The following is a 55,711-nucleotide window of genomic DNA, read 5'->3' as shown; positions in this document are numbered from 1 at the left end:
GGACTGGATAAACGGCCTCACATCCCTTTTCGCCAGTCCCACGTCAAGGGCGCGGATTCTGTCGGCGAGCAGTGTTTTGAGCGCCGCTGAGGTCATTTCGCCGTCCCGCCAGTCACCACTTTGCCGGGCCCGTTCCTCCAGGTGTTTCAGATTCAGCCGCGCGTGTTGCCGGACATACCATTCAAAGTCGAACCAGTCTCGTCCCTTGACGCGGTTCTTCCAGCGGCGGAAAAGCAACGCGTGCATTTTGCCGGCGTACAGGTCCGGCAGGGCATAGCATTTGACGTAGAAGGAATAGGGCTGAACCAGGAGTTTTTCCTCGGTGGCGAAGCCCCCCGGGGGATCGGTGTCCACCTCGAACTTGATCTTCAATGTGCGTTGGCCGGTGATTCGAACATCGTAAATGCTGGTGTTCTTTTTCAGGAAAGCGGACACCACGGCGGATTCGATTTTCTTGTCGCGCCGGGATATTTCCACGTCAAAGCCGAAGGCGGAAAATTCTTGCTCAAGGGCCTTGAAATAAGGTGCCAGGGAAAAATCGGGCTCCGGCGCCAACAGAGAAAAATCCAGGTCCTCGGAAAAGCGTGGCAGTCCATGGAAAATGCGCAGGCAGGTTCCTCCATAGAAAGCGGCCTTCGCAAAAAAGCCTGACCGTTGAAGAGCGGCCAGGGCGATTTCCTGCATCACTTCGCGCATCGCGTGGTCGCGTTCTTCCCGGGGGTAGCGGGCGAGCATTTGCTCGATGATCTTCATGAGGCTTCCTCCAACACCTTCAGCAATGCTTTCAACGGGCCGGTTTTGTGCCCGGCGGAGGCATAGTGCTCGATCACCGACAACTCCATACCCTCCAGCATGTCCTCATCTACGCGCAAATCCTCGAACAGGAAAGCGTGCATGGCGGATGCGCTTGTGATCCTGAGGTTGCCGGTCAGCACTATCTTGTCGCAGAGCGCTTTCTCCGGGCCCGCGATCAGAAAGGTGGGCCCGCCGGGCAGGCTTTCCTGCCTCAGACCGATGGGAAACAGGTCAGTGGGCAGCCTGGTGTAGGAAAAGCGGCCAAGCGGGGTTTCGAACCGCCGGCCGCGGCGAGGGGTCACCGATGTGACCTCATGCGGACGTTCCGGAATCAAACCGTGCCAGGCCAGGGCGTACTCCAAGGATACGCCGGAGGGCCCGTAGAGGTGATTGGCGACCAGTGGCGGGCAGAGCTCGCCCTGGCGCCAAGGGCTTCCCACGACATAAAGGCCTCGCTTCAACGGGATCAGGACGCCTTGTCTGATCCATTCGGCGATCTTGTCATTGGGTCGCCGGTAGCGGCTCAACAGAGGCAGCAAGGCACCATGGTTGAAAGGAACGACGCCGAATCGTTGAAGTTGGAATTCAAGCATATGAATTGAAATATTTGATTGATTAATCGGAAAATATCCGATTAAGTATGCATAAGCAATACGGTTTGCCGGCAAGGCGCCTGCCATGAGCCGCGTTTCGGGGGGCGGCTCCGATCCGTATAATGCGCGGGATCATTGGCAAGCCATGGATCGACATGACCTATATCTGGTGCGACAGCGCCGAGGCGCTGGGGGAATGGACCGCCCGCCTGCCCGCCGGGGCGCCGCTTTACCTGGACACGGAATTCATGCGCGAGCGCACCTACTACCCGCGTCTGGCGCTGGTGCAGGTGCATGACGGCGAGGCGATCCGCCTGATCGACACCACCCGGGTGGCGGCGGCGGATCTGGCGCCGGCGCTGGCGGACCGGCCGCTGGTGATGCACGCCTGTTCGGAGGATCTGGAAGCCCTGGCGGCGTTTTCCGGGGCCTATCCGGCGGCGGTGGAGGATACCCAGATCGCCGCCGCGCTCACCGGCGAGGACATGCAGCTCAGCTATCAGCGGCTGGTGGAGAGCCGCATGGGCGTGAGCCTGCCCAAGGGCGCCACCCGGACCGACTGGCTCAAACGGCCGCTCAGCGAGGAGCAGTTGCGTTACGCCGAGGACGACGTGAAGTATCTGCCGGAGTTGGCCGAGGGCCTGCGCGAGGATCTTACGCGGCTGGGCCGGGCGGCCTGGTGGGACGAGGAGTGCGCGCGGTTGCGCGAGGACGCTCTGAAGCGCGCCGAGCCCGGCGACGCCTGGCGCCAGGTGAAGGGCGCCGGGGCGCTGCGCGGCCAGGAGCTGGCGGTGCTGGAGGCGCTCGCCCAGTGGCGCGAGGACACCGCCCGGGAGCGGGATCTGCCCAAGGGCTTCGTGCTGCGCGACAATACCCTGTTGGATCTGTGCCGGGCGCGCTCGCTGTCCCGGGAGAGGCTGCGCGAGCTGGGCATGCACCCCAAGGCGATCCGCCGGGACGGCGACACGGTGTTGGCGCTGGCCTCGGACGCCGCCGGGGCGACGCCGCCGGCGCCGCTGCCCGGGCCCCTGGAGCCGGCCCAGCGCCAGACCGTGAAGAGGCTGCGCGAGGAGGTATCGCGGATCGCCGACGACCTGGCGCTCAAGCCCGACGTGCTGGTGCGCCGGCGCTGGCTGGAAGCGCTGGTGCGCGATCCGGAGCGGCTGCCCGAACCCCTTACCGGCTGGCGCCACGACCTGGTGGCCCGGCCTTTGCTCGAATCACTGTGAGACCGTCATGACCCTGGAAGGCAAACTGTTCTGTTCCATCTACAAGAGTCCGCGCCGGGACGGCATGTACCTGTACGTGGAGCGCGCCAAGGGCCTCAAGGATCTGCCGGAGGCGCTGATCAACCAGTTCGGCGCGCCGCGCCATGTCACCGACATGATTCTCGACCCGCGCCGCCCGCTGGCCCGCGCCGGGGTGGACGAGGTGATGGCGCGGATCCGCGAGCAGGGCTTCTACCTGCAGATGCCGCCGCCGCCGGACGAGGACCTGTACCTGGCCGAGGGCCACCCGGATCGCCCTCGCCATGCGTGAGCGTTTCTGGGAATTGCCGCTGGAAGACCTGGACGAGGACGAATGGGAAGCGCTTTGCGATGGCTGTGGACGCTGTTGTCTGGTTAAACTTCAGGACGAGGACAGCGGCGAGGTGGCTTTCACCGACGTGGCTTGCGCCTATCTGGACCAGGCCGACTGCCGGTGCACCGTATACCCGGAACGCCAGCGCTACGTGCCCGACTGCATGCCGGTGACCCCCCAGGTGGCGCGGCATTTTGGCTGGCTGCCCGCCACCTGCGCCTACCGGCGCCGCGCCAACGGTCTGCCGTTGGCCGCCTGGCATCCGTTGATTTCCGGTCGCGCCGAGTCGGTGCGCGAGGCGGGCATCAGCGTGACCGGCCGGGTGGTGTCCGAGCGGGGGGTGGCCGAGGACGACCTGGAAGAGCATATTGTTCACTGGGTGGGCTAACGCCGCCCCGATCGAATTTTGGAGTAATCGTGACGACGAAAGCCTATATGTGGGGATGGTTCGCCTATTTGCTGGGTAGTGTGGGGGTGCTGTTCGTGCTGTGGTACATCACCCGGCCGTTCATGACCTCGGTGCGTCTGCCGCTGCGCGCGGTGAGCGCCGCTTTCCTGTTGACGCCCTGGTCGGTGTCCCCGGAGCATGGCCAGTTGGCGCCGGCCTGGGTGGCGGCCCTGTTCGACGGCCTGTTCCAGGAGGAAATGAGTTCCTGGCGCGCCGGTGGCCCGCTGCTGGCCATGGTGGTGGTGGCGTTGCTGGTGGCGCTGGCGGAGCTGTGGCGGCGCCATCGCAAGTACGGCCCGGGGCCCTACGATGACGGTGACGCGGAGGTGGAGTGACCGATTGCGTCTTTTGTCGCATCCTCGCCGGTGAGTTGCCCGGCAGCGTGGTGTACCGCGACGAGCGGGCCATGGTGCTGCTGGATCTGTTCCCGGTGCGCGAGGCGCACTGCCTGGTGATTCCGGTGGAGCACCACGCGTTGCTGCAGGAGCTGTCGCCGGACCTCACCGCCCACCTGTTCGAACTGGCGCGGCGCACCATCCGCGCCCAGAAGCGGGCCGGCCTGGATGTGCTGGCCCACAACGTGATCGTCAACGACGGCCGCGAGGCCAACCAGCACGTGCCCCATGTGCACGTGCACGTGATCCCGCGCCGGGGTGGCGACACCCTGGCCACGGCCCTGACCTGGGGCACCCGCATGATGAATATCTTCGGCCTGGCCAAGCGCCGCAACCGGCTGGACCGGCTGGCCGGCCTGCTCGCCGAGCATTTCCCCAAATCCTGAATCGCGACTGAAGTCGCTCCTACAGTGCGGGCCTTTGTAGGAGCGAGCGGGCGGCGTTCCGCTTCAGTCGCGATGATGCCGGCACGGCGCCTCAAGGCCGCGCGCAGCAGCGCAGGCGGAGCGGCCAGCGCACGGTCCTTTCCTGTTCGCCCCAGCGTGCCCGCAGCAACGGCAGAAACGTCACCAGCGGGTCCTTGCCGGCGGCGCGGGCTTTCACCAGCGCCGACCAGGTATCCAGGTAACCGACCATGTCCCGCCAGGTCCAGCGGCGCTCGATGGCCTCCGGCGCCGCCACCGTCCGCTCCGGCCAGGGCAGGGTGATGCTGCGGTAGCCGTCGATCACCTGCCAGCGGGCCGCCGGCCACCAGGGCCGCAGCACCCGGTCGTGGAAATCCTCCACCAGGCCCTCCAGCCCCTCCACGGTGCACAGCCCGTAACTGATGATCGCCAGCAGGCCGTCGGGCCGCAGCACCCGGCCGGCTTCGTGGAAGAAGCCGGGCAGCGGGAACCAGTGCAGCGCCTGGGCCACGGTGATCAGATCCAGCCCGCCGTCGGCCAGGGGCAGGGCGTCGGCGCGGGCCACCAGATAGCGGCTGGCGCCGGGCGGGGCGGCGCGCACCTGATCCAGGCTTGCGTCGATGCCCAGCACCCGCTGGAAATGGGGCTCCAGGGCGCGGCAGGCCTGGCCGCTGCCGCAGCCCAGATCCAGCGCGCGACGTTGGCCGGGGGCCTGGCCCGCGAGGGCGGCGAACAGGGCCGGCGGGTAATCCGGGCGATGGCTCTGGTAGCGATCGCCGCGCCCGAACAGGGGACGGTCGCCGGCGCCGCTCATTGCGGGTCCGGGCCGTTGAAGCGGGCCTCCCAGGCACCGCCGTCGCCGCGTTCCAGGTTCAGGGCGATGCCGGCGCGCCAGTGGCCGAGCGGCGCGGCGCACCAGGCCACGGTGCCGAACAGGTGCAGCGGCGCGGGCCGCTCCGGCAGGGCCACCCAGATTTCCACGTCGGTGTCCGGGGTAATGGGGTGGGGAAAGGCGACGCCCAGGCCATTGCGGGATACGTCCCGGCACAGCAGGTGCAGTGGCTCCTCATCGTCGCCGGCCTCGCGGCGCAGCGTCAGGGCGACGCCGCGAGGGGCGCGATGGCGGGGGTGATGGCGGTGTTCTTTCCGAGTCGCCATGGTTCAGCCGTAGATCAGGCGGTCCACCACCGCGGCGGCCACGGCGGTGCCGGCGGTAACCAGGAACAGGACGCCGAGCAGGGTCAGCGCCGGTTTGAAGGACTTGGGCAGGGGCTCGGTGGGGCGGCCTCCGGCACGCTGGGGTTCCGGGCGGTTCATGGCGACCTCGTGTCGGCTGGATGACATTGTCACGAGAGTATCCAATATCCCCGGGCCGGAGAAAACCCGCCCGGGGGTATCGTTTCAGCCGCGATGGTTTCAGCCCGCCTCGATGCGCTGGAACAACCAACCGTGCACGGTATCGGAGATCAACGGCAGGAAGGCGATGATCAGCAGCGCCGTGAGCATCACGCTTATGGGCAGCAGGAACTTCTCGTAGCGGCGGAAGAAGCTGCCGGTCTTGAGCTTGGCGCTTTCCACTTCGTCGTCGCCCACCACCTGTCGCGTCAATAGATGGTTGAGCGCCACTGGTGGCGTCAGGTAACCGAGCTCGAAAGCCACCAGGGCGATCATCCAGAAGTGCAGCGAGCTGATGCCATTGGCTTCGGCCATGGGCGCCATGGCGGCGTTCACCAGAATCACCGCGCCGAGCGGGTCGATGAACATGCCCACCAGCACCAGGGCCACCACGAAGAAGCCGGCGGCGATCCAGATCGAGCCGAAGGTTTCCGGCAGCGCCTCCAGCACGCCGGAGCGCTCGATGATGCCGGCGGCACCCATGGACATGGCCATCAGCATGAGCAGCGCGCCGATGTGGCCGGTGGTCTCCGAGGTGGCGAAGCGCATGGAGCCCTCGAAGTTCTCCGCCACGCCTTCCTCCGGCGCGTAGTGCGGGTCCCGGTCGCCGGGCACCAGGTAGGTGACCAGCAGGAACACCATGAACAGCAGGTTGCGCCAGAAGTCGCTCCACAGGGCGGCTTCCAGTTCCTGGGGTGCCATGCTTCCTGGCAGAGCGCTGGCGGGCAGAGCGCCGTCGCCGACGGCGGTGAGCGCCTGATAGCCCTCCCACACGCCCTGCCAGGACAACACCAGCATGGCCACCATGAACAGGGCGCACAGATGCACCACGTGGCGGCTGAATTTCTCGTAGATCAGAATCGCGAGCAGCATTACCGGCAGGATGATGGGCGCGGAGAACTCGTCCAGCTGGCGGGCCAGCAGGTCGTTGAAGAACAGCGCCACGGCGCCCACCACGATGCCGTAGGGCATCAATGGCACCATGCGCTTGAGGCTGGCGGGCAGCGCTTTGCCGAAGGGCGCGATGCGCGCCGGCGTGGTGCGCGCGAACTGGCTGTAGATAAAGAACACCAGCAGGCTGAGCAGGAACACCTTGCCGCCGGCGGAGAACATCTCCGCGGTGGTCACGTTCTTGTTGAGCGCGGCGATCACCACCACGATCAGGCAGGGCCGCAACACCACGCCCATGGAACCGGACATGGCGGTGGCCGCCAGGGCCAGCTGCTTGCGCGCGCCGACGCGGATCAGTTCCCGGTAGATGGTGGCGCCGGCGGCGATCACGAAGATGCCGGAGGCGCCGGTATAGGCGGTGAGCACGGCGGCGAAGGCGAGCACCACCACGCACATTAATTCTGGCGACAGATTCCAGGGCCGCATCACGTCGAACACGATGTGGGTGAGCCGGGTCTGCTTGAGCATCATGCCGATCCAGATGTACAGCGCCAGATTCAGGAACAGGGTGGAGAGCTCCATCATCATGTTCATGTAGACGCTGACGCCGTGGAAATAACCCTGGCCGTAGAACTGGATCGACGCCGAGATGCACATGAAGCTGAACAGCGGAATGGTGAGCAGCGCCTTGCCCCAGGAACCGCCTTCTTCCAGGCCGCGCGGCGGGCGTACCAGCTGATAGACGGCGGCGGCGGTGAGAATGGCGAAACCGGCGATCCACACCGAATGCAGATAGAGCGCGTCCACGGTGACGCCGGCCTGGGCGGCGCGCAGGTCCGAACCGCGATAGACCAGCGCCGAGATCAGCAGCAGCGAATTGGACACCACCTGGGCGAGGCTGGAAATCAGATGGTCCTTGCGGGTACGCGAGGGGCGCAGGGCGATGTGGTGGCGCTGGAAGGTGGTGGTGGCCGCGCAGATCAGCAGCAGCAGGGCGAGCAGCAAGCGCTTGTAGTCCCCCAGGGTGGCCACCAGGGTGGCGATGCCACCCTCGATATTGCGGAACGCCACCACGCTGGGGGTGACCTTGTCCTGCACGGTCTGGTAGCGGTCCCACTTGGCGCGGCAATTGGCGCGGGTGGCGAGCAGGGAGTCGCGAATCGCGTCCCGGTTCACGGCGCCGCCGCCAAGCAGATCGCCGAGCGGGTCGGAGTCCGCTTCCGCCTTGCGTTTCTCGGCGATCTCGTTGACGCGCTGGTCGATGTTCGGGTCGCGGTCGCACTCCGGCGCCGGCGTCAGGCCGGCGGTGCGCAGCAGGAAATACTCTTCCCAGGTGTTCTCGCCGATCTTCAGCATCTGCGAATGAATGATCTGCCCGGAGGACAGAAACACCACCACCAGGAGCAGCAGAAGCACGGGCAGCGAGGAGAGCCATTCCTGCGGCGAGCGGCGCAGGAAGGTCGGGGTCCGTTTCTCCATGAAGAGGGTCCTTGTTTTTATCGTTATCGGTTTTTATTGTCGTCTTTTTGCTATGTGTACAACTATAAACTTTCATGCTATAGCTTCGTCCCCAACGCCGCAATGAAGCGATTGACCGAGTTACCCCCGGCGGCCGTTCAAAGGGTCAACGCCATCCACGACACAACAAGAAATGGGGAAACGCCATGCGTCATGGGGACGTTATTACTCTGCCCAAGCTGCTCACCAAGGTGCCGGAGGTGGTCGGCAATCTGCCCGCTCTGATCAAGGGCGCGCGCCTGGGCAAGCTCACCGATACCCGCCGCCCGGTGGGGCTCGGGGTGGCCATCGAGCGGGTGGCGGCGGAGCATCCGGCGGGCATCGCCCTGATCCAGGACGAGCGCGCCTTCACCTACGCCACCCTGAACGGCTGGGCCAATCGCATCGCCGATTATCTGGCCGCCATCGGCCTGCAAAAGGGCGACACCGTGGCGGTGAACCTGGAGAACCGGCCGGAGCTGCTGGCCACGGTGATCGGCTGCGCCAAGCTGGGCGTGTGCGCGGCGCTGCTCAATACCTCCCAGCGTGGCAAGGTGCTGGTGCACAGCTTCAATCTGGTGGCGCCCAAGGCGGCGATCATCGGCGCCGAGCAGGTGGCGGCGATCCGTGAGGTGCGCGACCGGCTGGATCTGAAGGAACATTTTCTCTACTTCGCCGACCACGACACCCTGGCGGACCCGGGCGAGGCCCCGGAGGGCTATGTGAACCTGGCCGAGGCGATCCGCCATCGCGCCAGCGATAACCCGGCCAGCAGCCAGCGGACGTTTTTGCGCGATCCGCTTTTTTACATCTATACCTCCGGCACCACCGGCCTCCCCAAGGCGGTGGTGTTCAACCACGGCCGCTGGGAAAAAGCCTACGGCGGGTTTGGTTTTTCCTCGGTGCGTCTGGACGCCCACGACCGGCTTTACTGCACCCTGCCGTTCTACCACGCCACCGGCCTGGTGGTGTGCTGGGCCTCGGTGATCGCCGGGCGCGGCGGCCTGGTGCTGGCCCGGCGCTTCTCCGCCAGCCGTTTCTGGCAGGACGTGCGCCGCCATGACTGCACCGCCTTCGGCTACGTGGGCGAGCTGTGCCGCTACCTGCACGAGCAGCCGGAAAAACCGGACGACGCCGATAACCCGGTGCGCACCATCGTCGGCAACGGCCTGCGCCCCGGCATCTGGAAAGCCTTCAAGAAGCGCTTCGATATCGATCGCGTGGCGGAGTTCTACACCGCCTCGGAAAGCAACGTGGCGTTCACCAATGTGTTCAACTTCGACAACACCGTGGGCTTCTCGCCGGTAGGCTACGCCATCGTCAAGTACGACAAGGAAGCCGACCAGCCGGTGCGCGACAAGAACGGCCACATGATCAGGGTGAACAAAGGCGAAGCCGGCCTGATGCTCGGCGAGATCACCGAGAAGACCCCGTTCGACGGTTACACCGACCCGGAAAAAACCGAGAAATCGATCTTTCGGGACGCGTTCAAGAAAGGCGACGCTTGGTTCAACACCGGCGACATGATGCGCGACATCGGCTTCCGCCACGCCCAGTTCGTGGACCGCCTGGGCGACACCTTCCGCTGGAAAGGCGAAAACGTCTCCACCACCGAAGTGGAGCAGATCCTGGACGGCTTCGAGCAGATCGTCGAATCCGTGGTCTACGGCGTGGAAATCCCCGCCACCGACGGCCGCGCCGGCATGGCGGAGTTGCGCCTGGACCGGCCCCACGGCGAAGCGGACTGGGCCGGCCTGAGTGCCTACCTGGGCCGCGAGCTGCCGCCCTACGCGATCCCGGTGTTCCTGCGCGTCACCGACGGCGGCGTGGAAACCACTGGCACCTTCAAGCACCAGAAAAACACGCTGAAGGAAGAGAAGTACGATCTGGAGCGGGTGGACGACCCGGTCTACGTGCTGCTGCCCGGCGAGCACCGCTACCAGCCCCTCACACCGGAGATCCAGCAAGCCATCGACGGTGGTGAATACCGCCTCTAGAACGCCGGGACGCGCCCATGATGGAGGACACGGCCCCGAATACCCGATAAGGCATAAAAAACGCGGGCCGGAGCCCGCGTTTTTTTGGTCGGTGGGAGGGGAGGGATCAACCCGCCTGGATCTTCTGGAACAGCCACTCGTGCAGGCCGTCGGAGATCAGCGGCAGGAAGGACACGATCAACAACGCCGTGAGCATCACCGCGATCGGCAGGATGAACTTCTCGTAGCGGCGGAAGAAGCTGCCGGTACTGAGCTTGGCGCTTTCCACCTCGTCGTCGCCCACCACCTGTCGTGTCAACAGGTGGTTGAGCGCCACCGGTGGTGTCAGATACCCCAGCTCGAAGGCCACCAGGGTGATCATCCAGAAGTGCAGCGGCGCGATGCCGTTGTCGAACGCCACCTGGGCGATGGTGGCGTTCACCAGGATGACGGCGCCGTAGGGGTCCATGATCATGCCGATGATCACCATCGTCACCACCAGGATGCCCATGGCGATCCAGATCGACGGGAAGGTCTCGGGCAGCATTTCCAGCAGGCCGGAACGCTCGATGATGCCGCCGGTGCTCACCGACAGGGCCATCAGCATGAGCAGCGCGCCGATGTGGCCGGTGGTTTCGTTGGTGGCCAGACGCAGCGCGCCTTCCATCTTCTCGGAGACACCGGCTTCCGGTTTGTAGTGCGGGTCCTGATCCCCGGTCTTGACCAGATAGTGGACCACCAGGAAGCCGCCCAGCACCAGATTGCGCCAGAACTCCGCCCACAGAATGTCCTCCAGCTCCGCCGGGGACACCCCCGCCGGCGTGGTGCCGGTGCTCAATGCCTGGTAACCCTCCCAGATGCCCTGGAAGGACAGGAACAGCATCGGCACCAGGAACAGGCTGAACAGGTGCAGCAGGTGCTTGCTGAGCTTCTCGTAGACCAGCACGCCGAGCAGCATCACCGGCAGAATGATGGGCGCGGAGAACTCATCCAGGTGGCGGCCCAGCAGGTCGCTGAACAGCACCAGGATGGCGCCCACGATGATGCCGTAGGGCATCAGCGGCACCAGCCGCTTGAGGCTGCGCGGCAGCGCCTCGGAGAACGGCGCGATGCGCGCCGGCGAGGTGCGCGCGAACTGGCTGTAGATGAAGAACAGGAACAAGCTCAGGAAGAAGATCTTGTAGCCGGAGGCGAACAGCTCGGTGGTGGTCACGCTCTTGTTGAGGGCGGCGATGATCACCACCAGCAGACAGGGCCGCAGCACCACGCCCATGGAGCCGGACATGGCGGTGGCCGCCAGGGCCAGCTGCTTGCGCGCGCCGACGCGGATCAGTTCCTGGTAGATGGTGGCGCCGGCGGCGATCACGAAGATGCCGGAGGCGCCGGTGTAGGCGGTGGGGATGGCCGCCACGGCCAGCACCACGAAGCACATCAGTTCCGGCGACATCTTCCAGGGCCGCAGCACGTCGAACACCAGGTGGGCCAGCTTGGTCTGCTTGAGCAGCATGCCGATCCAGATGTACAGCGCCAGATTCAGGAACAGGGTGGAGAGCTCCATCATCATGTTCAGATAGACGCTGATGCCGTGGTAGTAGCCCTGCATCATGAACTGCGCCGAGGCGGTCAGACACATGAAGGTGTACAGCGGAATGGTCAGGAACGCCTTGGGCCAGGAGCCGCCGTCCTCAAGATCCTTGGGCGGCTTGATCAGCTGCAGCAGGGACGCGGCGGTGAGCAGCGCGAAGCCGGCGATCCAGAAGCCGTGCAGGTAGAAGTTGCCCACCGTGACGCCGGCGTCCATGGCCTCCACGTCCTTGGCCCGGTAGACGGCGGCGGACAACAGCAACAGGCCGTTGGCGCACAGTTGGGCGATGGTGGAGATGTAATGGTCCTTGCGGGTTCGCGATGGCCGCAGGGAAATATGGTGGCGGGCGAGGGTGGCGGTGGCCGCGCAGATGATCACCAGCAAACACAGCAACAGCCGTTTGTAGTCGCCCAGGGTGGACACCACCTTGGCGACGGTGCCCTCCACGTTGCGGAACATGATCACCCCGGGGGTGACCTTTTCCTCCACCGTCCGGTAGCGTTCCCATTTGCCCCGGCAATTGGCGCGGGAGGCCTCCAGGGAGTTGCGTATGGCGTCTTCATCCACTTCGGAGCCGCCGAGAATATCGGCCAGCGGGTCGTCCTGGGCCTCGGCGCGGCGCTTCTCGGCGACCTCGCGCACCCGCTGGTTGATGTCCGGATCCGGGTTGCAGGTGGGCTCGGGGACCATGCCCGCGCCACGCAGCAGAAAGTACTCGTCCCAGGTTGCTTCGCCTATTTTCAGCAACTGGGAATGGATGATCTGGCCGGAAGAAAGAAAGATGACAATCAGCAGAATAAAAAGGGTGGGCAGGGACGAGAGCCATTCACCCACCGATCGCTTGGCCACGGTAAAAGTCGGTTTATCCATTGTTCACCCGGTGTAATTCGTGTCGCCAGGGGCGGCATCGGGGCGCCTGGGCGCCGGTTGGTCCGCTCGCGGCAGCGCTATCCGCGATACGGAGTGAGGGGAAAGAAAAGCGGGGCCCGGAGGGGCCCCGCGGGTCGGTGACCGGAATCGGTCACTGAGTGCACTCGGCCCGGGAAGGTTCGTACTTGCAACGTACCTTCTTGAGCAGGCCGACCAGTTCCTTGTCGTAAATACCGTCCTGGGTCATTTCCAGCCGCGCTTCACGCAGCATTTCGTCGTAGCGGAGCTTGTCCTGCTCCGGGATCTCGATCCACCACCTGTCGTCCACTTCGTTTTCCGCGTTGCGGATCACGTTCATGGCGCGGTCGAACTGGCCGAGCATGAACTGGCGGGAATTCTGCGCGAACTCCTCGGTGAAGCGATCCTGACGCAGCACGATCTGGGTGGTCAGCTGACCCAGGGTGTAGCGGATGATGCCGCCGTCCGGCTGCATACCCTTGTAGAGTTCCAGGGCGGAGTAGGCCACCACCGGCGCGAAGCAGATGTCCACGGAGTTGTTGTTGAAGCGGCCCGCGAAGTTGGTGATGTCGGACAGCACCGGGGACATGCCCACCTTGGACGCCATTTCGGCCTGGGCCGGATCGTACTCCATCACCGAGATGGACTTGCCGGACAGCTCGCCGACGGTGTCGATCTCGCGGTCCTTCACGAACAGGTAGGCGGCGCCCATGGGAATCATGCCGCCCATGATGTAGGAGCCGGACTTCATCTTGCTGGTGATGGAGGGGGCGTCGCTGGCCAGCACCCGCATCACGGTCTTGAGTTCCTTGTAGGTGGGGATCGCGCCGATCGCTTCCATGCTGCCGGCGAAGCTGTTGAACTGGCGCACCCGCAGACCGGTGAGCACGGCGCCGTCACACTGGCCGGCCTTGAGGTCCTCGGCGGCGATTTTCTCGTCGGTGTAGGGCTTGAGCTTGAGATCCACGCCCCAACCGGCGGCCTGGGTCTTGAGGTCCTTCATGACGTTATAGACGTCACCGTTGGCGCCAATGATGTCGAATACACACAGGCTGCGTTGCTCCGCCGCCTGGGCGGAAACCGCGCCCAGGCCCAGCGAGGCCACCGCGGCCAGGGCAAAAGTCTTGAAAACGCGCATCACGGTTCTCTCCTTGCAGATACTTCTTGTGGAATGGGAGCGGGACGGGCTCGGGAAAGCGTCCCGCTCCTGAAGGCGTTGGAGCTTACAGCAGGTCGTTGATGTCCATTTCCGGCTCGTCCGGCTGGTCGTCCCAGAAGGTGCCCAGGCCGCTCAGCGGAGTACGCTTGCCGGTGTTCTCGGTCCACAGACGATCGGACAGGCCGGTCACCAGCAGGGCGGCGATGGTGTCGATCATGGCGTAGTCCGGGTCCAGGTTCTGGTCGTTGGCGGCGAAGTTGCGGATCGCCTCGCGCAGACGCTGGTTGTCACCCTTGCTGTAGGCGCTCATGGCGTACAGCGCGCTGCTCAGGCGGACGCCCTGTTCGAAGCCCATCTTCTCGGACTGCTTGAGGGTCTGCCAGGGCTGGGCGCCTTCCGGAGCCAGCTGCGGCAGAATCGACCAGATGGTGGCGCGCACGGCCATGGGGGCGCCCCACCATTTTTCGTTGTCCAGGCACTTCATGCGGCGCTCGACCTTGGCGACGATGTCCCGCGGCACGCCCACGGTGCCGTCGGCCACGCCGTCGGCCACCAGGGCCTGGACGCCGGCCACGTTGCCCACCAGCCATACCAGTTCGTCGAAGTCCTTGCGCAGACGGGGGCACTGGCCTTCCTCGAGGGGGCCGTACTTCTCGTCCATGATGCGGAAGGCCTTGTAGAGGCGCTTGGCGGCGGTGGCGGACAGGCGCTTCTGGGCGATGCGCGCGTCCTGGGCGGCGGAGACGTTACCGGCGCGCACTTCGCGCTGGTAGCGGAGTTCTTCCTCGAGGGCCATCTGCTCGACGCAGACGGCGGCGGTGGTGAAGGTCATCACGCCGAGTTTTTCCGGCCAGGAGCCCACTTCCTCGAAGGACATCAGGAGCGGGGTCTGAGCCTCGCCGGTGATGCACCCCATGCGGATATCGTCGTAGGCGAGAAGGTGGGGCGCCATTTCGGCTTCGCCGAAGGTGACCAGGATATCACCGGTGCTTTTCCAGACCATGGCGCAGCCTGACAGCACGGTGATCATCCCCCCCGCCAGAATAAGACGTGAGGAACGTACAAGTTTATCGACTAGAGAACGCATTCCTTGAGCTCCTTTTTATTGTTCTCTCGGCACCAACACCGGTACGGAGCAACATACAGAGCGGCTCCGAGTTGGCACAAGCGCCAATTACATAAATGCCTGTAAGTCATTACAAACATGATGCTAGCCTTGAGATGATGAATTTGAGGCCCGTTGGTGATAATGACCCTGGGTCGCGGCTCTGATGTCAAAACAGCCAATGCCTTCAAGGAACTTGTCGCGGAGTTCGAAAAAAGTGATGACCAAGGATCCCACCCTCAAGGCGGGGCGCCAGGATCTGTCCCGGGAGCGGGAAGGCCTGGCGCTGGTGCGCAACACCGCGCGGGGCGCGCTGCGTATTTTCGAAACCCTGGGCGTGGTGGGCCGGCAGGGCGCCGGCTGGCTGCTCGGCGACCGGGACGCCTTGCCCCGGCGCCTGCGCCATACCTTCGAATCCCTGGGCGCCACCTACATCAAGCTGGGCCAGTTCATCGCCAGCTCGCCGTCCCTGTTTCCGGAGGAGTACGTCCAGGAGTTCCAGAAGTGCCTGGACCGCACGCCGCCGATGCCGTTTCACTACATCCGCGAGATGGTGGAGAGCGAATTGGGCAAATCCCTGGGGGAGGCCTTTGAATGGGTGGACCCGCAACCCCTGGCCAGCGCTTCCATTGCCCAGGTGCACGCCGCCCGGCTGCGCAACGGCGCCGAGGTGGTGATCAAGGTGCAGCGCCCGGGCGTGCGCAACGTGCTGCTCACCGATTTCAACTTTCTCTATGTCTCGGCCCGGGTGATCGAGTCCCTGGCGCCGGGGCTGTCCCGATCCGCCCTGTCCGGGGTGGTGGAGGAACTGCAGGCGGGCATGATCGAGGAATGCGATTTCCTCCAGGAGGCCCGCAACCTGGAGGCGTTCAATCGTTTCCTGGCGGAAACCGGCAATACCGCGGTGGTGGCGCCCCGGCCGATCGCCTCCCACACCACCGCCCGGGTGCTGACCATGGAGCGCTTCCACGGCGTGCCGCTCACCGACCTGGAGGTGCTGCGCGCCTACACCGACGACCCGGCGGGCACCCTGGTCACCGCCCTGAACACCTGGTTCTCCAGTCTGATGCTGTGCGATTTCTTCCACGCCGACCTGCACGCCGGCAACCTGATGCTGCTGGAAGACGGCCGCGTCGGTTTCATCGACTTCGGCATGGTGGGGCGCATCCGGCGAGAGACCTGGGCCGGCATGATGGAGCTGTTCGAGGCCATCGGTAACGGCGACGTGGAATCCATGGCGCGGGCCATGGCCATGGTGGGCATGACCCGGGAGGAAGTGGACGTGCAGGCCCTGGCCCGGGACATCGGCGCGCTCCAGGAGCGGCTCACCGACGTGGACGCCAGCGCCCTGGTGCAGGCGGACCGCAACGACCGCGAGGTAAATCAGCTGCTCACCGAGTTGGTGCGCATTGGCGAGGGACATGGCATTCGTTTTCCCCGCGAGTTCGCGCTGCTGCTCAAGCAGTTCCTGTATTTCGACCGCTATGTGCAGGCGCTGGCGCCGGAGCTGGACATGTTCAATGACCAGCGGGTGGACATGTTCGGCGCCCTGGACCAGTTGCCCGGCGGCGACGAGCCGTTGCATTGAGCTTTACTGCGCGTCGCGACTGAAGTCGCTCCTACGACAGGCCGCTGTAGGAGCGACTTCAGTCGCGATCAACGGCCACCGATTTCACCGCTTGATGTCGGAGCATTCCGCGCGGGTGTTATCCAGCTTGCAGCGAATGCGCTTCTGCAATGCCAGCATGTCGGCGCTGTAATAGCCGCGCCGTTCCAGTTCCTGGCGCGCCTCGCGCATCATCACCTCGTACTCGCGCTTGTCCTGCTCGGGGATGTCCACGAACCAGTGCTCCGGCACCACCCGGGTTTCCTGGCGCACCCGGCCCAGGAAGTCGTCGTAGCTCTCGAAGAACAGCTCCCGGGTAATCTGCGCCAGCTCCGGGCTGACCCGGTCCCGGTGGCCCACCAGCTGCAGGGTGATCTGCGCCAGGGGGTAGTCGATGATGCCGCCGTCCGGTTTCATGCCCTTGTACAGCTCCATCAGCTGATAGGCCGCCAGCGGCGCGGCCAGCACATCCACCACGCCGTTGTTGAACAGCCCCGGGGCATGGACGATGTCCGTGGGCACCGGCGCGGCCCCCAGGTCGCCCACCATTTCCGCCTGCACCGGATCGTAATCCAGCACCGCCACCTTCTTGCCGGCGGCCTTGCCCAGGGTGTTGATGCGCTTGTCGTTGACGAAGATGTAGGCGCCGCCGGCGGGCGCCACGCCCAGCACCACGTACTCGCCCTGGGTCATGCGCGGCGCCGAGCGCGGGTCGGCCAGTACCTTGAGCAGCATGCGCAGGTGTTCCTGGGTGGGCAGGCCGCCGATGGAATCGATGGTGCCGGTGTACTGGTTGAACAGGCGCGCGCGCATGCCGGTCATCAGGGCGGCGTCGCAACGGCCGGCCTTGAGCTCCTCCACCATCACGCGCTCGTCGGTGTAGGGCTCCAGGTTCACCTTGATGCCGTATTTCAGGAAGCGGGTGGTCTGGTCCTGGGCGGCACTGAAGATGGGGCCGTGGCGGCCCACCAGGTCCCAGATGCAGATGTTCACCTCGCGGCGGTCGGCGAGGCGCTCGCGCAGGGGCCGGTCGTCGGCCCCGGCGGGCGCCGCCAGGCCACCGGCCAGGATCAACAGGGCGCTGAGCAGAACCGCCTTCATGAACCGCCTCCGGCGCCGGCGCATTCGCCCCGGGACGAATCGAACTTGCAGCGGATGCGGCGTTGCAGGTCGAGCATTTCGCCGTCGTAGTAGCCTTCCTTGCGCAGCACGTCGCGGGCGTCCTGCATCATGCTCTCGTAGACCCGTTTTTCGTTGTCGGGGATGTCGATCCACCAGCGGTCGGGTACCCGGTCCTCCTCGATCTTGACCCGCTCGCGGACCCGGTCGTAGGCCTCGAAGGAGGCTTCGCGCACCAGCTGGGCGATCTCGTTGGGGAACTTGTCCAGCCGGCCCACCAGCTGCATGCTCAGCTGGGCGATGGGGTAGTCGACGATGCCGCCGTCCGGCTCCATGCCCTTGTAGAGTTCCAGCAGTTCATAGGCCACCAGGGGCGCGGCGAGAATGTCCACCACGCCGTTGTTGAACTTATTGGGGGCACTGACGATGTCGGAGGGCACCGGGGTGGCGCCGATGCCGGCCACCATTTCCGCCTGGGTCTGGTCGTAGTCGAGCACCGCCACCTTTTTGCCGGCGGCCTTGGCCAGGGAACTGATCCGTTTGTCGTTGACGAAGATGTGCACGCCGCCGCCGGAGAACATGCCCATGATCACGTACTCGCCCTGCACCATTTTATCCGCCTGGCTGGGGTGGGCGAGCACCTTGAGCAGGGTGCGCATGTGCTTGTTGTCCGGCACGCCGCCGATGGAGTCGATGGTGCCGGTGTATTTGTTGAACAGGCGGGCGCGGAAGCCGCTCATCAGCGCCGCGTCGCAGCGCCCGGCCTTGAGCTCCTCGACCATCACGGTTTCGTTGGTGAACGGCACCATTTCCAGGTTGATGCCGTATTCCTGGGCCATGGCGCGCTGGTCCATGGCGGCCTGGAATACCGGGCCGGCGCGGCCGGCAATGTCCCAGATGCAGATTTTGCGGCTGAGGGCGGTACCGGGCGGCATCTGGTCGATGCCCACCAGCTTGCTGATCGCCTTCAGGCGGACCCGCACCGGCATATCGCGGGAATAATAAATGTCCGCCAGGCCCCGCACCACGCGATCGTCGATGGTGACGCCGGGCAGGAGTTTTTCCATCGCCTGGCGTTGCTCGTTACTCAGCTGCATTTGCTGCGCGCTGACCGCGCAAAATGAGGACAGAATCAGTGCAATTAAAATCAGGGTAAAACGACGCATAACAATCCCTGCTTTTGTTTTTAGAGGGGTTTTAAGCGAGTTAAACACGGTGGGCCGGGCGTGAAGATACCGGCTTGACGGGGGCGGATGGCGCCGGGGTCAACGGGGGCGCCACGAAGGTTAAGCTAGAAGCGGGCCGTGCTGGAGGAAGGGCCGTGCCGTTGGCGAGGCGCCAGTTGCAAGTTGCAAGTTGCAAGTTGAAAGGGGCGGGGTCGGCGAGGCCTGAAGGCCCTGCGCGCGCTTAAGAGAATTCGACCCGCAAAAGCCATTCCCGGCCGCAGGCCACGGGAAAGCCGCTCGGCTCCCCCCTTCAACTTGCAACTTGTAACTTGCAACTATTTTTGACAGGCACGGCCTCCCCGCCATCATGTCCTGGCTTGCAGCTTGCAGCTTGCAGCTTGCAGCTTGCAGCTTGCAGCTTGCAGCGCCATCGCGGCTGAAGCCGCTCCTACAAATCAGGGACAGCGGTTATTTCGGTTGGGCGTCCAGGGACACGCCGTTGACGTCGCGGCTGTCCGGCCCGAGCAGGAACAGGTAGGGCGCGACGATCTCCTCCGGCGCCTTCAGGGTGGCCGGGTCCTCGCCGGGGTAGGCGAGGGCGCGCATGTCGGTGCGGGTGGCGCCCGGGTTCAGGGTGTTGGTGCGGATCGGGCTGATGTTCTCCAGCTCGTCGGCCAGGGTCTGCGCCAGGTTCTCGGTGGCCGCCTTGGAGGCGGCATAGGCGCCCCAGAAGGCGCGGCCGCGCCGGCCCACGCTGGACGAGGTGAACAGGATGCGGCCGTCCTCGCTGTTGCGCAGCAGCGGCAGCAGCGCCTGGGTGAGGTGGAAGGCGGCGTTGACGTTGACGCGCATCACCGATTCCCAGGTGTCGGCGCCGTAGCGGTCCAGGGGAGTGACGTCGCCGAGCACCGAGGCATTGTGCAGCACGCCGTCGAGACGCCCGAATTCCTTGTCGAACAGGGTGGCCAGTTCCCGGTAGTCCTCCGGGCGGGCCACTTCCAGGTTGACCGGCGCCAGGGCCGGTTCCGGGCCGCCGGCGGCCTTGATCTCGTCGTAGACCGCTTCCAGCTTGGCCTGGGTACGGCCCAGCAGGATCACGGTGGCGCCATGGGCGGCCAGGGCCAGGGCCACGGCGCGACCGATGCCGGCGCCGGCGCCGGTGACCAGGATGATGCGGTCCTTGAAGGTGTCCACCGTGCATTGGTAGCTGACGGCGCGGTCGTTGATTGCCTTGATGTCCATGCCTTAGTCGTCCTGATTGAGACTGCGCAGCAGGGCGGGCAGGTCCTCGCCCCGTTCCAGATAGTGGTCCGCCGGCCAGGCGCGCGGGTTGTCGTCCGCGTCCACGTAGCCGAAGGCAGCGGTGGCGGTGACCATTTTCGCATTGAGTCCGGCCTGGATGTCACGCAGGTGGTCGCCCACGTACAGGCAGTGCACCGGGTTGGCGTTGGCGGTGGCCGCCGCCTTGAGCAGGCCCTCCGGGTGCGGCTTGCGCTCGGCCACCTGGTCCGGGCAGATCACCGCCACGGCCCGCTCCAGCAGGCCCAGGCCGGCCAGTACCGGCCGGGTGAAGCGTTCCGGTTTGTTGGTGACCACGCCCCAGGGCAGGTCGTTGCTTTCCAGCCAGGCGAGGGATTCCGCCATGCCCTCGAACAGCCGGGTGTCCACGTCCAGCCGCCGGCCGTAGGCCTCCAGCAGATCGTCCAGGCGCCGGTCGAAGCCGTCGTCACCGGGGGCCAGGCCGAAGCCCAGCTCGGTGAGGGCGCGGGCGCCGTTGGAGACGGTGGCGCGCACCGCCTGGTAGCTCACCGGCGGGTGGCCATGGGCCTCCAGCACCTGGTTGAGCACTACGTAAAAGTCCGGCGCGGTGTCCACCAGGGTGCCGTCGAGATCGAAGAAAACCGCCTCAAGCACGGCGCACCGCGTGCATCAGATAGTTCACGGAAACATCCCGGTTGAGTTTGTAGACCTGGGCCAGCGGGTTGTAGGTCATGCCGGTGGTGTCGCGCACCTCCAGGGCGGCGTCCCGGGCCCAGCCGGCCAGCTCCGAGGGGCGGATCAGCTTGGCGTATTCGTGGGTGCCCCGGGGCAGCAGACGCAGCACGTACTCGGCGCCGACGATGGCGAACAGGAACGCCTTCGGGTTGCGGTTGATGGTGCTGAAGAACACCTGGCCGCCGGGTTTCACCAGGGTGGCGCAGGCGCGGATCACCGAGGACGGGTCGGGCACGTGCTCGAGCATCTCCAGGCAGGTGACGGCGTCGTATTGGCCGGCCCGCTCGGCGGCGATCTCCTCGGCGGGCACCTGGCGGTATTCCACCTCCACGCCGCTCTGCTCGGCGTGCAGCCGGGCCACCGCCAGGGGCGCCTCGCCCAGGTCGATGCCGGTGACCCGGGCGCCGCGCCGGGCCATGCCCTCGGAGAGCAGGCCGCCACCGCAGCCGATGTCGATGACTTTCTTGCCGGGCAGGTCCAGGCGCTCGTCGATGTAGTTCAACCGCAGCGGGTTGATGTCGTGCAGCGGGCGGAACTCGGACTCCGGGTCCCACCAGCGTTCCGCCAGGGCGTTGAATTTGGCGATTTCGGCGCTGTCGACGTTGGCTTGGCTCATTGCTGATTCTCCGGTGAGTGATCGGCCTGGGCGATCTTGTCCCGCCATTCGCCGGCGTTCTTGGCGATCAGGGCGGCGTTCAGCGTGGTCAACTGGCGCTCACGCATCAGGCAGCGGCCGGCCACCCAGCTGTGGGTGACCTGGTCGCGGGTGGCGGCGTACACCAGCTGCGCCACCGGGTCGTAGACCGGCTGGGTTTCCAGGGCGCCCAGGTCCACGGCGACCATATCCGCCTGCTTGCCAATTTCCAGTGAACCGGTGTGCTGCTCCAGGCCCAGTGCGCGGGCGCCGTTGAGGGTGGCCATGCGCAGGGCCTGGTCGGCGGACACCGCGTCCGCGCGCAGGCTCACGCCCTTGGCGAGCAGGGCGGCGGTGCGGGTCTCGCCGATCATGTCCAGGTCATTGTTGCTGGCCGCGCCGTCGGTGCCCAGGGCCACGTTGATGCCGGCGTCCAGCAGGCGCTGCACCGGGCAGAAGCCGCTGGCCAGCTTGAGGTTGGATTCCGGGCAGTGCACCACCTGAGTGCCGGTGTCCGCCACCCACTGGATTTCCTCGTCCAGCAGCTGGGTCATGTGCACCGCCATCAGGCGCGGGCTGAGCAGGCCCAGCTGCTTGAGTCGGGCCAGGGGGCGTTCGCCGTTGGCTTCCACGGCGGAGTGGATCTCGCCGGCGGTTTCGTGCACGTGCATCATCACCGGCGCGTCCAGTTCCTCGGCCAGGGTGAGCACCTGGCGCAGCGGGCCGTCGGACACGGTATAGGGCGCGTGGGGGCCAAAACCGATGGTGATGCGCGGTTCGTGGCGCCAGGCATCGGCGGCGCGGGTGGTCAGGCGCAGGTAGTCGTCCGGGCCGTCGCCCATGGGCGTGGGGAAGTCCAGGATGGGGGCGAACAGGGCCGCCCGCAGGCCTGCTTCCATGACCACCCGGGCGGTGGTTTCCGGGAAGAAGTACATGTCTCCGAAGCAGGTGGTGCCGGAGCGGATCATTTCCGCCGCCGCCAGCCGGGCGCCGTCGCGCACGAAGGGTTCGCCGATCCAGCGCCCCTCGGCCGGCCAGATGTGCTGCTCCAGCCAGGTCATCAGGGGAAGGTCGTCGGCCAGGCCGCGGAACAGGTTCATGGCGGCGTGGGTGTGGGCGTTGACGAGCCCGGGAATCAGCAGATGGCGGTCCAGGGTCACGGTGTCGTCGGCCACCCATTTCTGCGCCGCCAGGGCGGTGGGCAGCAGGTCGACGATGGCGCCGTCGCGCACTACCAGGGCGTGGTCGGCCAGGGCCCCGGTGTCCGGCGCCACCGGCGCCACCCAACGGGCCTGGACGATCAGATCCGCGCGGTTGTCGGTCATGCAAAGCTCCCTGTTCGGTCAGGTCGCGAGTATAGCCGTCCGGCGTTACAGGATACAGGATGCAGGATTCAGGCGTGGACGAAGCCGTACCGACCGAGGCGCCGAGCCCGCGGGTTCGTGCTGGTCGTGAACTTGGCCTTGCAGCGCGGAGCCTGATGCCAGAGGCTCGTCGCCACCCGACCACGCGCCTGTACCCTGCATCCTGCATCCTGTATCCGGCGGCTTGGCGTCCGTATCGCCCGGCCAGCCGCCGCTGTGCTATCATCCGGGGCTTTCCCGGACTGTCCCTGGACCCATATAAAGGAACGCCATGACGGACCTCGCCAAAGAAGTCACGCCCGTCAATATCGAGGACGAGCTCAGGCAGTCGTACCTGGATTACGCCATGAGCGTGATCATCGGTCGCGCCCTGCCGGATGTACGCGACGGCCTCAAGCCGGTACACCGGCGGGTGCTGTTCGCGATGCACGAGCTGGGCAACGACTGGAATAAACCCTATAAGAAATCCGCCCGGGTGGTGGGCGACGTAATCGGTAAGTACCACCCCCATGGCGACTCCGCCGTGTACGACACCATCGTGCGCATGGCGCAGCCGTTCTCGTTGCGCTACATGCTGGTGGACGGGCAGGGCAACTTCGGTTCCATCGACGGCGACTCGGCGGCGGCCATGCGTTACACCGAAGTGCGCATGTCCAAGATCGCCCACGAACTGCTGGCCGACCTGGACAAGGAAACCGTCGATTACGTCGACAACTACGACGGCACCGAGCGGATTCCCGACGTCATGCCCACCCGGGTGCCGAACCTGCTGGTCAACGGCTCCTCGGGCATCGCCGTGGGCATGGCCACCAACATCCCGCCGCACAACCTGCGCGAAGTGGTGGACGGCTGTCTGGCGCTGATCGACGACGACAGCCTGACCCCGGACGACCTGATGGAATACATCAAGGGCCCGGATTTCCCCACCGCCGGCATCATTAATGGCCGCGCCGGCATCGTGCAGGCCTACCGCACCGGTCGGGGCCGCATCTACGTGCGCGCCCGGGCCGACATCGAGCAGATGGACAAGGGCGGCAAGGAAGCGATCATCATCCACGAGCTGCCCTACCAGGTGAACAAGGCGCGGCTGATCGAGAAGATCGCGGAGCTGGTCAAGGAAAAGCGCATCGAGGGCATCACCGAGCTGCGCGACGAGTCCGACAAGCAGGGCATGCGCGTGGTGATCGAGCTGCGCCGTGGCGAGAACGCCGAGGTGGTGCTCAACAACCTCTATCAGCAAACGCAGATGGAGTCGGTGTTCGGCATCAACACCGTGGCCCTGGTGGACGGCCAGCCCAAGACCCTGAATCTGCGCGAGCTGCTGGACGCCTTCCTGCGCCACCGCCGCGAGGTGGTCACCCGGCGCACCGTCTATGAACTGCGCAAGGCCCGCGAGAAAGCCCATCAGCTGGAAGGCCTGGCGGTGGCCCTGGCCAACATCGATCCGGTGATCGAGCTGATCAAGGCGTCGCCCAGCGGCGCCGAGGCCAAGGAAAAACTGCTGGCCCGGGGCTGGGAGCCCGGCGACGTGATGACCATGCTGGAGCGCGCCGGCGGCGAGGACGCGGCGCGCCCGGACGGCCTGGACGAAGCCTACGGCCTGCACGACGGCCTTTATCACCTGAGCCCGGAACAGGCCCAGGCGATTCTCGACCTGCGCTTGCAGAAGCTCACCGGCCTGGAACGGGAAAAGCTGATCACCGATTACCAGGAGCTGCTCGACCAGATCGCCGAGCTGATGCTGATCCTGGCGGATCCGGAACGCCTGATGCAGGTGATCCGCGACGAGCTCACCGCGGTGCGCGACGAATACGGCGACGACCGCCGCTCCGAGATCCAGACCTCCCGCCTGGATCTGAGCATGGAAGACCTGATCGCCGAGGAAACCGTGGTGGTGACCCTCAGCCACGGCGGTTACGCCAAGACCCAGCCGATCGATACCTACCGGGCCCAGAAGCGCGGCGGGCGCGGCAAGTCCGCCGGCCAGCTCAAGGACGAGGACTACGTGGAGCACCTGCTGGTGGCGGGTACCCACGACACCCTGCTGTGCTTCACCAACGTGGGCAAGGTGTACTGGCTGCGGGTGTTCGAGCTGCCCCAGGGCGGTCGGGCCTCCCGGGGCAAGCCGATCATCAACCTGATTCCGGCGCTCAAGCCCGAGGAGCGCATCACCGCCATCCTGCGCCTGGACGCCGAGCAGGTGCGTCAGCAGAGCAACGGCGACGATGAGGAAGAGGCCGACGCCGAGGTGGTGGACGTGGCCGAGGACGCGGACGGCGCCGACGGCGAGGCGGAAGAGGATGCCCCGGCGGTCGCCGGCCCGTTCATCTTCATGGCCACCACCAGCGGCGTGGTCAAGCGCACCGAGCTGGCGCGCTTCGCCCGGCCGCGCAGCAGCGGCCTGATCGCGGTGCGCCTGCAGGACGGCGAGGACCTGGTCAACGTGGCCATCACCCAGGGCGACGAGGACGTGGTGCTGGTGGCCGGCAACGGCAAGGTGGTGCGCTTCCAGGAATCCCGGGTGCGGGTGATGAGCCGCATCGCCCGGGGGGTGCGCGGCATGAAGCTGGCCGAGGGCGAGCAGGTGATCGCCCTGATCGTGCCCCAGGAGGGCGGCCAGATGCTGGCGGCCTCGGAAAACGGCTACGGCAAGCGCACCGACCTGAGCGAGTTCCCCACCAAGGGCCGTGGCACCCAGGGTGTCATCGGCATGGTGGTCAACGAACGCAACGGGCCCCTGGTGGGCGCCACCCAGGTGTTCGGTGGCGAGGACGTGATGCTGATCTCCAACCAGGGCACCCTGGTGCGCACCCGCGTGGACGAGGTCAGCCATCTGGGCCGCAACACCCAGGGCGTGCGTCTGATCCGCCTCGGTGACGGCGAGGCCCTGTCCGGCCTGGCGCCGATTCCGGAGCTGGACGGCGACGACGACCCGGACGCCGAGGGCGTCGAAGGCGACCAGGACGCCCCGACCGAGGGTGGCGAGGAGACGGAAGAATGAGCCGCGCGTACAACTTCTGCGCCGGTCCGGCGGCGCTGCCGGAGGCGGTCCTGCAACGGGCCCGGGAGGAAATGCTGGACTACCGGGGCACCGGCATGTCGGTGATGGAAATGAGCCATCGCGACTCGGTGATCGTGGACATGGCCGAAAAGGCGGAGCGCGACCTGCGCGACCTGCTCGGCCTGTCCGACGACTACGCGGTGCTGTTCCTGCAGGGCGGCGCCAGCGCCCAGTTCGCCATGGTGCCGCTGAACCTGCTCGGCGACGCCGGCAAGGCGGACTACGTGAACACCGGCCAGTGGTCCACCAAGGCGATCAAGGAAGCGCGCCGCTTCTGCGAGGTGAACGTGGCGGCCTCCAGCGAGGACGCCAACTTCAGCTACGCGCCGGCGCAAAGTGAATGGCGGCTCTCCGACGACGCCGCCTACGTGCATTACTGCCCCAACGAAACCATCGGCGGCCTGGAATTCGACTTCGTGCCGGAGGTGGACAAGCCGCTGGTGGCGGACATGAGCTCCACCATCCTGTCGCGGCCGGTGGACGTGAGCCGCTTCGGCCTGATCTACGCCGGCGCCCAGAAGAACATCGGCCCGGCGGGCCTGACCCTGGTGATCGTACGCAAGGACCTGTTGGGCCGCGCCGGCCCCACGGTGCCGTCCATGCTCAACTACCAGATTCACGCCGACAACGGCTCCATGTACAACACGCCGCCCACCTTCGCCTGGTACCTGGCGGGGCTGGTGTTCGAATGGCTCAAGGAGCAGGGCGGGGTGGCCGCCATGGGCGAGATCAATCGCCGCAAGGCCGCCAAGCTGTACGATTACATCGACGCCAGCGACTTCTACGCCAACCCGGTGCGGCCCACCCAGCGCAGCTGGATGAACGTGCCCTTCGTGCTCGCCGACAGCGCCCTGGACAAGGACTTCCTGGCCGAAGCGGACGCCGCCGGCCTGCGCAATCTCAAGGGTCACCGCAGCGTCGGCGGCATGCGCGCCAGCATTTACAACGCGGTGCCCGAAGCGGCGGTGGACGCCCTGATCGGGTTCATGTCGGACTTCGAGAAACGGAAAGCCTGATGAGCGACAAACCCAGCCTCGATACCCTGCGCGAGCGCATCGACAGCCTCGATCAGCGCCTCCAGAACCTGCTCAACGAGCGCGCCGACCTGGCCCACCAGGTGGCCGAGGTGAAGCGCGCCGAGGACCCGGCGCCGGTGTTCTACCGGCCCGAGCGCGAGGCCCAGGTGCTGCACCGCATCAAGGAGCGCAACACCGGCCCCATCGACGCCGAGGACATGGCGCGCCTGTTCCGCGAGGTGATGAGCGTGTGCCTGGCTCTGGAACAGCCCATGCGGGTGGCGTTCCTGGGCCCGGAGGGCACCTTCACCCAGCAGGCGGCGATCAAGCATTTCGGCCACTCCGTGGAGAGCGTGCCCCTGGGCGCCATCGACGAGGTGTTCCGGGAAGTGGAGGCGGGCGCCGTGCATTTCGGCGTGGTGCCGGTGGAAAACTCCACCGAGGGCATGGTCAACCACACCCTGGATTCGTTCATGAATTCGGACCTGAAAATCTGCGGCGAAGTGGAGCTGCGCATCCACCACCATCTGCTGTCCGGCCCGCACACCCGCCGCGACAAGGTCACGCGCATCTATTCCCACCAGCAGACCCTGGCCCAGTGCCGCCAGTGGCTGGACGCCCACATGCCGGCGGTGGAGCGCATCGCGGTGAGCTCCAACGCGGAAGCGGCGCGGCGCCTGCGTGACGAGTGGAACGCCATGGCCATCGCCGGCGACATGGCCTGCGAGCTGTACGAGCTGGAGAAAGTGCAGGTCAACATCGAGGACCGGCCGGACAACACCACCCGGTTCCTGATCATCGGCCGCCAGGACACGCCGCCCTCCGGCCGCGACAAGACCAGCCTGCTGGTGTCCGGCAAGAACCGGCCCGGGCTGCTGTCCGATCTGCTGCGCCCGTTCCGCGACAGCGGCATCAACCTGACCCGCCTGGAAAGCCGGCCCTCGCGCATCGCCAACTGGAGCTATGTGTTCTTCATCGACTGCGAAGGTCACAAGGAGGACGCGGCCCTGACCAGGGTGCTGGAGGATCTGGATTCCGACGGCAACACCATCAAGGTGCTGGGCTCCTACCCCAAAGCGGTATTGTAGCGGCGAACCTACGTTGTAGGAGCGGCTTCAGCCGCGATCACGGCGCCCGACCAGAGCACAAGGACAAACCATGAGCTGCGATTACATCCAATTGGCCAATACCGGCGTGCAACGGCTCAAACCCTACGAGCCCGGCAAGCCGATCGAGGAACTGCAGCGCGAGCTGGGCATCCACGACGTGATCAAGCTGGCCAGCAACGAGAACCCCCTGGGCCCCAGCCACAAGGCCCTGGACGCCGCCCGCCGGGCACTGGAGCAAGTGCACCTGTACCCGGACGGCGCCGGCTTCGAGCTCAAGGCGGCGCTCTCCGAGCGGCTGCGCGTGGATGCCGACCGGCTGGTGCTGGGCAACGGTTCCAACGATGTGCTGGAGCTGGTGGCCCGGGCCTACCTGCAGCCCGGTGACGAGGTGGTGTTCTCCGAATACGCCTTCGCGGTCTATCCGCTGGTGACCCTGGCCTGTTCCGCCACGCCGGTGCGGGTGGAGTCCCACCTTTACGGCCACGACCTGGCCGCCATGGCGGACGCCATCACCGAGCGCACCCGCATCGTGTTCCTGGCCAACCCCAACAACCCCACCGGCACCTGGTTCAACGACCACGCCCTGGACGCCTTCCTGGCGCGGGTGCCGGAGGAGGTACTGGTGGTGCTCGACGAGGCCTACTTCGAGTACGTGGAGGAAAGCCACTACCCGGACGGCCTGACCCGCCTGCGGGACCATCCCAACCTGGTGGTGACGCGCACCTTCTCCAAGATTCACGGCCTGGCCGGCCTGCGGGTGGGCTATGGCGTGGCCCATCCCCAGGTGGCGGACGTGCTCAACCGGGTGCGCCAGCCGTTCAATGTGAACATCCCGGCCCTGGCGGCGGCTCAAGCCGCCCTGGACGACCACGACCACATCGAGAACTCCAAGGGCGAGAACGCCGCCGGCCTGGCGCAGTTGGCCGAGGGGCTGGCGGAGCTGAACCTGGAGCGGATTCCCTCGGTGGCCAACTTCGTCACCTTTGATTGCGGCGGCGACGCCCTGCCGGTGTACGAAGCGCTGCTGCGCGACGGCGTGATCGTGCGGCCCCTGGGCGGCTACGGGCTGCCCAACCACCTGCGCGTTACCATCGGCACCGCCCCCGAGAACGAACGCTTCCTCAAGGCCCTGGGCCGGGCCATGGCGCGCTGATGGCGGAGCAACCCATGTTCCGGCGGGTAGCGATCATCGGCCTGGGCCTGATTGGCGGCTCCTTCGCCGCCGCCCTGCGCCGCCAGGGGCTGGCGGGCACCGTGGTGGCCGGTGCGCGCTCGGCGCGCACCCTGGAGCAGGGCCTGGCCCTGGGCCTGATCGACGAGGGCAGCCAGGACCTGGCGCTGGCGGTGCGCGGCGCCGACCTGGTGTTCGTGTCCACGCCGGTGTCGGCCATGGAAACGGTGCTCACCAAGCTGGCCCCGGGCCTGAGCGACCGGGCCCTGATCACCGACGGTGGCAGCGTCAAAACGGCGGTGATCGACCAGGCGCGCCGCGCCCTGGGCGCCCACTTTGCCCGCTTCGTGCCCGGCCACCCCATCGCCGGCAAGGAGAAGAGCGGCGTGGAGGCCGCCGACGCGGACCTCTACCGCCGGCACCGGGTGATCCTCACCCCGGTGGCGGACACCGACCCGGACGCCGCCCGGCGGGTGCGTGCCCTGTGGACCGCGATCGGTGCCGAGGTGCTGAGCATGGCGCCGGAGCACCATGACCAGGTGCTGGCGGAGACCAGCCATCTGCCGCATCTGCTGGCGTTTTCCCTGGTCGATACCCTGGCCCGCCAGGGGGATTCCACGGAGATTTTCCGCTACGCCGCCGGCGGTTTCCGGGATTTCACCCGCATCGCTGGCTCCGACCCGGTGATGTGGCACGACATCTTCCGCGAGAACCGGGGCGCCGTGCTCGACGCCCTGGGGCTGTTCCGCGACGGCATCGACCGCTTCCAGCGCGCCATCGAGGACAATGACAGCGAGGCCCTGATGGGCATCATGACCCGGGCCAACAGCGCCCGGGCCCATTTTCTGGCCATGAACGCGCGCACCTCCTATACCCGCGCGCGGCATTCCGACGACGAGACAGGCATGACACAGCACTCCGATCCCACCTTCGTCGTGGCCCCCGGCGGCCGGCTCCAGGGCCGGCTGCGGGTGCCCGGCGACAAATCCATGTCGCACCGTTCGATCATGCTGGCCTCCCTGGCCGAGGGCAGCACCGAGATCGGCGGCTTCCTGGAAGGCGAGGACGCCCTGGCCACCCTGCAGGCGTTCCGCGACATGGGGGTGGTGATCGAAGGCCCGCACAATGGCCGCGTGCTGGTGCACGGCGTCGGCCTGCACGGCCTCAAGGCGCCCGGCAAGCCGCTCTACATGGGCAACTCCGGCACCTCCATGCGCCTGCTCACCGGCCTGCTGGCGGGCCAGGCGTTCGACACCGAACTCACCGGCGACGCCTCCCTGTCCAAGCGGCCCATGGAGCGGGTGGCCAGGCCGCTGCGTGAAATGGGCGCGGTGATCGAAACCGGGGAGGGCGGCCGGCCGCCGGTGCGCATCCGGGGCGGCGCCGCCCTCAAGGGCATCCACTACGACCTGCCGATGGCCTCCGCCCAGGTGAAGTCCGCGGTGCTGCTGGCCGGGCTCTACGCCGAGGGCGACACCTCGGTGACCGAGCCGGCGCCCACCCGGGACCACACCGAGCGCATGCTCAACGGCTTCGGCTACCCGGTGCGCCGGGACGGCGCCACCGCCACCCTGAGCGGCGGCGGCGCCCTGCGCGGTGGCCAGCTGGATGTGCCGGCGGACATCTCCTCGGCGGCCTTCTTCCTGGTCGGCGCCAGCATCGCCGAGGGCGGCGAGGTGACCCTGCCCCACGTGGGCGTGAACCCCACCCGCACCGGCGTGATCGACATCCTGAAGCGGATGGGCGCGGACATTCGCCTGGAAAATCAACGGGATGCCGGCGGCGAGCCGGTGGCGGACCTGGTCGTGAAGAGCGCGCCGCTGAAGGGCATCGTGATCCCCGAGGAGCTGGTGCCCCTGGCCATCGACGAGCTGCCGGCGGTGTTCATCGCCGCCGCCTGCGCCGAGGGCGAAACCGTGCTGCGCGGTGCCGAGGAGCTGCGCGTGAAGGAATCCGACCGCATCCAGGTGATGGCCGATGGCCTGGCCACCCTGGGCGTGGAGCATGAAGTGTACGAGGACGGCATCCGCATCGTCGGTGGCCCCTACGGCGGCGGCCAAGTGGAGTCCCACGGCGACCACCGCATCGCCATGAGCTTCGCCATGGCGGCCCTGCGCGCCTCGGCGCCGATCACCATTCACCACTGCGCCAACGTGGCCACCAGCTTCCCCGGCTTCGCCGAGCTGGCCCGGGCCGCCGGCCTGGCCCTGGAGGTGCAGGCACCCCGGGAGGACCGATGATCCCCGTAATCACCATTGACGGCCCGGTGTCCTCCGGCAAGGGCACCGTGGCGCGGCGGGTGGCGGCCCGCCTGGGCTGGCACCTGCTGGATTCCGGCGCCCTGTATAGGGTGCTGGGCCTGCACGCGGAACGTCGCGGCGTGCCCCTGGATGACGAAATGCGCCTGGTGGACCTGGCCGAGCAACTGCCGGTGGAATTCAGGGAAGGGGCCGGCGACACCGCCGTGATCCTGGACGGCGAGGACGTGGGCGAAATCATCCGCGAGGAGCGGGTCGGCGAGCTGGCCAGCCAGGTGGCGGTGCTGCAGCCGGTGCGCGATGCCCTGTTCGCCCGCCAGCGGGCCTTCGCCCAGCGCCCCGGCCTGGTGGCCGACGGCCGCGACATGGGCACCGTGGTGTTCCGCGACGCCCCGCTCAAGGTGTTCCTCACCGCCAGCGCCGAGGAGCGCGCCCGCCGGCGCTACGCCCAGTTGAAGGAAAAGGGCTTTGGTGCTAACCTCGCCACCCTTATCGAGGACATCCGAACCCGTGACGAGCGCGACATGCAGCGCGCCGTGGCGCCGCTCAAGCCGGCTCCGGACGCGGTGGAGATCGATTCCACCGAGCTCAATGTGGAGCAAGTGGTGGATCGTATCCTTGATGAAGCCGGTGCCCGGTCCCTGACCTGACGGCGCCGGTGGACCAGATTACCCCGTAGGAGCGGCTTCAGCCGCGATACCGCGCCCGCCGGCCGGTTTCGCGGCTGAGGCCGCTGCTACAATGGTGTTCTGATTTCATGAAAACAGGCTGCCCGGTTTCTGACAGTAAACCAGCTTGGAATCGCGGCCTTTTATGAACAACCCATGTCTGCTGGTTGGCATGTGTATCACGAGATTATCCATGACTGAATCTTTTGCCGAACTTTTCGAAGAAAGCCTTAAGGACCTGGACGTTGCCCGCGGTTCCATCATCAAGGGCACCGTGGTCTCCATCGACAGTGACTGGGTCACCGTCAACGCCGGTCTGAAGTCCGAGGGCATCATTTCCCGCAACGAGTTCATCAGCGAGAGCGGTGAACTGGAAATCGTCGAAGGCGACGAAGTGGAAGTGGCCGTCGACGCCATCGACGACGGCATGGGCTTCACCCGCCTGTCCCGCGAGAAAGCCAAGCGCGCCGAAGTATGGGCGGAGCTGGAAGTGGCGTTCGACAAGGACGAAATCGTCAAAGGCCAGATCTCCGGCAAGGTCAAGGGCGGCTTCACCGTCGATATCGGCCCGATCCGCGCGTTCCTGCCCGGCTCCCTGGTGGACATCCGTCCGGTACGCGACGTTACCCACCTGGAAGGCAAGGACCTGGACTTCAAGGTCATCAAGCTGGATCCGAAGCGCAACAACGTGGTGGTTTCCCGCCGCGCAGTCATGGAAGCCGAGCACTCCGCCGAGCGCGAGGCGCTGCTCGAGTCCCTGCAGGAAGGCATGGTGGTCAAGGGTATCGTCAAGAACCTGACCGACTACGGTGCGTTCGTGGACCTGGGCGGCATCGACGGCCTGCTGCACATCACCGACATGGCCTGGAAGCGCATCAAGCACCCCAGCGAAATCGTCGAAGTGGGCCAGGAAATCGAGATCAAGGTTCTCAAGTTCGACCGCGAGAAAATGCGCGTGTCCCTGGGCCTCAAGCAGCTGGGCGAGGATCCGTGGCACGACATCGTGCAGAAGTACCCGGAAGGCTCCAAGGTCCGTGCCCGCGTCACCAACCTCACCGATTACGGCTGCTTCGCCGAGATCGAGGAAGGCGTGGAAGGCCTGGTCCACGTGTCCGAAATGGACTGGACCAACAAGAACATCCATCCGTCCAAAGTGGTCGAGATCGGCGACGAAGTGGAAGTGATGATCCTCGATATCGACGAGGACCGTCGCCGGATTTCCCTGGGCATCAAGCAGTGCCTGCCCAACCCGTGGGAATCCTTCGCCGAGAACTACCAGAAGGGCGACCGCATCACCGGCAAGATCAAGTCCATCACCGACTTCGGCATCTTCATCGGCCTGGAAGGCGGTATCGACGGCCTGGTGCACCTGTCCGACATCTCCTGGGAAGAGCAGGGCGAGGAAGCCGTGCGCAACTTCAACAAGGGCGATGAACTGGAAACCGTGGTTCTGTCCATCGATGCCGAGCGGGAAAGAATTTCCCTTGGAATCAAGCAGTTGACAGACGATCCGTTTGCTCAGTATGTTGCTGCCAATGAGAAGGGAAGCATCGTCAAGGGCACGGTGAAGGAAGTGGACGCCAAGGGCGCCACCATCGAACTGGCCGAGAACGTGGAAGGCACCCTGCGTGCCAGCGAGATCAGCCGCGACCGTGTCAGCGATGCCACTCAGGTTCTCAACGTGGGCGACGAGCTGGAAGCGCGTATCACCAACGTCGACCGCAAGAACCGGGTTATCAACCTGTCCGTGCGTGCCAAGGACCAGGCACAGGATCGTGAAGCCATGGACAACCTGCAGAATCAGGACGCCAATGCACCCAAGACCATTGGTGATCTGATCAAGCAGCAAATGGAAAACAGCAACGAGTCATAATGGCTCCTCCCCGGGGGCCGGCCAAGCGGCCGGCCCCGCTGGGCAGGGAGCCCAGGGGAGTAGGTTGCAATGGCGTCAGCGTTAACCAAGTCGAAACTGATTGCCCGTATTGCCAAACAAAATGAACAGCAGTTGTCTCCCAGGGACGTGGAGCTTGCCGTCAAACACCTTATCGAAGTCATGGCCGACACCCTCTCCGAGGGCGGGCGCATCGAAGTGCGTGGCTTCGGCAGTTTTTCCCTTCATTTCCGTGCCCCGCGCGTGGGCCGCAATCCCAAGACCGGCGCCAGCGTGAAGCTGCACGGGAAGTACGTTCCGCACTTCAAATCCGGCAAGGAATTGCGCGAACGGGTCAATGAATCCATGCCAGACCATCCCTCCGGTAGCGATCAGGACGACCGGGATCATCCCCGTGGTGAAGCGGCCAACGGCTGATTCCCCCGGGCAGGACGAAGCGCGATGCGAAATCTCTACCGTATTTTTCTGATTCTGGCCCTGCTGGCGGTGTTCGGCCTGGCCTTCCTGTTCGTGACCGTGAACACCCAGCCCGTGACCCTGTCGCTGCCGGTGAGCGGCCTGCAATGGCAGGTGACCCTGGGCGCTCTGGTGGTGCTGTTGCTGGCCGCCGGGTTGCTGGTGGGGCTGGTGACCGGACTGGGCCTGCGGGGCGTGCGCGGTCTGTTCGGGCCCCGTTCATGAGCGAACCGCTTTGGCTGATTCCGCTGTTCTTCTTCGCCATCGCCACTGGCTTCTACCTGGGGCGACGGGAAGGTAAGCGCCGCCAGCGCCGGCGCATGGAGTCCCTTTCCCAGGAGTATGTGGCCGGCCTCAATTTCCTGCTCAACGAAGAGCCGGACAAGGCCGTGGAGGCCCTGCTCAACAGCCTGGAAGTGTCCGACCAGACCCTGGAAACCCACCTCAGCATGGCGCGGTTGTTCCGCAAACGCGGTGAGTTCGACCGCGCCACCCTGATCCATTCCCACCTGCTCGAGCAGGGCGAACTGCCGCGCCCCACCCAGGAGCAGATCCAGCTGGAGCTGGCCGAGGACTATCTCGCCGGCGGCCTGTTCGACCGCGCCGAGGAAGTGCTTCTGGAAATGCTCGACCAGGATTGCGAAAAGCGCGAACCGGTGGTGCGCCAGCTTACCCACCTCTACGAGCAGGAGCGGGACTGGAGCAGCGCCATCTCCATGGGCGAGCAGCTGGTCAAGAGCGACCCCAAGATCGGCCCGATCCTGGCGCATTACTGTTGCGAGGAAGCGGACGCCCAGATCGCCCGGGGCGAGCTCACGCCGGCGCGACGCATGCTGCGCCGGGCCCTGGGCTTCGACAAGCAGTGCGTGCGCGCCAGCGTGGTTCAGGGGCGCCTGGAGATGCGCGATGAGCAGTGGAACGACGCCATCGATGCCTTCAAGCGCATCTGGAAGCAGGACCCGGATTTCTTCGACGAGGTGCTCGATGAGCTGCGTCAGTGTTACCAGCACCTGGAGAAGGAAGAGGAATTCATCAAGCTGCTCGCCGACATCAGCGCCGAACGGCCGTCCACGGCCCGGGTGCTGCTGCTCTCCGAACAGTTGCGCGAGCGCTACGGTGACCGCGAGGCGGCGGACTTCATCGCCGACTACATGAAGGCCAATCCCTCGGTGCGCGGCCTGCACCGCATCATCGACATGAACCTGCAGGGCTCCGCCCAGGGCGAGGCCCGCGAGCACCTGGGCATGCTCAAGGAACTCACCGAGCGGCTCACCTCCGACAACACCGTGTACCAGTGCCGCCGCTGCGGCTTCCAGACCCCGCTGCTGCAATGGCGCTGCCCGAGCTGCCGCCGTTGGGGCACCATCAAACCCCGCTCCGAAGGAGGCAACCCATCGTGACCGCCGACAGCCCCATCATCGTCGCCCTGGACTACGCCGAGCCGGAGGCCGCCCTGGCCATGGCGGGGCGGCTGGACCCGGCCCGGGTGCGGGTCAAGGTGGGCAAGGAGTTGTTCACCCGGGGCGGCCCGGCGGTGGTGGAAGCCCTGCGCGAGCGCGGCTTCCAGGTGTTCCTGGACCTCAAGTTCCACGACATCCCCAACACCGTGGCCGGGGCGGTGCGCGCCGCCGCCGACCTGGGGGTATGGATGGTCAATGTGCACGCCAGCGGCGGCGGGCGCATGATGGACGCGGCCCGCGAGGCCCTGGCCGGCCACGCCGCGCCGCCGCGTCTGATCGCCGTGACCGTGCTCACCAGCCAGACCGATGACGATCTCCGGGAAATCGGCCTGCGCGACGGCGCCGAGGAGCAGGTGCGCCGTCTGGCGGCGCTGACCCGCGCCCATGGCCTGGATGGCGTGGTCTGTTCCGCCCGGGAAGCGGCCATGCTGCGGGAACTGTGCGGGCCGGACTTCGACCTGGTGACCCCGGGCATCCGCCCGGCGGGCAGCGCCGGCGACGATCAGCGCCGGGTGGTGACGCCGGTACAGGCCCGGGGCCTGGGCGTCAGCCACATGGTGATCGGCCGTCCCATTACCCGTGCGCCAAATCCTACGGCGGTGGTGGACGATATCCTACAAAGTCTTTCCTGAATCTCTCGCGCAAACTCACAGCATCGGCTGACAGCCAGTCTCCCTCTTCTTTCCTACAGTGAAGTGGCTTTTACGCAAACCCGCTTTCAACAAGGAAGAAGAGGAGATACACCATGCGATTTCTGATGAACGGATTCACCCTGCGGGGCGCCGGCCCCATGCGCCGCCTGGCGTGCACCCTGATGCTCGGCATGCTGCTGGTGACCGGGGCGCCCCTGGCCCAGGCCGCTCCGGAGGCCGCCCCGGCGGCGGGGGCCGCCGCCAGCGCGCCGGTGAACCTCAACACCGCCAGCGCCGAGGAGCTGCAAAGCCTGCGCGGCGTGGGGCCCAAGACCGCCGCCCTGATCGTGCAATGGCGCGACGAGGAAGGCCCCTTCCAGTCGGTGGAGCAACTGCTGGCGATCAAGGGTATCGGCGAGAAGACCCTGGCGCGCCTGCGCGACCAGATCACGCTCTGACCCCCGCGGCCAACGACTCCTGCTTTAGCGCGGAAACGCCCTCCCCGTGAGCTCTCCGATGATTTCCGCGTGTCCGGCCTCCCTGCCCCGGGGTGGCCGGCTTTTTCGTTGGCGTGGGTCGGCACGGTAGGAGCGGCTTAAGCCGGACGCTTGGAAAGGGGGAGCTCGCACAGGTCGGCGATGATGCACTCGCCGCATTTGGGTTTGCGCGCGGTGCAGGTATAGCGGCCGTGCAGGATCAACCAGTGGTGGCAGTCGCGCTTGAACTCCTCGGGCACCACGCGCAGGAGACGCTGCTCCACTTCCTGCACGTTCTTGCCCGGGGCGATGCGGGTGCGGTTGCTGACCCGGAAGATGTGGGTGTCCACGGCGATGGTGGGCTCGCCAAAGGCGGTGTTGAGCACCACGTTGGCGGTCTTGCGTCCGACCCCGGGCAGCGCTTCCAGGGCGGCCCGGGAGCGCGGCACCTGACCGTCGTGTTTCGCTAGCAGCTGGTCGCACAGCTTGATGATGTTCTCGGCCTTGGAATTGAACAGGCCGATGGTCTTGATGTATTCCTTGAGCCCGTCCACGCCCAGGGCGCGGATCGCCGCCGGCGTGTTGGCCACCGGAAACAGCCGGGCGGTGGCCTTGTTCACGCCCACGTCCGTGGCCTGGGCGGACAACACCACCGCCACCAGCAGTTCAAAGGCGGAGTCGTAGTGCAGCTCGGTGGTGGGTTCCGGGCGCTGGTCGCGCAGCCGGCGGAAAATCTCGGTGCGTTTTTCGCGGTTCATAATGACGTTCGCTGCCAGGGGCGGATCGGCGAAAACGCGCAGTATAACCGGGAAGGGCTGGGGCGGCGATGCCGCCCCGGGGGAGAAGGGAAGGGGTCAGTCCGTGACTACCTGGCCGTTTTCCACCGGCAGACGGTCGCCGGGCTCGTCGTCCATGCGCACGGTGCGGGTCTGGCCGTCCAGGCGGTAGGTGACGTTGTAGCCGTTTTTCTCGGTGCGGGTGTTCATCACCGTCTGGCAACGTTCCTCGGTGGTGGTGTAGGTGTTGCCTTCCTGCATCCGTTCCTGGGTTTTGTTGCCCGCGTAGCCGCCGGCGATGGCGCCCGCCGCGGTGGCTGCGTCCTTGCCGCTGCCGCCACCGAACTGGTGGCCGATGACACCACCCACCACGGCGCCGATGGCGCTGCCGGTGATCTGGTGTTTGTCCTTCACCGGCTTCTGCCGCTGCACGGTGACCTGCTGGCAGCGCTGCTCCGGTTCCTGGTAGCTCTTGGTGGCGGGTTCCACCTTGACCACTTCCGCGTAGCGGTTGGCGTCGCCGCTGACGGCCTTGTAACCGCCGTAACCCACGCCGACCACCGCCAGGGTGCCGACCACGGCCAATGCCACTGTTGCCGGGGTATTCATCGCAGCCTCCTTTTTCTTCATGGCTTTGGCGATGTTGTACCCGAAACCGCGCGTGAACGTTGTATAAGGTCGTTAAAACCGCGTTTTTACACCTTGCCGGTGGTGCGCACCCGGCGGCTGGCCTTGGGAGCGTCCGCCTGGCGGGCCTTGCGGGCGTCCTTGAGGCGCCGGTCGATGACGTTCTTGCCGGCGATGATCAGCCCCAGGCCCAGGAAGGCCCCGGGCGGCAGCACGGCGAGCAGGAAGCCCGGGTAGTCGGGAATCACCTCCAGGCGCCAGCCGGCGGCGGCGGGGCCGAACAGCAATTGCATATTGTCGAACAGGGTGCCCTGGCCGAGCACTTCGCGCAGCGCCCCCAGGATCACCAGGATTACCAGGAAGCCGGCGCCCATCATGAAGCCGTCCACCAGGCTGGGCAGCACCGGGTGCTTGCTGGCGAAGGCGTCGGCGCGGCCCAGCACGGTGCAGTTGGTGACGATCAGCGGGATGAAGATGCCCAGGATCTCGTAAAGCTCGAAGGTGAAGGCGCGCATCAGCATTTCGATGATGGTCACCAGGGCGGCGATGATCATCACGAAGGCGGGCAGACGCACGGCGTCGGTGACATAGCCGCGAATCATCGACACCGCCGCGTTGGAGCCCATCAGCACCACCAGGGTGGCCAGGCCCAGGCCCAGGGCGTTGACCACGGTGCCGGTGACCGCCAGTAGCGGGCACAGGCCGAGGATCTGCACGGTGGCCGGGTTGTTGGTCCACAGGCCGTCCCGGGTGATTTTCTTGTAGTCCACGTCAGCCATCGCAGGTCTCCGTGTTATGGGGCAGGGCGGGGGCGGCGAACAGGTCGTCGCGGTGGGCGTTGAAATAGCGTAGCGCCCGGTGCACGGCGGTGACCACGGCGCGCGGCGTGATGGTGGCGCCGGTGAAGCTGTCGAAGCGGCCGCCGTCTTTCTTCACCGCCCAGCCGTCCGGGGCCGGATTGTCCAGGGACTTGCCGTTGAACGACAGGATCCAGTCGGACTTGCGGCGTTCGATCTTGTCGCCCAGGCCCGGGGTTTCGTTGTGCGGCGGTACCGCGCGCACGCCCAGAACGCGACCGTCCATATCCACGCCGACGATCAGGTTGATGGCGCCGCCGTAGCCGTCCGGGGCGGTGGCCTCCAGCACCGCGCCGCCGGGGGCGCCGTCGCGGCGGGCCCGGTAGACGGTTTTCCCGCCGCGTCCGAGCAGCGGATCGCGCACGGCCACCCGGTCGTCGAGCAGCACATTGTCGTGGTGGTCGGCGGGCATCACCTGGGCCAGGGAGCCGATCAGCGCCTGCTGGCGGTTGCATTCCACCCGCGCCAGGGTGGCCTGGTTGGTGAGCGCCAGGGCGGCGGCGGTGCCGATGGCGAACAGCCCCAGGATCACGGCGTTGCGGGTCACCGCCTGGCGGATCATGAGCGGGCTCCTTTATGGCCGTAGGCGCGGGGCCGCGTGTAGTAGTCGATGAACGGCGCCGCCAAGTTGAGCAGCAGCACCGCGAAGGCCACCGCGTCCGGGTAGCCGCCGAAGGTGCGGATCACCCAGATCAGCACGCCGATCAGCAGGGCCTGGATGAAGCGCCCCAGGCGGCTGGTGGCGGCGCTCACCGGGTCGGTGGCGATGAAGAAGGCGCCCAGCATGGCGCCGCCGGAAAACAGATGAAACAGCGGGCCGGCGAAGCGCGCCGCGTCGATCTGATGGGCGATCAGCGCCGGCACGCCCAGGCCGGCCAGGAACGCCACCGGAATGTGCCAGCCGATCACCCGGCGCGCCAGCAGATAAAGGCCGCCGACCAGGAACGCCAGGTTTACCCACTGCCAGCCGCGACCGGCCAGCACGCCCTGGAGGATGCCGTGCTCGGCCAGGGCACCGGCGTCGCCGGCCCAGGTGCGGAAGGTGTCCAGGGGGGTGGCGCCACTGAAGGCGTCCGCCGGAGTCTGGCCGAGGAACAGGGCCAGGCTGTCGGCCGGAGCCGGGGCCTGGCCCGGGGCGATCCATTGGGTCATGGCCACCGGGAAGGAGATCAGCAGCAGCACATAGCCCACCATGGCCGGGTTGAACGGGTTCATGCCCAGCCCGCCATAGAGCTGCTTGGCCACCACGATGGCGAAGGCCACGCCGATCAGGGGCAGCCACCAGGGCGCCGTGGGCGGCAACGCCAGGCCCAGCAGCACGGCGGTGACCAGGGCGCTGCCGTCGCGCAGGTAGAAGCCCACCGGCTTGCCCCGGGCACGCAGGAACAGGGCCTCGCAGGCCAGCGCCACGGCGGCGGCCCAGAGCACGTTGAACAGCACCCCGGCGCCGAACTGCCAGACCAGCACCGCCAGGCCGGGCAGGGTGGCCAGGATTACCCGGCGCATCACCGCGCCGGTGTCGGTGCGCTCCCGGGTGTGCGGGGAGGGGGCGTTGATCAGGCTCATTGGTCGTCCTCCACCAGCCCCTGTTCCTCCACCGCCTGTTTCAGGGCACGGCGCGCCACCTGGGCTTCCTCATCCAGGGCGCGCACCTCCGCGTCCAGGGTCTCCAGGGTGTCGGCGTCGGCGGTGTCCCGCAGCCGGGCCAGTTCGTCGGCCTTCTGGCGCAGGGCGCTTTCCGCCCGGGCCGCCTCCAGTTTGAGGGTCTTCAGATTCTTGCCGGTGTGGGCACGGATGTCCGCCTTGGCTTCTTCCACCAGGGCGTTGAGGGCGTCGCGGCAGTGGTTGGCCTTGGCCTTGAGCTTGTCCACCTTGGCGGCCAGGGCGTCCAGCCGTTCCTGGTCGTCGTCGCCGGCGTCGCGCTCGGCCCGCTCCAGGGCGGCATGGGCTTCCTTGTACTGCTTGTGGGCCATGTTGTAGGCGGTCTTCAGGGCCTTGAGGCGTTTCTGGCGCTTGGCGGCGGCTTCCGGGTCGGCGGTGGGCGGCGTGGGGGAGGCTTCCTCGGTGGCCGGAGTGGCGGCCGGGGTGCCGTCCGGTGTCTTGCCGGCGGGAGCCGGTGCGGGTTTCACCGCCGCGCCGGGGTTGGCGGCCTTGGCGTCGCGCAGCTCCGCCTTGAGGCGGTCCGCTTCCGCTTTGAGGGTGTCCGCCTTGGCGCGCAGCTCGTGGGCGTTGTCGGTACCCTCCGCCTCGGCGGCCTTGGCCGCCTTCACCGCCACCTTATAGGCACTGGAGGCCTCGCCCACGGCCTTCTTCAGGTCGGCCAGCTGATCCGTGGGCGCCGCTGCCGGGGCGCCGGCGGCGGGGGCGTTGGCCTTGGCCTCGCGCAGTTCCGCCTTGAGGCGGTCCGCTTCCGCTTTCAGGCGGTCCGCCTCGGCGCGCCGTTCGGCGGCGTCCCCGGCTTCTTCCGCTTCCGCCGCCTTGGCGTCCCGGACCGCCGCTTTATAGGCGCTGGACGCCTCGGTCACCGCTTTCTTCAGGTCGGCGAGCGGATCGGCGGTGGGCGCGGCGGCGGGGGCGCCGGCCTTGGCGTCGCGCAGCTCCGCCTTGAGGCGGTCCGCCTCGGCCTTGAGCTGGTCGGCCCGGGCGCGCAGCTCGGCGGCGTTGTCCGCTTCCTGGGCCTCGGCGGTCTTGGCGGCTTTGACCGCCGCCTTGTAGGTGCTGGAGGCCTTGCCCACCGCTTTCTTGAGATCCGCCAGGCGGTTGTCGTCGCCGGCCGGGGCCTGGGCGGCGGCCTGCTTCTGGCGGTTGGCCTCCAGGCGCGCCCGGCGGCGGGCTTCCTTCTCTTCCCGTTCCTTCTCCAGGCGCGCCTGGCGGGCCTCGAAGCGCTCCCGGGCGCGGTCCGCCTTGAGCTGTTCGGCGGCCTGGTGGCGGATTTCGCCCTTGGCATAGCGGTAGTACTGCACCAGCGGGATGTGGCTGGGGCACACATAGGCGCAGGCGCCGCACTCGATGCAGTCCATCAGGTCGTGCCGTTGGGCGCGCTCGAAGTCGTCGCTCTTGGCGTACCAGTACAGCTGCTGGGGCAGCAGGCTGGCCGGGCAGCTCTCCGCGCAGGCGCCACAGCGGATGCAGGCCTGCTCCGGCGGCGGTTCCGGGAGCTCCTCGGCGGTGGCGGCGATCAGGCAGTTGCTGGTTTTGACCACGGGCACCGCCGGGTCGTGCAGGGTGAAGCCCATCATCGGGCCGCCCATCACCAGCCGGCCCAGGCGTTCGCCGTCCACGCCGGCGTGGCGCAGCAGGTCGCGTACCGGGGTGCCGAGCAGGGTCTCGTAGTTGCCGGGGCGGGCCACGGCGTCGCCGGTGACCGTGGTGACGCGGCGGATCAACGGCTCGCCATCGTGGACGGCCCGTTTGATCGCCCAGGCGGTGCCCACGTTCTGGCACACCACGCCGCATTGGGCGGGGATCGCGCCGCTGGGCACCTCCTTGCCGGTGAGCAGCTGGATCAGCTGTTTCTCGCCGCCGGAGGGGTATTTGGTGGGCACCACCCGCACCTGGATGTCGGAGCCGGCGCAGGCGCTCCGGATGGCGGCGATGGCCTCCGGCTTGTTGTCCTCGATGCCGATCAGGGTGTCCTGGGGATTGAGCAGGTACTGCAGCAGGCGGATGCCGGCGACGATCTCGTCGGCGCGTTCGCGCATCAGGCGGTCGTCGGCGGTGATGTAGGGCTCGCACTCCACCGCGTTGATGATCAGCTGCGCCACCCGCTGGTGGTCGCCCAGGGTCACCTTCACGGCGGTGGGGAAGCCGGCGCCGCCCAGGCCGGCCACGCCGGCGTCGCGCAGCAGCGCCACCAGACCGTCCGGGCCCAGGGCCGCCGGGTCCGCCACCGGCCGGCGCTCGACCCAGCGCTCCTCGCCGTCCGGTTCGATGACGATGCAGAGGGCGTCCAGCCCGGAGGGATGCTGGATCGGCCGCGGGCCGATGGCCACCACGGTGCCGGAGGTGGGGGCGTGCAGGGCGGCGCTCACCGCGCCCACCGGCTCGGCGATCTTCTCGCCCTTGAGCACCCGGTCGCCCGCGCCCACGCAGGGTTTGGCCGGCGCGCCCAGGTGCATGTTCAGCGGCAGCACCAGCTGCGCGGGCAGCGGGCCGGGCTGGATCGGGGTGCCGTTGGAGCGGTCCTTGTGCTCCGGGGGGTGGACGCCGCCGGGGAAGTCGAACACCAGGGTGGGTTGGCGGGCTTTGCGGAACAGACCGAGCATCACAGGTTGACCACGTCGATACGGTTTTCCGGCCGCCGGCCGATGCCGGCGGGGCGATCCCAGCTCCAGGTGGCCAGGGTGGTTTCCCGGGGCAGCATGTCGATGCAGTCCACCGGGCACGGCTCCACGCACAGATCGCAGCCGGTGCATTCGTCGGCGATCACGGTGTGCATCTGTTTGGCGGCGCCGACGATGGCGTCCACCGGGCAGGCCTGGATGCACTTGGTGCAGCCGATGCATTCGTCCTCGCGGATAAAGGCCACCCGATCCTCGCCGGCGTCCTCGGCGCCGTCGTCGTCCAGGGGCAGCACCTCGCGGCCGAGCAAGTCGGCCAGGGCTTCCACGGTGGCCTCGCCGCCGGGCGGGCAGCGGTTGTGCTCCTCGCCCTCGGCGATGGCCTCGGCGTAGGGGCGGCAGCCCGGATGGCCGCACTGCCCGCACTGGGTCTGCGGCAGCAGGCCGTCGATCTGGTCGACGATCGGGTCGCCTTCCACCTTGAACTTCTCCGAGGCGAAGCCCAGGGCGGCACCGAACACGGCGGCCAGGGCCAGCAGGGCGGCGATCGCGATCAGCACCGTGGTCATAACTTGATCAGCCCGGAGAAGCCCATGAACGCCAGGGACATGAGCCCGGCGGTGATCAGGCCGATGCTCGGCCCGCGAAACGCCTCGGGCACGTCGGCCACGGCGATGCGTTCGCGCAGGGCGGCGAACAGCACCAGCACCAGGGAGAAGCCCAGGGCGGCGCCCAGCCCGTAGGTCAGCGAGCTCATGAAGGTGGCGTCCGCCTGGCGCACGTTGAGCAGCGCCACGCCCAGCACCGCGCAGTTGGAGGTGATCAGCGGCAGGAACACGCCCAGCACCCGGTACAGCAGTGGGCTGGCCTTCTTGACGAACATCTCGGTGAACTGCACCGCCACCGCGATCACCAGGATGAAACTGATGGTGCGCAGGTATTCCAGCTCGAAGGGCACCAGGATGTAGGCCCAGGTCAGGTAGGACAGCACCGAGGAGAGGGTGAGCACGAAGGTGGTGGCCAGGGACATCCCCATGGCCGTTTCCACCTTGTTGGAGACGCCCATGAAGGGGCACAGGCCCAGGAACTGGACCAGCACGAAATTGTTCACCAGCACCGCGCTGATCAGGATCAACAGGTATTCGGTCATGGGTGGCGTCGTTCTTGGGCTTCCGAGGGCGCGAGTTTAGCAAAATTTTCCGTTTCCGAGTGACCCCCGCGACACCGCGCCATGACTGGGGCGCACGGGTAAGCGGGTGCTTCGCGCCGCCGCCCTGGGGAAAAACCCCCGGGAACGGGGGTGAAGAAACGTTGCCTGATCCGGTAGGGTGGTCCTCTCGCGGATCACGGATCCTGTAAAGACTGAATGGAGAACACTATGGCGATCGTTAAGCGACTGAGCATCACGCTGCTGGCATTGGGTCTGGGTGGCGTGGTCCACGCCCAGCAGGCGCCGTCCCAGGCGGACCGCGTTGATCAGCTCGACCAGATCGTGGGGCTGAGCGACGATCAGAAATCGGAGATGCGTGACTTCATGCAGGACTCCGAGGGCAAGATCAACAACATGCGCATGGAAGCCCAGGAGCTGCAGCAGTCCCTGAGCGAACAGATCGGTCCCGACTACGACGAAGGCGACATCCGTGATCAGGCGGAGGAGCTGGGCGAAGTGACCGGCGATATCGCCGCCGAGACCGTGCTGCTCCAGGCGCGCATCCAGGACACCCTCACCGAGGAACAGCGTGCCACCCTGGAAGAGCGGGCCCGCCAACAGCGTGAGCAGATGCGCCAGATGCAGCAGCAAATGCAGCAACAGCAGCAGGGCCAGCAGCAGTAAGCCCGGCGCTGACACGCTGACCAAAGGAGCGGCCCCCGGGCCGCTTTTTTTATGGCCGCTTTTTTTTATGCGCGCTTCAGACAGTCGGGGAGCCGGACTCTCCATCCGGGCCACGACGAGACGCTACGAGGTAGCTTCCCGCGCGGCTCCGTAGGTGGCGAAGGCGGTGTGGTGGCTGCTTTTTTGTTAGTCTTTTGGGGCTGGCTGGATTGACTGGGTGACCCTATGGACGATCTGCGGATAAAAACGGACCGGAAACGGCTCCAAGCCTACGCCGAGGCATTGGTTATTGTCGACGAGCATCCAGAGGTGATGGACGACTTGCTCGTCCTGGTCGGCCAGTGGGAGGCGCTTGCCCGGCAAGAAAAGGACACTGGCGCGCTGTATTGGTATGAAGAATGGCGGAGGCTGCTATCGCGACGGGATCTGCCGGCCATGCGGGCGTTCATGACGCCACGCACCCCTCATCAGCGCGGCATGCTGATCGCCAGCCCGCTCGTCTTCGCCAGGGCTCGGCGCCCAGGGCGGCGTTCAAGCCAGGTGATGCGGGCATGACTCCGGAGAAAGTCGCCCATCTGGTCCGTGCCGCGTGCGAGGCGGTTGGCAAAAGCGAGGTGGTCATCATCGGTTCGCAGGCACTGGTCGCTCAGCTTCCGGGTGATATTCAACCTCCCCACGGCGCTTTAATGTCGGTGGAGGTGGATATGTATTTCTCGCACGATGAAGAAGCAACGGAGCTGCTCGACATCCAAGGCTATGGAAGCCCCTTCCATGAGACCCATGGTTACTACATTGATCCTGTCTCGGAAACAACAGCGGTTCTGCCGCAAGACTGGGAGGATCGCCAGGTGCGCCGCAGTACGCCCTCATCGGACGGCACCCGGACCTATACCGCCGTTCTGCCTTCCGTGCCGGATTTGATCATTTCAAAGCTGGCCGCGGCGGCCAATGATGGCGGCGTCATGCGTAACGATCTGGATTTTGTCCGCGAAGCCTTGTCCGTTTATCCGGTGGAGCGGGATGAGTTGTTGGCACTGGCCGACAAAATCAGTGATTACCATAACCGGCTTTACACCCCGCTTGAGGGACAAGACCTGCGGGAGCGGGTGAAAGGGCTTATCGACAAAGCGCTTTCCCCGCGCGGCTCCGTAGGTTGAATATCGCGCTAGGAGCGGCCGGGCGGCGCTCCTAGCGCGTGGATGGGCGCTAGCGGACTTCCATGCCCGGCTCGGCGCCGCTGTCCGGGGAGAGGATGAAGATGTCCTCGCCGCCGGGGCCGGCGGCCAGCACCATGCCCTCGGAGACGCCGAACTTCATCTTGCGCGGCGCCAGGTTGGCGACCAGCACCACCAGCCGGCCTTCCAGATCTTCCGGGGCGTATTTGGCCTTGATGCCGGCGAACACGTTGCGCTCGCCCAGCTCGCCCACGTCCAGGGTCAGTTGCAGCAGCTTGTCGGCGCCCTCCACGTGTTGCGCCTTGGTGACCCGGGCGGCGCGCAGCTTCACCTTGAGGAAGTCGTCGATGGTGATGGTGTCGTCCTCGGCGTCCTTCTTCTTGTCGGCGCCATTGTCGGCCGGGGCCGCCGGGTTGGTGTCCCGGGAGTCCGCCAGCATGGCCTCGATGTGGGCCATGTCGACCCGCGCCATGAGCGGCTTGAACTTGTTGATCGGGTGTTCCAGGAGCAATTGGTCGGCGTCCCCCCAGGTCATCGGTTCGATGTCGAGGAACGCCTCGGCGCGCTCCGCCAGGCCCGGCAGCACCGGCTTCAGGTAGAGCGTCAGCAGGCGGAACACGTTCAGGGCGGTGGTGCAGATCTCCAGCACCTCGCGGTCCTTGCCGTCTTCCTTGGCCAGGGACCAGGGGGCCTTGTCGGCGATGTAGCCGTTGGCGTGGTCGGCCAGGGCCATGATCTCGCGCATCGCCTTGCCGAACTCACGCTGTTCGTAGAAGGCGGCGATGCGCGGCGCCGCTTCCTGGGCCTCGCGCACCAGCAGCGGGTTGTCCGGCTGGGCGGCGAGCACGCCGCCGAATTTCTTGACGAAGTTGCCGGTGCGGCTGGCGATGTTCACCACCTTGCCCACCAGGTCGGTGTTCACCCGCTGGGCGAAGTCTTCCAGGTTGAGGTCGAAATCGTCCACCCGGCTGTTGAGCTTGGCGGCGAAGTAATAGCGCAGGTATTCCGGGTCCAGATGATCCAGGTAGGTGCGGGCCATGATGAAGGTGCCCCGGGACTTGGACATCTTGGCGCCGTTGACGGTGACGAAGCCGTGGCTGTAGATGGCGGTGGGCTTGCGCAGCCCGGCGCCTTCCAGCATGGCCGGCCAGAACAGGCCGTGGAAGTTGATGATGTCCTTGCCGATGAAGTGGTACAGCTCGGCATCGGAATCCGCTTTCCAGTAGTCGTCGAAGTCCCAGCCTTCGCGCTCGCACAGGTTCTTGAAGCTGGCCATGTAGCCGATCGGCGCGTCCAGCCAGACGTAGAAGTACTTGCCCGGGTAGCCGGGGATCTCGAAGCCGAAGTAGGGCGCTTCCCGGGAGATGTCCCAGGGGTGCAGTTCCTCGATCCATTCCTGCAGCTTGTTGGCCACGCCTTCCTGCAGGGAGCCGGAGCGGGTCCACTCGCGCAGCATGGGCTCGAACTGGGGCAGGTCGAAGAACAGCTGGGTGGTCTGCTTTTCCACCGGGGTGGCGCCGCTCACCGCGGAGTAGGGCTCGATCAGCTCCGAGGGGGAATAGGTGGCGCCGCACACCTCGCAGTTGTCGCCGTACTGGTCCGGGGCCTTGCACTTGGGGCAGGTGCCGCGCACGAAGCGGTCGGAGAGGAACATGCCCTTTTCCGGATCGTACAGCTGGGTGATCTCCTTCTCGACGATGTAGCCGGCGTCCTTGTTGCGCTGGAAGATCATCTCGGAGAACTGGCGGTTCTCCGGGCTGTGGGTGCTGTAGTAGTTGTCGAAGCGGATCTGGAAATCGGCGAAGTCCCGTTCGTGGTCCGCTTTCACCTCGGCGATCTGCTGTTCCGGGGAAATGCCTTTCTCTTCCGCCTTGAGCATGATGGCGGTGCCGTGGGCGTCGTCGGCGCAGACATAGGTGCACCGCTGACCGCGCAGTTTCTGGAAGCGCACCCAGATGTCGGTCTGGATGTATTCCAGCAGGTGGCCCAGGTGAATCGGGCCGTTGGCGTAGGGCAGGGCACTGGTGACCAGGATCTTGCGGGGTTGTTCGCTCATGGGGCTTTCAATCTTCGACGGGAAATCAGGGCCGTTATGATACTGGCCCCGACGCGCTGTTGAAACTGCCCGGGCCGTTCGCGGCTGAAGCCGCTCCTACGGTGGCTGCCGGTTGCCGGGTAGGAGCGGCTTCAGGCGCGATCCCTTCAGCCCGCGCCGCTCATCGCCCGGTTGCGCTGCAGCGCCTCCAGCACCTGATTGCGGGACACCGGCTTGCTCAGGTAATCGTCCACGCCGGCGTCCCGGGCCTTGTGCACATAATCGCCGGTGGCGTGGGCGGACAGGGCAATGATCCAGCACGGGTCCACGTCCAGGCGGGTTTCCAGCAGGCGGATCTCGCGGGTGGCCTGGTAGCCGTCCAGCACCGGCATCTCGCAGTCCATGAAGATCACGTCCCAGTTGCCCGGGGTCGCTTCCATGCGCCGCACCGCCTGGCCGCCGTCGGTGAGCAGGGTGGCCTGGATGCCAATGGAGCGCAGGATGCTGTCGATCACCAGCTGGTTGACCGCGTTGTCCTCCACCACCATCACGTTGAGCCGCGACAGGCTGGGGTGGCCGCCCCGGGCCGGTGGCGCCACCGGGTCGGCGGCGGCTTCCTCCCGTTCGCGCAGCTGGGTGCCCAGGCTGTGCTTGAGGGCCCGGGCCGACACCGGCGTTTCCACCAGCAGCATGTCGTCGGGCAGTTCGCCGGTGATTTCCGCGCCGGTGGCCTGGAGAATCAGCAGCGGCGGGTTGCCGAGCCGCTCGCGGATGGTGGTGAGCACGTCGCGGCGGGCCAGGTTGGCCTCCGAGGCGAGCAGCAGATCCGCCGACGCTTCCTCCGCGTCCAGCCCCGCCAGGGCCTGCTCGCAGTCCGCGTATTCCTGCACCGTCAGGCCCCAGCGCGTCATCAGCTGTGACAGGCTGAGCGCCAGGGAAGCGTCGTTGTCAATCATCATCACCCGGTGACCGGCCAGGGCCTTTTCCGGCCGCGCCGGTTCCCGGGACAGGGTGGGCAGGGTGACCCAGAAGGTGGCGCCCCGGCCCAGGGAGCTGGACACGCCGATTTCGCCGCCGAGCAGCTCGGTGAGCCGCTTGCAGATGGTCAGGCCCAGGCCGGTGCCCTGCAGGCGGTGGCGGCTGCCCCGGGTGCTCTGGCCGAACACCTGGAACAGGTTCTGCTGCTGGGCCTCGTCCAGGCCGATGCCGGTGTCCACCACTTCCAGCATCACCACGCAGTGGCCTTGCTCGTCCGGGGGCTGGCGCACGCCCAGGTGCAGCGCCACCTGGCCCCGGTCGGTGAACTTGTAGGCGTTGCTGAGCAGGTTGGTGAGGATCTGCTTGACGCGGATCGGATCGGTGCGGATGCGCCGGGGCACCCGGGAATCCACGTAGGTGTACAGGGACACGCCGCTTTCCGAGGCGCGCAGGGCGAACAGCCGCACGCAGTCGTCGATCAGCTGTTCCACGTCCACGTCCTGGTATTCCAGCTCCAGCTTGCCGGATTCGATGCGTGAGTAATCGAGGATGTCGTTGATCACCGTCACCAGGGACTGGGTGGACTGGTGAATGGTGTCCACGTACTGGGCCTGCTGGCTGTTCAGGTCGGTGCGGCGCAGCAGATCGGTCATGCCGATGATGCCGTTCATCGGCGTGCGGATCTCATGGCTCATGGTGGCCAGGAATTCGCTCTTGGCCTGGTTGCGGGCGCCGGCCTTGAAGGCATCCATCTCGGCGATGGCCTTGTCGCGCACCGACAGGGCGTGGGCTTCCTTGAGCCGGTTGATGCGCCGCGCCAGGGCCAGCGACAGCAGGATCACCTCCAGGAACACGCCCACCTGGAGCAGGTTCTCGGTGAGGTCGGTGCGCGGCAGCACGCCATACTTGTTCAGCGACATGGCGGCGGCGCCGACGATGAAGCACAGCCAGGCCAGGGTGAAGATGCGCGCGTCCGGGTCGCCGGCGGCGCTGCGCAGCACGCCGGCCAGCAGGATGCTGAAATCCATCGCCAGCACCGCCAGTACCGCCACCGGAATCAGCCACTGGCGGCTCACGAAGGGCGCCGCCAGCAGCAGCACCACGCCGGTGGTCACCAGCCCCTTGAGCAGCCGCGCCAGCGGCGGTGCCCGGGACGGCAAATCCAGAAAATGCAGCGTGAACAGCGATGGCAGGATTACCAGCACCGGCAGCAGGTAGTGCATCACGTACTGGCTGAGCAGGGCGGAGCCCGGCCACAGGTACTTCTGGGCGTAGCCGTGGAACACCGCCATGAACAGGGTGATGGCCAGTGACCACAGCACGTAGAGCAGGTAGGCGCGCTCGCGGATCGAGAAGAACAGCGACAGGTTGTAGAGGATCATCACCAGCATGCCGCCGAAGAACACCCCCTGGATCAGGGTGTGGCTGAGCAGCGCCTGATCGTAGGCGGACTTGCTCATCAGCCGCAGAGGCAGTTGAATGCTGTGAGGCGAAGCGACTTCCATGAGCACGGTGCGCTCGGCGCCGGCGGGCAGGCTCAGGGGAAACGCCGGCAAAGCCTCCGCCGCCGGGCGCGTGTCGAAGCGGCGGTCCATGCCGGCGCGGTAGTCGGCCACGGCGCGGTCGCCGTCGAGCACGTGCACGTCCAGCTCGCCGAGCAGGGCGTACTCCACCACCAGCCACCAGTCGGCGGGTTGGTCGGAGACGTTGCGCACCGGCAGACGGAACCAGCAGTGCTCGGCGGTGAAACCCAGGTTGGGTACGCCGTCGGCGCGCCGCCAGGGCCAGGCGTCCGGGTCGCTTTTCACGGCTTCGGGAGCGGGGGACTGTTCCGGAGGCGTACAAAAATAACTGAGGGCCGCGTAGGGTCGCAGCGTATCGCTCTGGCCGTCGATCACGGCGCTTTCCTGGCTCCACGCGGGGGAGGGAAGGAGTCCGATCAGGAGTGTCAGTACGGCGAACCGCAGAAGGTAAGAAACCGCTTCCTGCATCAAAATAAAGGGTACCCCGTCGTTGGCCTTTATCGATGCTAGCAGCGCTTATGCGGGGGCTCAATCCACGATGGCCCGGGGAGGGAACCTTGACCATATCCGTCTTACCATTCGCGGTGGGGCCGATCGTCGGCACCGCCGGACGCACCCACATCCGCATTCTTGGCGTGATGCCCGCCGGCGCCCTGGCGGCGGGTCGCAAGGCGCCCCACGGCCGCATTCGCTGGCGGGCGGTGGGCGAGCCCCACTGGCGCGGGCCCCGGCATTTCCGCATCAACGGCAACTTCGACAGCAGCGGCGTGGTGGTGCTGCGCGATCTGAGTCCGGGCACCCGCTATGAATACCAGGCCGGGTACGTGGAGCGGCCGGACAGCGCCGACACCCAACTGGACTGGCACCGCCTGCCCCTGGGGCACTTCCGCACCGCCCCGGACGACGACCGGGCGCCGGTGAGCTTCCTGTTCGGTTCCTGCTGCTACCGTTTCGTGGGGCTCGACCACGAGGTGGAGGACGACCGCGCCGATCGCATCTTCGAGGTCATGGGCCGGCAGACCGCCGAGCGGGACACCGACTTCGTGCTGTACGCCGGCGATCAGGTCTACGCCGACGCCACCTGGAAGCTGGGCGCCGCCTCCTCCCAGCAACAGTATTTCGACCTCTACCGGCAGAGTTTCGGCCAGCCCAACATCCGCCGGCTGATGGCCAACCACAACCACCACATGATCCTCGACGACCATGAGATCGAGAACAACTGGCCGGCCCGCGCCAATCCGGATCTGTGGACCAGCAAGTACCCGGCGGCCATGAAGGCCTACCAGATTTACCAGGCCTCGCACTCCCCGGCGGTGCCGCTGAACGCGGCGGGCAGCCGCCTGGGCCGGGACCCGGAGCAGCTCTGGTACCGGTTCCGCTGGGGCGCCGCCGACTTCTTCCTGATGGATCTGCGCACCGAGCGGGCCCTGAGCCGCTGGCCCTGGCAGCGCAACATCCTCTCCCGGGAGCAGGAGCAGGCGGTGCTCGCCTGGCTCAACGACGGGCCGGACCGCGTCAAATGCCTGGTGTCGTCGGTGCCGCTGTTTCCGGAGCAGCGTTGGCCGTTCCGCGGCGAGGACAGCTGGGAGGGCTTCCGCGCCCAGCGTCAGCGGCTGCTGGACGGCATCCGCGCCAGCGGCGCGCGCCGGCTGCTGGTGCTCAGCGGCGATGTGCATGCCTCCCTGTACGCGCGCCTGGACGGTCTCGGCAAGGCGCCGCTGCACGCCTGGATCTGCTCCGGCCTGTTCTGGCCCACGGCGCTGATGGCGTTCCGCTGGTACCGGCCGATGATTCGCGACGACCACCGCCTGCGCGGCCTGTGGAAGCCGTCCCTGGGCAAGGTGCGGGTGCCGGGCCGGGTGTACAGCCGCGACGCCTTCTCCCGGGTCAGCCTGGACGAGCAGGGCGCGCGCCTGGAATTGTTCGACCGGGACGGGGAACCGGTGCCCGATGTCGGCGCGAGCATACGTTGGGAATAGCGAATTTCCTACACGAATCAGAGCAAATCTCTGATCGATAAGCGCCGTCGTCGCTCCTATAGTGGTTTGGCAAGGACGCGAACGAACAAGGAGGTTCTTTTCGGCCCGGTACAGCCCGCCCGCCTTCCCCAGGCGGGCGTTTCTTTTTGCGGCCCCGGTCCCCATAATGGCGCCCCCGCCAACCCCGGAGGACCCCATGGCCGAACCCAGCGACACGGACATCCTCAAAGCCAAGCTCAACCAGGAAACCGCCCGCGCCCACTGGGCCGAACTGCAGCCGTTCTTCGCCCGGGGCCAGACCGTGGCGGTGGCCGGCGACCTGGATCTGATCGAGGTGGCGGTGGCGTTCGCCGAGGACCGTGCCGAGCAGCTCCAGCAATGGCGCGCCCAGGGGCGCGTGGACGGCGTCCAGGACGAACAGGCGCGGGCCTGGTTCGAAGCCGGCCAGGAGCTGTGGACCGTGGTGGTGATGCCCTGGGTGCTGGTGCAGCCGGTCCGCCCGCACTGAGCACCGCCACCGCTCCAGGTGGTCACACGTTGCAGTCCCGTCCGCTCTCACTATACTGTCCATAAGAACAGTATTCTGGAGCTTGCCCATGGCCACCCGCGCGTCCAACCGTGGCACCCTGAACCGGCGCCCCGGCCGCTTCGCGACCACCCACAGCGAACATGAGGAACCGGCGGCGGCGCGGCCCACCCGTTACCACCGGGAGATCGCCCGCTCGATCCTCACCCGCAACCAGAGCCCGGACCTGCACTTCGACACCAGCCTCAATCCCTACCGGGGCTGCGAGCACGGCTGCATCTACTGTTTCGCCCGGCCCAACCACGCCTATGTGGACCTGTCCCCGGGCCAGGATTTCGAGTCGGAAATCTTCTGCAAGGACAACGCCGCCGAGGTGCTGCGCGACACCCTGCGCAAGCCCGGTTACCAGTGCCGGCCGCTGGTGATCGGCACCGCCACCGACCCCTACCAGCCGGTGGAGCGGGAGCGGCGCCTTACCCGGGAGATCCTGCAGGTGCTCAGTGAATGCCGGCACCCGTTCAGCCTGATCACCAAGAGTGCCCTGGTGCTGCGCGATCTGGACCTGATCGGCCCCATGGCCCGGGAGGGCCGCGCCTCCGTGGCGGTGTCGGTGACCACCCTGGACAACCGCCTCAAGGGCCAGCTGGAGCCGCGCGCCAGCGGCGGCCGCGAGCGGCTGCGCACGGTCCGCGAACTGGCCCGGGCCGGGGTGCCGGTGACGGTGCTGGTGGCGCCGCTGATCCCCTTCATCAACGACCACGAGATGGAGGACATCGTCGAGCAGGTGGCCGCCGCCGGAGCGCGCAGCGCCGGCTATGTGATCCTGCGGCTGCCCCATGAGCTGGGCGGGCTGTGGCAGGAGTGGCTGGAGACCCATTATCCGGACCGGGCCGGCAAGGTCATGGCCACGGTGCGCGAACTGCACGGCGGCGCCGTCTACGACAGTGCCTGGCACCATCGCCACCGGGGCCAGGGGCCCTGGGCGCAGTTGCTGTCGCGGCGCTTCCGCACCGCCTGCCAGCGCGCCGGCCTGGCGCCCCGGGAGGCCTTCACCCTGGACACCGGCGCCTTCCGCCCGCCGGGGCTGGCCGGGCAACTGCATTTGTGGGACGGTTAGCGCCCCCGATACATCGCCACCCGGAGAGCCGGCCATGCCCGAACCTTCCGCCCTGCTGTGGGACCACCCCGAGGGCGCGCCCCATGCCACCCTGATCCTGGCCCACGGTGCCGGCGCGCCCATGGACAGCCCCTTCATGGCGCGCATGGCGGCGCTGCTGGCGGCGCGCGGGGTGGCGGTGGCGCGTTTCGAATTCGATTACATGGCACGGCGCCGGGCGGAAGGCGTGAAGGCGCCGCCGGACCGGGCACCGAAACTGCTGGCCCGCTTCCAGGCGGTGCTGGAGGACGTGGCGGGCCGGGCCCAGGGCCCGCTCTGGGTGGGCGGCAAGTCCATGGGGGGGCGCATGGCCACGCACTTGCTGGCGGCCCCGGGCACGCCGGCGCCGGCCGGGGCGGTGGTATTCGGCTATCCGTTCCACCCGCCGGGCAAGCCGGAGCGCACCCGTCTGGATCATTTCCCCGACCTCACCGGGCCGGTGCTGATCTGCCAGGGCGAGCGGGACCCGTTCGGCAAGCGCGAGGAGGTGGCGGGCTACCCGCTGCCGGCGGCGCTGACCCTGCACTGGGTGTTCGATGGCGATCACGACCTCAAGCCGCGCAAACGCAGCGGCGGCGACCAGGACGCCAATCTGGCCGCCGCCGCCGACCGCGCCGCCGCCTTCATGGGCGGGCCGGTTTTTCGGTGACCCCCGGTTTTTCCGTGACCCAGAGATGGATGGTGCCTTCCACCACCGGGGTACCGTCGGCGCGCCGGGCGGTCACCGCCACCGGCACGTCCGGTCCGTTCTCCCAGGCGCCGGCTTCCACCTCCGCCACGGCGCTGATGTCGCTGTCCGCCTTGGCGGTGTAGCGCACGTCCATGCCCTTGGGGATCCAGCGCAGGTGCTTGGGAATGGAGGCCTCGGCCATGGCGCCCATGGCCGCTTCCAGGGCGTTGCAGATGGCGATCACATGCACCGTGCCAATGTGGTTCTGCACCGCCTTGCGCTTCTTGAAGGTGACCCGGCAGTAGTCGGGCCGCAGCTCCTCCACCAGCGGCCGGACGGTGCCGAAGTAGGGCGCCTGGCGGGCGAACAGCCGCGAAAACAGCACCTTGCCCTTGGGCAGGCGGGCGGTGCGCTGGTAAAGCTTGAGCAGGTAATTGTCGCTCATGGAAAAACTCCCGATCGGAAAGCGCCCATTGTCGTCGCGGCGCGGTGACGGGCAAT

At 66.8% G+C, this 55,711-nt stretch carries 52 protein-coding genes (1 of these 52 only partly in view); 26 read left to right on the top strand and 26 right to left on the bottom strand.

The genetic code is table 11. From position 1 onward, the window contains the following. Together HMJ39_RS00510 and HMJ39_RS00505 are read right to left on the bottom strand one after the other, a co-directional pair. Positions 1 to 753, bottom strand: partial view of a nucleotidyl transferase AbiEii/AbiGii toxin family protein gene (locus HMJ39_RS00510; protein ID WP_194295868.1) — the 5' portion only. The gene continues 75 nt to the left of window position 1, outside the view; only the first 753 of its 828 coding nucleotides appear in the window; it begins with the start codon at positions 751 to 753; its stop codon lies beyond the left edge, outside the window. Further along, positions 750 to 1,475: a type IV toxin-antitoxin system AbiEi family antitoxin domain-containing protein gene (locus tag HMJ39_RS00505; protein ID WP_194295867.1), complete on the bottom strand. Its 726-nt coding sequence runs from the start codon at positions 1,473 to 1,475 to the stop codon at positions 750 to 752. Before HMJ39_RS00505 ends, HMJ39_RS00510 begins: the two co-directional genes overlap by 4 nt. A gap of 68 nt (positions 1,476 to 1,543) precedes the next feature. Here HMJ39_RS00505 and rnd point away from each other — a divergent pair, with 68 nt between their 5' ends. From rnd to HMJ39_RS00480, 5 genes are read left to right on the top strand one after another with little or no spacing between them, the layout of a single operon-like run. Beyond that, positions 1,544 to 2,617, top strand: a complete 1,074-nt coding sequence (gene rnd, locus HMJ39_RS00500; RefSeq protein WP_194295866.1) for a ribonuclease D — start codon at positions 1,544 to 1,546, stop codon at positions 2,615 to 2,617. 7 nt (positions 2,618 to 2,624) lie between these two features. Next, positions 2,625 to 2,927: a YcgL domain-containing protein gene (locus tag HMJ39_RS00495; protein WP_161385253.1), complete on the top strand. Its 303-nt coding sequence runs from the start codon at positions 2,625 to 2,627 to the stop codon at positions 2,925 to 2,927. Then, positions 2,920 to 3,357, top strand: a complete 438-nt coding sequence (locus HMJ39_RS00490) for a YcgN family cysteine cluster protein (protein WP_161385252.1) — start codon at positions 2,920 to 2,922, stop codon at positions 3,355 to 3,357. Before HMJ39_RS00495 ends, HMJ39_RS00490 begins: the two co-directional genes overlap by 8 nt. Before the next feature lie 29 nt (positions 3,358 to 3,386). Then, positions 3,387 to 3,752: a hypothetical protein gene (locus tag HMJ39_RS00485; RefSeq protein WP_256245056.1), complete on the top strand. Its 366-nt coding sequence runs from the start codon at positions 3,387 to 3,389 to the stop codon at positions 3,750 to 3,752. Next, positions 3,749 to 4,198, top strand: coding sequence for an HIT family protein (locus tag HMJ39_RS00480; RefSeq protein WP_161385250.1), 450 nt, complete (start codon positions 3,749 to 3,751; stop codon positions 4,196 to 4,198). The genes HMJ39_RS00485 and HMJ39_RS00480 overlap by 4 nt, the downstream gene beginning before the upstream one ends. Before the next feature lie 91 nt (positions 4,199 to 4,289). Here HMJ39_RS00480 and HMJ39_RS00475 read toward each other — a convergent pair whose 3' ends face one another. From HMJ39_RS00475 to HMJ39_RS00460, 4 genes are all read right to left on the bottom strand, one after another. Then, positions 4,290 to 5,030 carry a class I SAM-dependent methyltransferase gene (locus HMJ39_RS00475; RefSeq protein WP_161385249.1) on the bottom strand — a complete coding sequence of 247 codons (741 nt, stop codon included), beginning with the start codon at positions 5,028 to 5,030 and terminating at the stop codon, positions 4,290 to 4,292. Continuing rightward, positions 5,027 to 5,374, bottom strand: a complete 348-nt coding sequence (locus HMJ39_RS00470; protein WP_194295865.1) for a PilZ domain-containing protein — start codon at positions 5,372 to 5,374, stop codon at positions 5,027 to 5,029. Before HMJ39_RS00470 ends, HMJ39_RS00475 begins: the two co-directional genes overlap by 4 nt. A 3-nt stretch (positions 5,375 to 5,377) precedes the next feature. Further along, positions 5,378 to 5,533, bottom strand: coding sequence for a hypothetical protein (locus HMJ39_RS00465; protein ID WP_194295864.1), 156 nt, complete (start codon positions 5,531 to 5,533; stop codon positions 5,378 to 5,380). 99 nt (positions 5,534 to 5,632) lie between these two features. Next, entirely contained in the window at positions 5,633 to 7,981 is a 2,349-nt protein-coding gene (locus HMJ39_RS00460; RefSeq protein ID WP_194295863.1) for a TRAP transporter large permease subunit, read from the bottom strand. 185 nt (positions 7,982 to 8,166) lie between these two features. On the opposite strand from HMJ39_RS00460, the gene HMJ39_RS00455 reads away from it, so the two are divergent. Then, positions 8,167 to 9,996 carry a long-chain-acyl-CoA synthetase gene (locus HMJ39_RS00455; protein WP_194295862.1) on the top strand — a complete coding sequence of 610 codons (1,830 nt, stop codon included), beginning with the start codon at positions 8,167 to 8,169 and terminating at the stop codon, positions 9,994 to 9,996. A 106-nt stretch (positions 9,997 to 10,102) separates the two neighbouring features. Here the strand turns inward: HMJ39_RS00455 and HMJ39_RS00450 are convergent, their stop codons facing one another. The 3 genes from HMJ39_RS00450 to HMJ39_RS00440 all read right to left on the bottom strand — a co-directional run bounded on the left by HMJ39_RS00450 (position 10,103) and on the right by HMJ39_RS00440 (position 14,637). Continuing rightward, the gene (locus HMJ39_RS00450) at positions 10,103 to 12,430 is read right to left on the bottom strand and encodes a TRAP transporter large permease subunit (RefSeq protein WP_161385242.1); all 2,328 of its coding nucleotides are present in this window, start codon (positions 12,428 to 12,430) and stop codon (positions 10,103 to 10,105) included. Between the two features lie 151 nt (positions 12,431 to 12,581). Beyond that, positions 12,582 to 13,586 (bottom strand): putative solute-binding protein, encoded by a 1,005-nt coding sequence (locus HMJ39_RS00445; protein ID WP_194295861.1) that lies wholly within the window; start codon positions 13,584 to 13,586, stop codon positions 12,582 to 12,584. Between the two features lie 85 nt (positions 13,587 to 13,671). Next, on the bottom strand, positions 13,672 to 14,637 hold the full coding sequence (locus HMJ39_RS00440; protein ID WP_228462068.1) for a hypothetical protein: 966 nt from the start codon (positions 14,635 to 14,637) through the stop codon (positions 13,672 to 13,674). Between the two features lie 295 nt (positions 14,638 to 14,932). On the opposite strand from HMJ39_RS00440, the gene HMJ39_RS00435 reads away from it, so the two are divergent. Next, positions 14,933 to 16,300: an ABC1 kinase family protein gene (locus HMJ39_RS00435; RefSeq protein ID WP_194295859.1), complete on the top strand. Its 1,368-nt coding sequence runs from the start codon at positions 14,933 to 14,935 to the stop codon at positions 16,298 to 16,300. Positions 16,301 to 16,384: 84 nt separating this feature from the next. Here HMJ39_RS00435 and HMJ39_RS00430 read toward each other — a convergent pair whose 3' ends face one another. The 6 genes from HMJ39_RS00430 to HMJ39_RS00405 form a co-directional block, all read right to left on the bottom strand. Beyond that, positions 16,385 to 17,419, bottom strand: a complete 1,035-nt coding sequence (locus tag HMJ39_RS00430; protein WP_194295858.1) for a putative solute-binding protein — start codon at positions 17,417 to 17,419, stop codon at positions 16,385 to 16,387. Continuing rightward, complete coding sequence (locus tag HMJ39_RS00425) at positions 17,416 to 18,534, bottom strand: putative solute-binding protein (RefSeq protein WP_228462067.1); 1,119 nt, start codon at positions 18,532 to 18,534, stop codon at positions 17,416 to 17,418. Before HMJ39_RS00425 ends, HMJ39_RS00430 begins: the two co-directional genes overlap by 4 nt. Positions 18,535 to 19,071: 537 nt before the next feature. Further along, positions 19,072 to 19,845: a YciK family oxidoreductase gene (locus HMJ39_RS00420; protein ID WP_194295856.1), complete on the bottom strand. Its 774-nt coding sequence runs from the start codon at positions 19,843 to 19,845 to the stop codon at positions 19,072 to 19,074. 3 nt (positions 19,846 to 19,848) lie between these two features. Further along, positions 19,849 to 20,517 carry an HAD family hydrolase gene (locus tag HMJ39_RS00415; RefSeq protein WP_194295855.1) on the bottom strand — a complete coding sequence of 223 codons (669 nt, stop codon included), beginning with the start codon at positions 20,515 to 20,517 and terminating at the stop codon, positions 19,849 to 19,851. After that, on the bottom strand, positions 20,510 to 21,214 hold the full coding sequence (ubiG, locus tag HMJ39_RS00410) for a bifunctional 2-polyprenyl-6-hydroxyphenol methylase/3-demethylubiquinol 3-O-methyltransferase UbiG (RefSeq protein ID WP_194295854.1): 705 nt from the start codon (positions 21,212 to 21,214) through the stop codon (positions 20,510 to 20,512). The genes HMJ39_RS00415 and ubiG overlap by 8 nt, the downstream gene beginning before the upstream one ends. Next, entirely contained in the window at positions 21,211 to 22,557 is a 1,347-nt protein-coding gene (locus HMJ39_RS00405) for a TRZ/ATZ family hydrolase (RefSeq protein WP_194295853.1), read from the bottom strand. The genes ubiG and HMJ39_RS00405 overlap by 4 nt, the downstream gene beginning before the upstream one ends. A 310-nt stretch (positions 22,558 to 22,867) precedes the next feature. Here HMJ39_RS00405 and gyrA point away from each other — a divergent pair, with 310 nt between their 5' ends. The 12 genes from gyrA (at position 22,868) to HMJ39_RS00345 (ending at position 36,776) form a co-directional block, all read left to right on the top strand. Beyond that, on the top strand, positions 22,868 to 25,597 hold the full coding sequence (gene gyrA / locus HMJ39_RS00400; protein ID WP_194295852.1) for a DNA gyrase subunit A: 2,730 nt from the start codon (positions 22,868 to 22,870) through the stop codon (positions 25,595 to 25,597). Then, positions 25,594 to 26,673: a 3-phosphoserine/phosphohydroxythreonine transaminase gene (gene serC / locus HMJ39_RS00395; RefSeq protein ID WP_161385227.1), complete on the top strand. Its 1,080-nt coding sequence runs from the start codon at positions 25,594 to 25,596 to the stop codon at positions 26,671 to 26,673. Before gyrA ends, serC begins: the two co-directional genes overlap by 4 nt. Next, positions 26,673 to 27,761 carry a prephenate dehydratase gene (gene pheA / locus HMJ39_RS00390; protein ID WP_194295851.1) on the top strand — a complete coding sequence of 363 codons (1,089 nt, stop codon included), beginning with the start codon at positions 26,673 to 26,675 and terminating at the stop codon, positions 27,759 to 27,761. Before serC ends, pheA begins: the two co-directional genes overlap by 1 nt. 70 nt (positions 27,762 to 27,831) lie before the next feature. After that, positions 27,832 to 28,935, top strand: coding sequence for a histidinol-phosphate transaminase (hisC, locus tag HMJ39_RS00385; protein WP_194295850.1), 1,104 nt, complete (start codon positions 27,832 to 27,834; stop codon positions 28,933 to 28,935). Continuing rightward, a complete protein-coding gene (locus HMJ39_RS00380; protein WP_194295849.1) occupies positions 28,935 to 31,193 on the top strand; it encodes a bifunctional prephenate dehydrogenase/3-phosphoshikimate 1-carboxyvinyltransferase in 2,259 nt (752 codons plus the stop codon). Before hisC ends, HMJ39_RS00380 begins: the two co-directional genes overlap by 1 nt. Further along, a complete protein-coding gene (cmk, locus tag HMJ39_RS00375; protein ID WP_161385223.1) occupies positions 31,190 to 31,861 on the top strand; it encodes a (d)CMP kinase in 672 nt (223 codons plus the stop codon). The genes HMJ39_RS00380 and cmk overlap by 4 nt, the downstream gene beginning before the upstream one ends. A gap of 211 nt (positions 31,862 to 32,072) precedes the next feature. Next, complete coding sequence (rpsA, locus tag HMJ39_RS00370; protein WP_161385221.1) at positions 32,073 to 33,752, top strand: 30S ribosomal protein S1; 1,680 nt, start codon at positions 32,073 to 32,075, stop codon at positions 33,750 to 33,752. 69 nt (positions 33,753 to 33,821) lie between these two features. Further along, complete coding sequence (ihfB, locus tag HMJ39_RS00365; RefSeq protein WP_194295848.1) at positions 33,822 to 34,187, top strand: integration host factor subunit beta; 366 nt, start codon at positions 33,822 to 33,824, stop codon at positions 34,185 to 34,187. Between the two features lie 24 nt (positions 34,188 to 34,211). Next, positions 34,212 to 34,451, top strand: coding sequence for a DUF1049 domain-containing protein (locus tag HMJ39_RS00360; protein WP_194295847.1), 240 nt, complete (start codon positions 34,212 to 34,214; stop codon positions 34,449 to 34,451). After that, positions 34,448 to 35,626, top strand: coding sequence for a lipopolysaccharide assembly protein LapB (lapB, locus tag HMJ39_RS00355; protein WP_194295846.1), 1,179 nt, complete (start codon positions 34,448 to 34,450; stop codon positions 35,624 to 35,626). The genes HMJ39_RS00360 and lapB overlap by 4 nt, the downstream gene beginning before the upstream one ends. Next, positions 35,623 to 36,318: an orotidine-5'-phosphate decarboxylase gene (gene pyrF, locus HMJ39_RS00350; RefSeq protein WP_194295845.1), complete on the top strand. Its 696-nt coding sequence runs from the start codon at positions 35,623 to 35,625 to the stop codon at positions 36,316 to 36,318. Before lapB ends, pyrF begins: the two co-directional genes overlap by 4 nt. Before the next feature lie 113 nt (positions 36,319 to 36,431). Continuing rightward, entirely contained in the window at positions 36,432 to 36,776 is a 345-nt protein-coding gene (locus HMJ39_RS00345) for a ComEA family DNA-binding protein (protein WP_228462066.1), read from the top strand. A 137-nt stretch (positions 36,777 to 36,913) separates the two neighbouring features. On the opposite strand, the gene nth is transcribed toward HMJ39_RS00345, so the two are convergent. The 8 genes from nth to rsxA all read right to left on the bottom strand — a co-directional run bounded on the left by nth (position 36,914) and on the right by rsxA (position 44,484). Continuing rightward, positions 36,914 to 37,552, bottom strand: coding sequence for an endonuclease III (gene nth, locus HMJ39_RS00340; protein ID WP_194295844.1), 639 nt, complete (start codon positions 37,550 to 37,552; stop codon positions 36,914 to 36,916). Between the two features lie 96 nt (positions 37,553 to 37,648). After that, complete coding sequence (locus HMJ39_RS00335; RefSeq protein WP_161385213.1) at positions 37,649 to 38,179, bottom strand: glycine zipper 2TM domain-containing protein; 531 nt, start codon at positions 38,177 to 38,179, stop codon at positions 37,649 to 37,651. An 86-nt stretch (positions 38,180 to 38,265) separates the two neighbouring features. Further along, positions 38,266 to 38,976: an electron transport complex subunit E gene (locus HMJ39_RS00330; protein WP_194295843.1), complete on the bottom strand. Its 711-nt coding sequence runs from the start codon at positions 38,974 to 38,976 to the stop codon at positions 38,266 to 38,268. Continuing rightward, the gene (gene rsxG / locus HMJ39_RS00325; RefSeq protein ID WP_194295842.1) at positions 38,969 to 39,616 is read right to left on the bottom strand and encodes an electron transport complex subunit RsxG; all 648 of its coding nucleotides are present in this window, start codon (positions 39,614 to 39,616) and stop codon (positions 38,969 to 38,971) included. The genes HMJ39_RS00330 and rsxG overlap by 8 nt, the downstream gene beginning before the upstream one ends. Then, positions 39,613 to 40,620 carry an electron transport complex subunit RsxD gene (gene rsxD, locus HMJ39_RS00320; protein WP_194295841.1) on the bottom strand — a complete coding sequence of 336 codons (1,008 nt, stop codon included), beginning with the start codon at positions 40,618 to 40,620 and terminating at the stop codon, positions 39,613 to 39,615. Before rsxD ends, rsxG begins: the two co-directional genes overlap by 4 nt. After that, positions 40,617 to 43,319: an electron transport complex subunit RsxC gene (gene rsxC, locus HMJ39_RS00315; protein WP_194295840.1), complete on the bottom strand. Its 2,703-nt coding sequence runs from the start codon at positions 43,317 to 43,319 to the stop codon at positions 40,617 to 40,619. The genes rsxD and rsxC overlap by 4 nt, the downstream gene beginning before the upstream one ends. Further along, on the bottom strand, positions 43,319 to 43,903 hold the full coding sequence (gene rsxB / locus HMJ39_RS00310; RefSeq protein ID WP_194295839.1) for an electron transport complex subunit RsxB: 585 nt from the start codon (positions 43,901 to 43,903) through the stop codon (positions 43,319 to 43,321). The genes rsxC and rsxB overlap by 1 nt, the downstream gene beginning before the upstream one ends. After that, positions 43,900 to 44,484 carry an electron transport complex subunit RsxA gene (gene rsxA / locus HMJ39_RS00305; protein ID WP_161385206.1) on the bottom strand — a complete coding sequence of 195 codons (585 nt, stop codon included), beginning with the start codon at positions 44,482 to 44,484 and terminating at the stop codon, positions 43,900 to 43,902. Before rsxA ends, rsxB begins: the two co-directional genes overlap by 4 nt. Before the next feature lie 228 nt (positions 44,485 to 44,712). Here rsxA and HMJ39_RS00300 point away from each other — a divergent pair, with 228 nt between their 5' ends. The 3 genes from HMJ39_RS00300 to HMJ39_RS00290 all read left to right on the top strand — a co-directional run bounded on the left by HMJ39_RS00300 (position 44,713) and on the right by HMJ39_RS00290 (position 46,325). Next, positions 44,713 to 45,168: a Spy/CpxP family protein refolding chaperone gene (locus tag HMJ39_RS00300; RefSeq protein ID WP_161385205.1), complete on the top strand. Its 456-nt coding sequence runs from the start codon at positions 44,713 to 44,715 to the stop codon at positions 45,166 to 45,168. 225 nt (positions 45,169 to 45,393) lie between these two features. Continuing rightward, positions 45,394 to 45,723, top strand: a complete 330-nt coding sequence (locus tag HMJ39_RS00295) for a hypothetical protein (RefSeq protein WP_161385204.1) — start codon at positions 45,394 to 45,396, stop codon at positions 45,721 to 45,723. Next, complete coding sequence (locus HMJ39_RS00290) at positions 45,720 to 46,325, top strand: DUF6036 family nucleotidyltransferase (RefSeq protein ID WP_161385203.1); 606 nt, start codon at positions 45,720 to 45,722, stop codon at positions 46,323 to 46,325. Before HMJ39_RS00295 ends, HMJ39_RS00290 begins: the two co-directional genes overlap by 4 nt. 49 nt (positions 46,326 to 46,374) lie before the next feature. On the opposite strand, the gene metG is transcribed toward HMJ39_RS00290, so the two are convergent. Both metG and HMJ39_RS00280 read right to left on the bottom strand, forming a co-directional pair. Next, positions 46,375 to 48,399, bottom strand: a complete 2,025-nt coding sequence (metG, locus tag HMJ39_RS00285; RefSeq protein WP_194295838.1) for a methionine--tRNA ligase — start codon at positions 48,397 to 48,399, stop codon at positions 46,375 to 46,377. A gap of 146 nt (positions 48,400 to 48,545) precedes the next feature. After that, a complete protein-coding gene (locus HMJ39_RS00280; RefSeq protein WP_256245035.1) occupies positions 48,546 to 51,254 on the bottom strand; it encodes a hybrid sensor histidine kinase/response regulator in 2,709 nt (902 codons plus the stop codon). Between the two features lie 182 nt (positions 51,255 to 51,436). Between HMJ39_RS00280 and HMJ39_RS00275 the strand changes: the two genes are divergently transcribed. From HMJ39_RS00275 to HMJ39_RS00260, 4 genes are all read left to right on the top strand, one after another. After that, entirely contained in the window at positions 51,437 to 52,858 is a 1,422-nt protein-coding gene (locus HMJ39_RS00275) for an alkaline phosphatase D family protein (protein WP_228462064.1), read from the top strand. A 196-nt stretch (positions 52,859 to 53,054) separates the two neighbouring features. Beyond that, positions 53,055 to 53,366, top strand: a complete 312-nt coding sequence (locus tag HMJ39_RS00270; protein ID WP_161385200.1) for a DUF2288 domain-containing protein — start codon at positions 53,055 to 53,057, stop codon at positions 53,364 to 53,366. Between the two features lie 88 nt (positions 53,367 to 53,454). After that, positions 53,455 to 54,501: a PA0069 family radical SAM protein gene (locus HMJ39_RS00265; protein ID WP_161385199.1), complete on the top strand. Its 1,047-nt coding sequence runs from the start codon at positions 53,455 to 53,457 to the stop codon at positions 54,499 to 54,501. 34 nt (positions 54,502 to 54,535) lie between these two features. Beyond that, positions 54,536 to 55,189, top strand: coding sequence for an alpha/beta family hydrolase (locus HMJ39_RS00260; RefSeq protein ID WP_194295836.1), 654 nt, complete (start codon positions 54,536 to 54,538; stop codon positions 55,187 to 55,189). Here the strand turns inward: HMJ39_RS00260 and HMJ39_RS00255 are convergent. Next, positions 55,164 to 55,655 carry a hotdog fold domain-containing protein gene (locus tag HMJ39_RS00255; protein ID WP_161385197.1) on the bottom strand — a complete coding sequence of 164 codons (492 nt, stop codon included), beginning with the start codon at positions 55,653 to 55,655 and terminating at the stop codon, positions 55,164 to 55,166. The two genes, HMJ39_RS00260 and HMJ39_RS00255, sit on opposite strands and share 26 nt — an antisense overlap. Between the last annotated feature and the right edge of the window lie 56 nt (positions 55,656 to 55,711).

Origin of the sequence: Alloalcanivorax profundimaris (assembly GCF_015265435.1) — a bacterium.
Classification (GTDB): Bacteria; Pseudomonadota; Gammaproteobacteria; order Pseudomonadales; family Alcanivoracaceae; genus Alloalcanivorax; species Alloalcanivorax profundimaris.
This window is presented reverse-complemented; position numbering and strand designations above follow the sequence as displayed.

Coding starts and splice junctions, on each gene's coding strand:
- HMJ39_RS00435 (WP_194295859.1), top strand. CDS start 14,933: ATGACCAAGGATCCCACCCTCAAGGCGGGGCGCCAGGATCTGTCCCGG.
- rsxD (WP_194295841.1), bottom strand. CDS start 40,620: ATGAGCCTGATCAACGCCCCCTCCCCGCACACCCGGGAGCGCACCGAC.
- rnd (WP_194295866.1), top strand. CDS start 1,544: ATGACCTATATCTGGTGCGACAGCGCCGAGGCGCTGGGGGAATGGACC.
- hisC (WP_194295850.1), top strand. CDS start 27,832: ATGAGCTGCGATTACATCCAATTGGCCAATACCGGCGTGCAACGGCTC.
- HMJ39_RS00505 (WP_194295867.1), bottom strand. CDS start 1,475: ATGGCAGGCGCCTTGCCGGCAAACCGTATTGCTTATGCATACTTAATC.
- HMJ39_RS00420 (WP_194295856.1), bottom strand. CDS start 19,845: ATGGACATCAAGGCAATCAACGACCGCGCCGTCAGCTACCAATGCACG.
- HMJ39_RS00445 (WP_194295861.1), bottom strand. CDS start 13,586: ATGCGCGTTTTCAAGACTTTTGCCCTGGCCGCGGTGGCCTCGCTGGGC.
- HMJ39_RS00440 (WP_228462068.1), bottom strand. CDS start 14,637: ATGATCACCGTGCTGTCAGGCTGCGCCATGGTCTGGAAAAGCACCGGT.
- HMJ39_RS00405 (WP_194295853.1), bottom strand. CDS start 22,557: ATGACCGACAACCGCGCGGATCTGATCGTCCAGGCCCGTTGGGTGGCG.
- ihfB (WP_194295848.1), top strand. CDS start 33,822: ATGGCGTCAGCGTTAACCAAGTCGAAACTGATTGCCCGTATTGCCAAA.
- HMJ39_RS00475 (WP_161385249.1), bottom strand. CDS start 5,030: ATGAGCGGCGCCGGCGACCGTCCCCTGTTCGGGCGCGGCGATCGCTAC.
- HMJ39_RS00270 (WP_161385200.1), top strand. CDS start 53,055: ATGGCCGAACCCAGCGACACGGACATCCTCAAAGCCAAGCTCAACCAG.
- HMJ39_RS00450 (WP_161385242.1), bottom strand. CDS start 12,430: ATGGATAAACCGACTTTTACCGTGGCCAAGCGATCGGTGGGTGAATGG.
- HMJ39_RS00490 (WP_161385252.1), top strand. CDS start 2,920: ATGCGTGAGCGTTTCTGGGAATTGCCGCTGGAAGACCTGGACGAGGAC.
- HMJ39_RS00330 (WP_194295843.1), bottom strand. CDS start 38,976: ATGGCTGACGTGGACTACAAGAAAATCACCCGGGACGGCCTGTGGACC.
- cmk (WP_161385223.1), top strand. CDS start 31,190: ATGATCCCCGTAATCACCATTGACGGCCCGGTGTCCTCCGGCAAGGGC.
- HMJ39_RS00255 (WP_161385197.1), bottom strand. CDS start 55,655: ATGAGCGACAATTACCTGCTCAAGCTTTACCAGCGCACCGCCCGCCTG.
- nth (WP_194295844.1), bottom strand. CDS start 37,552: ATGAACCGCGAAAAACGCACCGAGATTTTCCGCCGGCTGCGCGACCAG.
- HMJ39_RS00455 (WP_194295862.1), top strand. CDS start 8,167: ATGCGTCATGGGGACGTTATTACTCTGCCCAAGCTGCTCACCAAGGTG.
- rsxA (WP_161385206.1), bottom strand. CDS start 44,484: ATGACCGAATACCTGTTGATCCTGATCAGCGCGGTGCTGGTGAACAAT.
- HMJ39_RS00465 (WP_194295864.1), bottom strand. CDS start 5,533: ATGAACCGCCCGGAACCCCAGCGTGCCGGAGGCCGCCCCACCGAGCCC.
- HMJ39_RS00290 (WP_161385203.1), top strand. CDS start 45,720: ATGACTCCGGAGAAAGTCGCCCATCTGGTCCGTGCCGCGTGCGAGGCG.
- serC (WP_161385227.1), top strand. CDS start 25,594: ATGAGCCGCGCGTACAACTTCTGCGCCGGTCCGGCGGCGCTGCCGGAG.
- HMJ39_RS00425 (WP_228462067.1), bottom strand. CDS start 18,534: ATGCAGCTGAGTAACGAGCAACGCCAGGCGATGGAAAAACTCCTGCCC.
- HMJ39_RS00265 (WP_161385199.1), top strand. CDS start 53,455: ATGGCCACCCGCGCGTCCAACCGTGGCACCCTGAACCGGCGCCCCGGC.
- HMJ39_RS00300 (WP_161385205.1), top strand. CDS start 44,713: ATGGCGATCGTTAAGCGACTGAGCATCACGCTGCTGGCATTGGGTCTG.
- pheA (WP_194295851.1), top strand. CDS start 26,673: ATGAGCGACAAACCCAGCCTCGATACCCTGCGCGAGCGCATCGACAGC.
- HMJ39_RS00495 (WP_161385253.1), top strand. CDS start 2,625: ATGACCCTGGAAGGCAAACTGTTCTGTTCCATCTACAAGAGTCCGCGC.
- rpsA (WP_161385221.1), top strand. CDS start 32,073: ATGACTGAATCTTTTGCCGAACTTTTCGAAGAAAGCCTTAAGGACCTG.
- rsxC (WP_194295840.1), bottom strand. CDS start 43,319: ATGCTCGGTCTGTTCCGCAAAGCCCGCCAACCCACCCTGGTGTTCGAC.
- rsxG (WP_194295842.1), bottom strand. CDS start 39,616: ATGATCCGCCAGGCGGTGACCCGCAACGCCGTGATCCTGGGGCTGTTC.
- HMJ39_RS00380 (WP_194295849.1), top strand. CDS start 28,935: ATGGCGGAGCAACCCATGTTCCGGCGGGTAGCGATCATCGGCCTGGGC.
- rsxB (WP_194295839.1), bottom strand. CDS start 43,903: ATGACCACGGTGCTGATCGCGATCGCCGCCCTGCTGGCCCTGGCCGCC.
- metG (WP_194295838.1), bottom strand. CDS start 48,399: ATGAGCGAACAACCCCGCAAGATCCTGGTCACCAGTGCCCTGCCCTAC.
- lapB (WP_194295846.1), top strand. CDS start 34,448: ATGAGCGAACCGCTTTGGCTGATTCCGCTGTTCTTCTTCGCCATCGCC.
- HMJ39_RS00460 (WP_194295863.1), bottom strand. CDS start 7,981: ATGGAGAAACGGACCCCGACCTTCCTGCGCCGCTCGCCGCAGGAATGG.
- HMJ39_RS00430 (WP_194295858.1), bottom strand. CDS start 17,419: ATGAAGGCGGTTCTGCTCAGCGCCCTGTTGATCCTGGCCGGTGGCCTG.
- HMJ39_RS00260 (WP_194295836.1), top strand. CDS start 54,536: ATGCCCGAACCTTCCGCCCTGCTGTGGGACCACCCCGAGGGCGCGCCC.
- HMJ39_RS00345 (WP_228462066.1), top strand. CDS start 36,432: ATGCGATTTCTGATGAACGGATTCACCCTGCGGGGCGCCGGCCCCATG.
- HMJ39_RS00335 (WP_161385213.1), bottom strand. CDS start 38,179: ATGAATACCCCGGCAACAGTGGCATTGGCCGTGGTCGGCACCCTGGCG.
- HMJ39_RS00360 (WP_194295847.1), top strand. CDS start 34,212: ATGCGAAATCTCTACCGTATTTTTCTGATTCTGGCCCTGCTGGCGGTG.
- HMJ39_RS00470 (WP_194295865.1), bottom strand. CDS start 5,374: ATGGCGACTCGGAAAGAACACCGCCATCACCCCCGCCATCGCGCCCCT.
- ubiG (WP_194295854.1), bottom strand. CDS start 21,214: ATGAGCCAAGCCAACGTCGACAGCGCCGAAATCGCCAAATTCAACGCC.
- HMJ39_RS00295 (WP_161385204.1), top strand. CDS start 45,394: ATGGACGATCTGCGGATAAAAACGGACCGGAAACGGCTCCAAGCCTAC.
- gyrA (WP_194295852.1), top strand. CDS start 22,868: ATGACGGACCTCGCCAAAGAAGTCACGCCCGTCAATATCGAGGACGAG.